This window comes from Marinovum sp., assembly GCF_034669705.1.
In the GTDB taxonomy this organism is placed as follows: domain Bacteria; phylum Pseudomonadota; class Alphaproteobacteria; order Rhodobacterales; family Rhodobacteraceae; genus Marinovum.
In genome coordinates, this window is the sequence record NZ_JAXMOR010000009.1 from 1 (window position 1) to 54,488 (window position 54,488).

At 66.2% G+C, this 54,488-nt stretch carries 61 protein-coding genes (1 of these 61 running past the window's edge); 40 read left to right on the forward strand and 21 right to left on the reverse strand.

Annotated features, from left to right (window positions below; translation table 11 throughout):
- Window positions 1-163: 163 nt before the first annotated feature.
- The 6 genes from VOI27_RS08400 (at window position 164) to tig (ending at window position 5,104) form a co-directional block, all read left to right on the forward strand.
- On the forward strand, window positions 164-496 hold the full coding sequence (locus VOI27_RS08400; RefSeq protein WP_323764877.1) for a cupin domain-containing protein: 333 nt from the start codon (window positions 164-166) through the stop codon (window positions 494-496).
- Between the two features lie 38 nt (window positions 497-534).
- Window positions 535-1,416 (forward strand): NAD(P)-dependent oxidoreductase, encoded by an 882-nt coding sequence (locus VOI27_RS08405; RefSeq protein WP_323764878.1) that lies wholly within the window; start codon window positions 535-537, stop codon window positions 1,414-1,416.
- A gap of 328 nt (window positions 1,417-1,744) precedes the next feature.
- Window positions 1,745-2,425 (forward strand): GntR family transcriptional regulator, encoded by a 681-nt coding sequence (locus VOI27_RS08410; RefSeq protein ID WP_323764879.1) that lies wholly within the window; start codon window positions 1,745-1,747, stop codon window positions 2,423-2,425.
- A 162-nt stretch (window positions 2,426-2,587) separates the two neighbouring features.
- Complete coding sequence (locus VOI27_RS08415) at window positions 2,588-3,067, forward strand: twin-arginine translocation pathway signal (RefSeq protein ID WP_323764880.1); 480 nt, start codon at window positions 2,588-2,590, stop codon at window positions 3,065-3,067.
- 6 nt (window positions 3,068-3,073) lie between these two features.
- On the forward strand, window positions 3,074-3,664 hold the full coding sequence (locus tag VOI27_RS08420) for a ferric reductase-like transmembrane domain-containing protein (RefSeq protein ID WP_323764881.1): 591 nt from the start codon (window positions 3,074-3,076) through the stop codon (window positions 3,662-3,664).
- Between the two features lie 108 nt (window positions 3,665-3,772).
- Window positions 3,773-5,104: a trigger factor gene (gene tig, locus VOI27_RS08425; protein WP_323764882.1), complete on the forward strand. Its 1,332-nt coding sequence runs from the start codon at window positions 3,773-3,775 to the stop codon at window positions 5,102-5,104.
- A gap of 62 nt (window positions 5,105-5,166) precedes the next feature.
- Here tig and VOI27_RS08430 read toward each other — a convergent pair whose 3' ends face one another.
- From VOI27_RS08430 to rpsF, 4 genes are all read right to left on the reverse strand, one after another.
- On the reverse strand, window positions 5,167-5,559 hold the full coding sequence (locus VOI27_RS08430) for a DUF1801 domain-containing protein (protein ID WP_323764883.1): 393 nt from the start codon (window positions 5,557-5,559) through the stop codon (window positions 5,167-5,169).
- Window positions 5,560-5,670: 111 nt separating this feature from the next.
- Window positions 5,671-6,300, reverse strand: a complete 630-nt coding sequence (gene rplI, locus VOI27_RS08435) for a 50S ribosomal protein L9 (RefSeq protein WP_323764884.1) — start codon at window positions 6,298-6,300, stop codon at window positions 5,671-5,673.
- A 12-nt stretch (window positions 6,301-6,312) separates the two neighbouring features.
- Window positions 6,313-6,540: a 30S ribosomal protein S18 gene (gene rpsR / locus VOI27_RS08440; protein WP_005982441.1), complete on the reverse strand. Its 228-nt coding sequence runs from the start codon at window positions 6,538-6,540 to the stop codon at window positions 6,313-6,315.
- 19 nt (window positions 6,541-6,559) lie between these two features.
- Window positions 6,560-6,916, reverse strand: coding sequence for a 30S ribosomal protein S6 (gene rpsF, locus VOI27_RS08445; protein ID WP_323764885.1), 357 nt, complete (start codon window positions 6,914-6,916; stop codon window positions 6,560-6,562).
- Between the two features lie 294 nt (window positions 6,917-7,210).
- Here rpsF and VOI27_RS08450 point away from each other — a divergent pair, with 294 nt between their 5' ends.
- The 25 genes from VOI27_RS08450 to cysE all read left to right on the forward strand — a co-directional run bounded on the left by VOI27_RS08450 (window position 7,211) and on the right by cysE (window position 28,021).
- Window positions 7,211-7,465, forward strand: coding sequence for a hypothetical protein (locus VOI27_RS08450; RefSeq protein ID WP_323764886.1), 255 nt, complete (start codon window positions 7,211-7,213; stop codon window positions 7,463-7,465).
- Between the two features lie 167 nt (window positions 7,466-7,632).
- Window positions 7,633-8,571 (forward strand): ACP S-malonyltransferase, encoded by a 939-nt coding sequence (gene fabD, locus VOI27_RS08455; protein ID WP_323764887.1) that lies wholly within the window; start codon window positions 7,633-7,635, stop codon window positions 8,569-8,571.
- A gap of 38 nt (window positions 8,572-8,609) precedes the next feature.
- Window positions 8,610-9,347, forward strand: coding sequence for a 3-oxoacyl-[acyl-carrier-protein] reductase (gene fabG / locus VOI27_RS08460; protein WP_323764888.1), 738 nt, complete (start codon window positions 8,610-8,612; stop codon window positions 9,345-9,347).
- A 218-nt stretch (window positions 9,348-9,565) separates the two neighbouring features.
- Entirely contained in the window at window positions 9,566-9,805 is a 240-nt protein-coding gene (locus VOI27_RS08465) for an acyl carrier protein (protein ID WP_323764889.1), read from the forward strand.
- 236 nt (window positions 9,806-10,041) lie between these two features.
- Window positions 10,042-11,298, forward strand: coding sequence for a beta-ketoacyl-ACP synthase II (gene fabF / locus VOI27_RS08470; protein ID WP_323764890.1), 1,257 nt, complete (start codon window positions 10,042-10,044; stop codon window positions 11,296-11,298).
- A 5-nt stretch (window positions 11,299-11,303) separates the two neighbouring features.
- Entirely contained in the window at window positions 11,304-12,458 is a 1,155-nt protein-coding gene (gene mltG / locus VOI27_RS08475) for an endolytic transglycosylase MltG (RefSeq protein ID WP_323764891.1), read from the forward strand.
- A gap of 210 nt (window positions 12,459-12,668) precedes the next feature.
- The gene (locus VOI27_RS08480; protein WP_323764892.1) at window positions 12,669-13,010 is read left to right on the forward strand and encodes a hypothetical protein; all 342 of its coding nucleotides are present in this window, start codon (window positions 12,669-12,671) and stop codon (window positions 13,008-13,010) included.
- Entirely contained in the window at window positions 12,946-14,286 is a 1,341-nt protein-coding gene (locus VOI27_RS08485; protein WP_416374662.1) for a DNA-packaging protein, read from the forward strand. Before VOI27_RS08480 ends, VOI27_RS08485 begins: the two co-directional genes overlap by 65 nt.
- A gap of 198 nt (window positions 14,287-14,484) precedes the next feature.
- Window positions 14,485-15,663: a phage portal protein gene (locus VOI27_RS08490; protein ID WP_323764894.1), complete on the forward strand. Its 1,179-nt coding sequence runs from the start codon at window positions 14,485-14,487 to the stop codon at window positions 15,661-15,663.
- Entirely contained in the window at window positions 15,656-15,877 is a 222-nt protein-coding gene (locus tag VOI27_RS08495; RefSeq protein WP_323764895.1) for a GTA head formation protein, RCAP_rcc01685 family, read from the forward strand. Before VOI27_RS08490 ends, VOI27_RS08495 begins: the two co-directional genes overlap by 8 nt.
- Window positions 15,878-15,922: 45 nt before the next feature.
- A complete protein-coding gene (locus VOI27_RS08500; protein ID WP_323764896.1) occupies window positions 15,923-16,465 on the forward strand; it encodes an HK97 family phage prohead protease in 543 nt (180 codons plus the stop codon).
- Window positions 16,466-16,487: 22 nt separating this feature from the next.
- Complete coding sequence (locus tag VOI27_RS08505; protein ID WP_323764897.1) at window positions 16,488-17,666, forward strand: phage major capsid protein; 1,179 nt, start codon at window positions 16,488-16,490, stop codon at window positions 17,664-17,666.
- Window positions 17,667-17,829: 163 nt separating this feature from the next.
- On the forward strand, window positions 17,830-18,432 hold the full coding sequence (locus tag VOI27_RS08510) for a head-tail connector protein (RefSeq protein WP_323764898.1): 603 nt from the start codon (window positions 17,830-17,832) through the stop codon (window positions 18,430-18,432).
- The gene (locus tag VOI27_RS08515; RefSeq protein ID WP_323764899.1) at window positions 18,429-18,767 is read left to right on the forward strand and encodes a head-tail adaptor protein; all 339 of its coding nucleotides are present in this window, start codon (window positions 18,429-18,431) and stop codon (window positions 18,765-18,767) included. The genes VOI27_RS08510 and VOI27_RS08515 overlap by 4 nt, the downstream gene beginning before the upstream one ends.
- On the forward strand, window positions 18,764-19,174 hold the full coding sequence (locus tag VOI27_RS08520) for a DUF3168 domain-containing protein (protein WP_323764900.1): 411 nt from the start codon (window positions 18,764-18,766) through the stop codon (window positions 19,172-19,174). Before VOI27_RS08515 ends, VOI27_RS08520 begins: the two co-directional genes overlap by 4 nt.
- Before the next feature lie 23 nt (window positions 19,175-19,197).
- Complete coding sequence (locus tag VOI27_RS08525; RefSeq protein WP_323764901.1) at window positions 19,198-19,611, forward strand: phage major tail protein, TP901-1 family; 414 nt, start codon at window positions 19,198-19,200, stop codon at window positions 19,609-19,611.
- A 3-nt stretch (window positions 19,612-19,614) separates the two neighbouring features.
- Window positions 19,615-19,941: a gene transfer agent family protein gene (locus VOI27_RS08530; protein WP_323764902.1), complete on the forward strand. Its 327-nt coding sequence runs from the start codon at window positions 19,615-19,617 to the stop codon at window positions 19,939-19,941.
- Complete coding sequence (locus VOI27_RS08535; protein ID WP_323764903.1) at window positions 19,938-20,135, forward strand: rcc01693 family protein; 198 nt, start codon at window positions 19,938-19,940, stop codon at window positions 20,133-20,135. Before VOI27_RS08530 ends, VOI27_RS08535 begins: the two co-directional genes overlap by 4 nt.
- Entirely contained in the window at window positions 20,135-20,788 is a 654-nt protein-coding gene (locus tag VOI27_RS08540) for a phage tail tape measure protein (RefSeq protein ID WP_323764904.1), read from the forward strand. Before VOI27_RS08535 ends, VOI27_RS08540 begins: the two co-directional genes overlap by 1 nt.
- Before the next feature lie 16 nt (window positions 20,789-20,804).
- On the forward strand, window positions 20,805-21,437 hold the full coding sequence (locus tag VOI27_RS08545) for a DUF2460 domain-containing protein (RefSeq protein ID WP_323764905.1): 633 nt from the start codon (window positions 20,805-20,807) through the stop codon (window positions 21,435-21,437).
- Window positions 21,437-22,321, forward strand: a complete 885-nt coding sequence (locus tag VOI27_RS08550; RefSeq protein WP_323764906.1) for a DUF2163 domain-containing protein — start codon at window positions 21,437-21,439, stop codon at window positions 22,319-22,321. The genes VOI27_RS08545 and VOI27_RS08550 overlap by 1 nt, the downstream gene beginning before the upstream one ends.
- A complete protein-coding gene (locus VOI27_RS08555) occupies window positions 22,318-22,761 on the forward strand; it encodes an NlpC/P60 family protein (protein ID WP_323764907.1) in 444 nt (147 codons plus the stop codon). Before VOI27_RS08550 ends, VOI27_RS08555 begins: the two co-directional genes overlap by 4 nt.
- Window positions 22,761-26,756, forward strand: a complete 3,996-nt coding sequence (locus VOI27_RS08560; protein WP_323764908.1) for a baseplate multidomain protein megatron — start codon at window positions 22,761-22,763, stop codon at window positions 26,754-26,756. The genes VOI27_RS08555 and VOI27_RS08560 overlap by 1 nt, the downstream gene beginning before the upstream one ends.
- Before the next feature lie 4 nt (window positions 26,757-26,760).
- The gene (locus VOI27_RS08565) at window positions 26,761-27,069 is read left to right on the forward strand and encodes a hypothetical protein (RefSeq protein ID WP_323764909.1); all 309 of its coding nucleotides are present in this window, start codon (window positions 26,761-26,763) and stop codon (window positions 27,067-27,069) included.
- A 142-nt stretch (window positions 27,070-27,211) separates the two neighbouring features.
- Window positions 27,212-28,021 (forward strand): serine O-acetyltransferase, encoded by an 810-nt coding sequence (gene cysE, locus VOI27_RS08570; RefSeq protein WP_323764910.1) that lies wholly within the window; start codon window positions 27,212-27,214, stop codon window positions 28,019-28,021.
- Window positions 28,022-28,157: 136 nt separating this feature from the next.
- Here cysE and VOI27_RS08575 read toward each other — a convergent pair whose 3' ends face one another.
- The 8 genes from VOI27_RS08575 to VOI27_RS08610 form a co-directional block, all read right to left on the reverse strand.
- Entirely contained in the window at window positions 28,158-30,068 is a 1,911-nt protein-coding gene (locus VOI27_RS08575; protein WP_323764911.1) for a beta-galactosidase, read from the reverse strand.
- Window positions 30,065-30,673, reverse strand: a complete 609-nt coding sequence (locus VOI27_RS08580) for a 2-dehydro-3-deoxy-6-phosphogalactonate aldolase (RefSeq protein WP_323764912.1) — start codon at window positions 30,671-30,673, stop codon at window positions 30,065-30,067. The genes VOI27_RS08575 and VOI27_RS08580 overlap by 4 nt, the downstream gene beginning before the upstream one ends.
- The gene (locus tag VOI27_RS08585; protein ID WP_323764913.1) at window positions 30,670-31,572 is read right to left on the reverse strand and encodes a 2-dehydro-3-deoxygalactonokinase; all 903 of its coding nucleotides are present in this window, start codon (window positions 31,570-31,572) and stop codon (window positions 30,670-30,672) included. The genes VOI27_RS08580 and VOI27_RS08585 overlap by 4 nt, the downstream gene beginning before the upstream one ends.
- 4 nt (window positions 31,573-31,576) lie before the next feature.
- Window positions 31,577-32,413 (reverse strand): SDR family oxidoreductase, encoded by an 837-nt coding sequence (locus VOI27_RS08590; RefSeq protein ID WP_323764915.1) that lies wholly within the window; start codon window positions 32,411-32,413, stop codon window positions 31,577-31,579.
- Window positions 32,410-34,494 carry an alpha-galactosidase gene (locus VOI27_RS08595; RefSeq protein WP_323764916.1) on the reverse strand — a complete coding sequence of 695 codons (2,085 nt, stop codon included), beginning with the start codon at window positions 34,492-34,494 and terminating at the stop codon, window positions 32,410-32,412. The genes VOI27_RS08590 and VOI27_RS08595 overlap by 4 nt, the downstream gene beginning before the upstream one ends.
- Window positions 34,491-35,339: a carbohydrate ABC transporter permease gene (locus VOI27_RS08600; protein ID WP_323764917.1), complete on the reverse strand. Its 849-nt coding sequence runs from the start codon at window positions 35,337-35,339 to the stop codon at window positions 34,491-34,493. Before VOI27_RS08600 ends, VOI27_RS08595 begins: the two co-directional genes overlap by 4 nt.
- Before the next feature lies 1 nt (window position 35,340).
- Window positions 35,341-36,267: a sugar ABC transporter permease gene (locus VOI27_RS08605; RefSeq protein ID WP_323764918.1), complete on the reverse strand. Its 927-nt coding sequence runs from the start codon at window positions 36,265-36,267 to the stop codon at window positions 35,341-35,343.
- Between the two features lie 169 nt (window positions 36,268-36,436).
- Entirely contained in the window at window positions 36,437-37,675 is a 1,239-nt protein-coding gene (locus VOI27_RS08610; RefSeq protein WP_323764919.1) for an ABC transporter substrate-binding protein, read from the reverse strand.
- Between the two features lie 145 nt (window positions 37,676-37,820).
- On the opposite strand from VOI27_RS08610, the gene VOI27_RS08615 reads away from it, so the two are divergent.
- The 3 genes from VOI27_RS08615 (at window position 37,821) to glpK (ending at window position 41,381) form a co-directional block, all read left to right on the forward strand.
- Window positions 37,821-38,606 (forward strand): IclR family transcriptional regulator, encoded by a 786-nt coding sequence (locus VOI27_RS08615; protein WP_323764920.1) that lies wholly within the window; start codon window positions 37,821-37,823, stop codon window positions 38,604-38,606.
- Window positions 38,607-38,640: 34 nt separating this feature from the next.
- Window positions 38,641-39,702 (forward strand): sn-glycerol-3-phosphate ABC transporter ATP-binding protein UgpC, encoded by a 1,062-nt coding sequence (locus VOI27_RS08620; RefSeq protein ID WP_323764921.1) that lies wholly within the window; start codon window positions 38,641-38,643, stop codon window positions 39,700-39,702.
- A gap of 206 nt (window positions 39,703-39,908) precedes the next feature.
- On the forward strand, window positions 39,909-41,381 hold the full coding sequence (gene glpK, locus VOI27_RS08625; RefSeq protein WP_323764922.1) for a glycerol kinase GlpK: 1,473 nt from the start codon (window positions 39,909-39,911) through the stop codon (window positions 41,379-41,381).
- A gap of 32 nt (window positions 41,382-41,413) precedes the next feature.
- Here glpK and VOI27_RS08630 read toward each other — a convergent pair whose 3' ends face one another.
- From VOI27_RS08630 to VOI27_RS08665, 8 genes are all read right to left on the reverse strand, one after another.
- Window positions 41,414-42,727 carry a pyruvate dehydrogenase complex dihydrolipoamide acetyltransferase gene (locus VOI27_RS08630; RefSeq protein ID WP_323764923.1) on the reverse strand — a complete coding sequence of 438 codons (1,314 nt, stop codon included), beginning with the start codon at window positions 42,725-42,727 and terminating at the stop codon, window positions 41,414-41,416.
- 81 nt (window positions 42,728-42,808) lie between these two features.
- Entirely contained in the window at window positions 42,809-43,069 is a 261-nt protein-coding gene (locus VOI27_RS08635) for a hypothetical protein (RefSeq protein ID WP_323764924.1), read from the reverse strand.
- A complete protein-coding gene (locus tag VOI27_RS08640; protein ID WP_323764925.1) occupies window positions 43,069-44,460 on the reverse strand; it encodes a pyruvate dehydrogenase complex E1 component subunit beta in 1,392 nt (463 codons plus the stop codon). The genes VOI27_RS08635 and VOI27_RS08640 overlap by 1 nt, the downstream gene beginning before the upstream one ends.
- A gap of 3 nt (window positions 44,461-44,463) precedes the next feature.
- On the reverse strand, window positions 44,464-44,847 hold the full coding sequence (locus VOI27_RS08645; RefSeq protein WP_323764926.1) for a hypothetical protein: 384 nt from the start codon (window positions 44,845-44,847) through the stop codon (window positions 44,464-44,466).
- Window positions 44,847-45,845, reverse strand: a complete 999-nt coding sequence (pdhA, locus tag VOI27_RS08650) for a pyruvate dehydrogenase (acetyl-transferring) E1 component subunit alpha (protein ID WP_323764927.1) — start codon at window positions 45,843-45,845, stop codon at window positions 44,847-44,849. The genes VOI27_RS08645 and pdhA overlap by 1 nt, the downstream gene beginning before the upstream one ends.
- Window positions 45,846-45,946: 101 nt before the next feature.
- The gene (locus VOI27_RS08655; RefSeq protein WP_323764928.1) at window positions 45,947-46,249 is read right to left on the reverse strand and encodes an FtsB family cell division protein; all 303 of its coding nucleotides are present in this window, start codon (window positions 46,247-46,249) and stop codon (window positions 45,947-45,949) included.
- A 337-nt stretch (window positions 46,250-46,586) separates the two neighbouring features.
- The gene (locus VOI27_RS08660; protein WP_323764929.1) at window positions 46,587-47,480 is read right to left on the reverse strand and encodes a fructose bisphosphate aldolase; all 894 of its coding nucleotides are present in this window, start codon (window positions 47,478-47,480) and stop codon (window positions 46,587-46,589) included.
- Between the two features lie 200 nt (window positions 47,481-47,680).
- Window positions 47,681-48,856: a phosphoglycerate kinase gene (locus VOI27_RS08665; protein ID WP_323764930.1), complete on the reverse strand. Its 1,176-nt coding sequence runs from the start codon at window positions 48,854-48,856 to the stop codon at window positions 47,681-47,683.
- Between the two features lie 131 nt (window positions 48,857-48,987).
- On the opposite strand from VOI27_RS08665, the gene VOI27_RS08670 reads away from it, so the two are divergent.
- From VOI27_RS08670 to VOI27_RS08685, 4 genes are all read left to right on the forward strand, one after another.
- A complete protein-coding gene (locus VOI27_RS08670) occupies window positions 48,988-49,494 on the forward strand; it encodes a peptidylprolyl isomerase (RefSeq protein ID WP_323764931.1) in 507 nt (168 codons plus the stop codon).
- A complete protein-coding gene (locus VOI27_RS08675) occupies window positions 49,487-50,041 on the forward strand; it encodes a peptidylprolyl isomerase (RefSeq protein WP_323764932.1) in 555 nt (184 codons plus the stop codon). Before VOI27_RS08670 ends, VOI27_RS08675 begins: the two co-directional genes overlap by 8 nt.
- A 182-nt stretch (window positions 50,042-50,223) precedes the next feature.
- On the forward strand, window positions 50,224-51,195 hold the full coding sequence (locus VOI27_RS08680) for a DUF3179 domain-containing protein (protein ID WP_323764933.1): 972 nt from the start codon (window positions 50,224-50,226) through the stop codon (window positions 51,193-51,195).
- Window positions 51,196-51,319: 124 nt separating this feature from the next.
- Window positions 51,320-51,757: a PACE efflux transporter gene (locus VOI27_RS08685; protein ID WP_323764934.1), complete on the forward strand. Its 438-nt coding sequence runs from the start codon at window positions 51,320-51,322 to the stop codon at window positions 51,755-51,757.
- Window positions 51,758-51,794: 37 nt separating this feature from the next.
- Here the strand turns inward: VOI27_RS08685 and VOI27_RS08690 are convergent, their stop codons facing one another.
- The gene (locus VOI27_RS08690) at window positions 51,795-52,748 is read right to left on the reverse strand and encodes a radical SAM protein (protein WP_323764935.1); all 954 of its coding nucleotides are present in this window, start codon (window positions 52,746-52,748) and stop codon (window positions 51,795-51,797) included.
- A gap of 223 nt (window positions 52,749-52,971) precedes the next feature.
- Here VOI27_RS08690 and zwf point away from each other — a divergent pair, with 223 nt between their 5' ends.
- Both zwf and pgl read left to right on the forward strand, forming a co-directional pair.
- Window positions 52,972-54,426, forward strand: coding sequence for a glucose-6-phosphate dehydrogenase (gene zwf / locus VOI27_RS08695; RefSeq protein WP_323764936.1), 1,455 nt, complete (start codon window positions 52,972-52,974; stop codon window positions 54,424-54,426).
- 39 nt (window positions 54,427-54,465) lie between these two features.
- Window positions 54,466-54,488, forward strand: the beginning of a protein-coding gene (gene pgl, locus VOI27_RS08700) for a 6-phosphogluconolactonase (protein ID WP_323764937.1). 649 nt of this gene lie beyond the right edge of the window; the window shows 23 of its 672 coding nt (coding positions 1-23); it begins with the start codon at window positions 54,466-54,468; its stop codon lies off the right edge, out of view.

Genomic DNA, 54,488 nt, shown 5'->3' on the forward strand with positions numbered 1-54,488 from the left:
CAACTTCATGGACGACCAGGGCTACGACGCCGAGCTCTACTTCACCGACACCGACGAGAACACCTTCAACATCACCCTCAAGAAATTCGCGAAAACATAAGGCGGGCAGCGCTGCCAGCCACCCCGGAACACCCGGGGCAGACCAACGACACGGAGACGCAATATGACTATAAAGAACTACTTTCCCGGCAGCGAAACCACGCTTTTTGACGCCGGTGGCGGGCTGACGCGCCGGGTGGGCGCCCATAATGACAACCTCATGGTTGTCGAGGTGCATTTCGAGAAAGGCACCGTGGCCGCGCGTCACCATCACCGGCACGAGCAGATCACCTATGTCGTCTCGGGCAAATTCGAGTTTACCGTCGGCGACGAGACCTATGTCGTCTCGGCGGGCGACTCGCTTTACAAGCAGCCCGACATCGAACACGGCGCAACCTGCCTCGAGGCCGGGACGCTGCTGGATGTCTTTACCCCGCATCGGGAAGACTTCCTGTGAAAGACAATCCTCAAGAACAACTAAACGGAGTACACGGCATGACCAAACCTGTCATCGGTTTCATCGGTCTCGGCCTCATGGGCGGCAACATGGTGGAGAACCTGCAGAAGCGGGGCTACGAGCTGATCGTGATGGACCTCAACAAGGACGCCGTCGGCCGCGTCGTCGAGCGTGGCAACGCGCGCGAGGCCGCGTCGGCCAAGGAGCTGACCGAGGCCAGCGATATCGTGATGCTCTGCCTCACCAAGTCCGAAGTGGTCGAGAGCATCGTCTACGCCGACGACGGCATTCTGGCCGGCATCAGCGAAGGCAAGGTGCTGATCGATTTCGGCACCTCCATTCCCGCCTCGACCCGCAAGATCGGCGCCGACCTGGCCGAAAAGGGCGCCGGCATGATCGACGCGCCGCTGGGCCGCACCCCGGCGCATGCCACCGACGGCTTGCTCAACATCATGGCCGCCGGCGACAAGGAGACCTTCGACAAGGTCAAGCCGGTGCTCGACGAGCAGGGCGAGAATGTCTTCTACCTTGGCGCGCTCGGCGCCGGTCACACGACCAAGCTGATCAACAATTTCATGGGCATGACCACCGTCTGCACCATGAGCCAGGCCTTTGCCGTGGCCGATCGCGCCGGCGTTGACCGCAAGCAGCTCTACGAGATCATGTCGACCGGTCCGTCGAACTCGCCCTTCATGGGGTTCTGCAAGAACTACGCCGTCGACGGGGTCAGCGACCTGGGCTTCTCGATCAACAATGCCAACAAGGACCTGGGCTACTTCCTGCGGATGGCCGAGGACCTGGGCACCCGCGCCGAGATCGCCGAGGGTACCTCGCACAACCTTCAGGCCGCCGTCGACGCCGGCATGGGTGAGGGCAACGTGCCGGAGATCTTCGACTACTTCATGAAGCTCGAACGGTAAGCTGATATCAGCGGTGCCGCCGACAGGCCGGCACGACCGGCCGTCAGGCCGGCGGAAGGGGGCCCGGCGCCCCCTTTTTGCCGTTGCGCGCACGGCTCGCGCCACCGCTGCACAGTCGGATGATTCGTCCGGCAGCCTGGCGTTGCGGTTGCGGTTTTGATTGATTCTTCCGCGCAATCCCCTATTTAACCGGATGGCCAGAGTTTATCCGTAGAGATGGGCGGGAAATCGCCGGTTGATGTGGTCGGATCTGCCTGAGAACGCGTGCGGCTTGGCAAAGAGGCGTTTGTAACGGATATTGATAAATGGGCGGATGGGGAGCTTTGGCATGTTGAAACTTATGGACACTCCGATGGCGCGGACCTCGACCGACATGGTGTTCAACACGCTGTACGACCAGATCTCGACCCTGAAGCTCTTGCCCGGCACCAAGATGTCGGAGGCCGAGGTGGCCAGCCGCATGGGCGTGTCGCGCCAGCCGGTGCGCGACGCCTTCAACCGGCTGGGCAATATGGGCCTGCTGACGATCCGGCCGCAGCGTGCCACCGAGGTGCGCGGCTTTTCGCTGGAGGAGATCCAGAATTCGCGCTTCATCCGGCTTGCGGTCGAGCTTGAGGTGATCAAGGAGGCCTGTGCCGTCTGGGATGACACCCGGGCCGAGCAGCTCGCAGCCAGCATCGACGCACAGCAGGCGGCGATCGATGCCGGCCAGAACGACCGGTTCCACGAGATGGACTATGATTTCCACCGGCTGATCTGCGAGTTGGGCGGTCTGCCGCTGGCCTTCGACACCATCGAGCGTTGCAAGCAGACGGTCGACCGGCTCTGCATGCTGAGCCTCGGTCAGGTGCGGGCGGTGACCGATGTGATCACCGACCACCGCGATATCGCGCAGGCGCTGTCGGACCGTGACGACACGGCGGTGCGGACGGTGATGCGGCGCCACTTGCGGCGGTTGGATGACACGATCACCCGGATCCACACCCAGCACGCCGAGTACTTCGAGTAAGGCGGCGCTCACGCAATCGTGGGGCGATTTGCCGGCTCGGGACCGCCGGGGTTCTTGGATTGCGCGGCAAAGACGCTAGAGTCAGGCGCAGTGACAGACGCGGTTCCTGACAGGGCCCCGGCACATCAGATCAGTGCGGGCCTGTCCCACGGGAGAGTGACCATGCCCATTTATCCAATCACACGTCGGAGCCTGATTGCCGCCAGCGGTGCCATGCTGGCGACCGGCCTGATCTCGCCCCTGCAGGCGCAGGCGCTGGCGCCGACGCGCTCGATGCGGGGCGGGGCAAACAACTACCTTCCCGGTGCGCCCGTGGTCGAGCGGATCGGGGGTGGCGGGTTCTGGATGTCGGGCACGGTGCGGCGGGCCGGCGATGGCGCGCCGCTGGCCGGGCAGCGCATCCAGGTCTGGGCCCATACCACCGAAGGCCATGAGCGCGACCCGCACAGCCACGGTGCGACCCTGACCGACGAGGACGGCCGCTTTCGGCTGGAGATGCCGCAGATCGTGCCGGCCTTTGGTCAGCCGCACGGCCACCTGGCCTATGACAGCGGCGAGTACGAAACGGTCTTTCTGCGCCCGGTGATGGCGCGTGCCAGCGACAGCAGCCTGGAGGCGCATTTCGTGCTGAAGCCGGCCTGAGCGCCGATGCGGGCTGGGCGGATCTGGACGGTGCTGATCTCGGCGGGGCTGGGCCTCGTCCTCTTTCTTCCCTTGATCGCGGCGGTGGGCAGCCCGCTGCTGGCCTATCGCCAGCCGGTCTATATCGCGGCCGGGCTGGCCGGGGTGCTGGGGCTGATGCTGCTGGCGCTGCAGCCGCTATTGGCAGTGGGGGCCCTGCCGGGGATATCGATCCTGCGCGGGCGGCGCTGGCACCGGCTGGCGGGCGGAGCGCTGGTGCTGGCGGTGGTGGCGCATGTGGCGGGGCTCTGGATCACCAGCCCGCCGGATGTGATCGACGTGCTGCTGCTGCGCTCGCCGACGCCATTCTCGATCTGGGGCGTGATGGCGATGTGGGCGGTGTTTGCCAGCGCCGCGCTGGCGCTGTGGCGTCATCGGCTGCGGCTGGCGGTCTGGCGGGTGGTGCATCGCGGCCTGGCGCTGGTGATCACCGCGGGCACGGCGGTGCATGCGGCGCTGATCGAAGGCACGATGGAGCCTCTGACCAAGGGCGCGCTGTGCATTCTCGCGGTCGGAGCGACGCTTGCGGCCATGGCCGCGCGAAACTCGGCCAGGTAAGGCGCGAGAGGTGCAGATCCGCCTTGCACGCTTGGGCGGGGGCGCATAGAAGACCCCAGATTTGAACTAGGCGGGCTGGGACTCGCCCTTGAACTTATGGGGAATGGGATGCAGGTCACCGAGACTCTGAACGAAGGTCTGAAGCGCGAATACGCGATCACCGTCAGCGCCGCCGAACTGGACGAGAAGGTCAACGAAAAGCTTGCCGAGGCGCAGCCCGAGATCGAGATGAAGGGCTTTCGCAAGGGCAAGGTGCCGATGCCGCTGCTGAAAAAGCAGTTCGGTCAGCGCCTTCTGGGCGAAGCGATGCAGGAAACCATCGACGGTGCGATGAACAAGCACTTCGAGGACAGCGGCGACAAGCCGGCGCTTCAGCCCGAGGTCAAGATGACCAACGAGGACTGGAAAGAGGGCGACGACGTCAATGTCGAGATGTCCTATGAAAAGCTGCCCGAAATCCCCGAGGTCGACCTCAAGTCCATCTCGCTCGAGAAGATGGTCGCCAAGGCCGGTGACGACGAGGTCGACGAAGCCCTGAAGAACCTCGCCGAGACCGCGCAGGACTTCCAGGCGCGCGACGAAGGTGCCGCGGCCGAGGATGGCGACCAGGTTGTGTTCGATTTCGTCGGCAAGGTCGACGGCGAGGCCTTCGAGGGCGGCTCGGCCGAGGATTACCCGCTGGTGCTGGGCTCCGGCTCGTTCATCCCGGGCTTTGAAGAGCAGCTGGTCGGCGTGAAGGCCGGTGAAGAGAAGGACGTGACCGTCTCTTTCCCCGAGGACTACCAGGCCGAGCATCTGGCCGGCAAGGAAGCGGTTTTCTCCTGCACCATCAAGGAGGTCAAGGCGCCGGTCGCGGCCGAGCTCGATGACGAGCTGGCCAAGAAATTCGGTGCCGAGTCGCTCGATGCCCTGAAAGAGCAGATCCGCGAGCGGCTGGAAGCCGAGTACAACGGTGCCGCGCGCCAGGTGACCAAGCGGGCGCTGCTGGATGCGCTGGACGAGAAGGTGAAGTTCGAGCTGCCGCCGACCCTGGTCGAAGCCGAGGCCAAGCAGATTGCGCACCAGTTGTGGCACGAGGAAAACCCCGAGGTGCAGGGCCACGATCACCCCGAGATCGAGACCACCGAAGAGCACAACAAGCTGGCCGAGCGCCGCGTGCGTCTTGGGCTGCTGCTGGCCGAGCTGGGCCAGAAGGCCGAAGTGCAGGTGTCCGACGCCGAGATGACCCAGGCGATCATGAACCAGGCGCGGCAGTACCCGGGCCAGGAACGCCAGTTCTTTGAATTCGTGCAGCAGAACCAGCAGATGCAGCAGCAGATGCGCGCGCCGATCTTTGAAGACAAGGTCGTCGATTACATCCTGGAGCTGGCCGACGTGACCGAGAAAGAGGTCTCGAAGGAAGAGCTGCAGAAGGCTGTCGAAGAGCTCGACGAAGAGTAAGTTCTTTCCTCAGGGAAATGTCAGAGGCCGTCCTTCGGGGCGGCCTTTTGCATTTGCGGCGGTCATTTCAGCCGTTCGAGCCGGCCCTTGCGCTTTACGATGTTTTTGTAATCCCACTGGATATCGCGGGCCTCGGAGAGCCATTGCGCCAGCGCCCCGGGGTCGACCTGCGCGGGTTCGGTGTAGCGGACCTCGGCGGCCTTGAAGGAACCGCTGGGCGTCAGGCCGGGGGTTTCGAAGGTTTGCCCGCTCCAGAACATCAGGCGGACGCAGGACTTGAGCTTGCTGTAGCCGGCAATCGGGTTGCCCTCGAGAAACCAGACCGGGTGGGCGTGCCAGATGCGGCTCTCGGCCTTTGGCAGGCCGCGGTCGAGTGCGGCGCGGAGCAGGTCGCAGATCTGCCGGTCTGGTTCGGATTGCGCGCTGTGGTAGGCGTCTATCGTGGCGGGCTGCATGGACGCAGGCTAGCGCAAGACGGGGGCGGGTGCCAAGGCAGGCGCCGGGCCGCCACGAAAAAAGGCCGCGCCCGGGAGAGCGCGGCCTTTGCAATGTCGAGCGACTGGCGCTTAGCGGTCTTCGTCGGCCGCATCTTCCGGCGTGTCCACCACGTCGGAGCGGTTGTCGTCGTCGTCGTCATCGGCGGCGGAGCCGATATCGTCGAACAGTTCGGCGATCTCGAATTCGGCAGCGGCTTCTTCTTCCGCGGCCAGTTCCTGGATCGATTTGCCCGAGGCCTGCAGTTCGGCCTCTTCGGGCGAACGTGCAACGTTGAGGTTGATGACGGCCATCACCTCGGGGTGCAGGTGCACCTCGACTTCGTGCAGACCCAGTTCCTTGATCGGCTGACGGATCAGAACCTGCTTGCGGTCGATCGAGAAGCCTTCCTCGGTGGCCACGTTGGACGCGTCACGTGTGGTGACGGAGCCATAGAGCGAGCCGCCGTCGGAGGCTTGGCGAATCACGACGAACTGCTGGCCGTCGAGACGGGACGCCATGTCCTCGGCTTCTTTCTTGGTTTCGAGGTTGCGCGCTTCGAGCTGGGCTTTCTGGGCTTCGAAGGACTCGATATTGGCCTTCGACGCGGTCAGCGCCTTGCCCTGCAGCAGCAGGTAGTTGCGGGCGAAGCCGGGCTTGACGTCGACGACATCGCCCATCTGGCCGAGCTTGGCCACGCGTTCGAGAAGGATGACTTGCATGTGCTTTACTCCTTACTTCACGGCGTAGGGCAGAAGCGCGAGGAAGCGGGCGCGTTTGATAGCGCGGGCCAGTTCACGTTGCTTCTTGGCCGAGACGGCGGTGATCCGGGACGGCACGATCTTGCCACGCTCGGAAATGTAGCGCTGCAGAAGACGGGTGTCCTTGTAGTCGATCTTGGGTGCATTGTCGCCCGAGAAGGGGCAGACCTTGCGGCGGCGGAAAAACGGTTTTGCGGCCATGGGTTAGCTCTCCTTCGACTTAGCGGCGTTCACGACGGCGGTCTTCGCGCTCGTCACGTTTCTGCATCTGGACCGACGGGCCTTCGGCGTGCTCGTCGACCTTGATGGTCAGCACGCGCATCACGTCGTCATGCAGGCGCATCAGGCGTTCCATTTCCTGCACGGCGTCCGACGGGGCGTCGGAGCGCATGTAGGCATAGTGGCCCTTGCGGTTCTTGTTGATCTTGTAGGCCATGGTCTTGACACCCCAGTACTCGGTGTCGACGACCTTGCCGCCATTGTCGGTCAGGACGGTGCCGAAATGCTCGACGAGGCTTTCGGCCTGCGCGCCGGAGAGATCCTGGCGCGAGATAAAGACATGCTCGTAAAGGGGCATGTGCACTCCATTTATATCAAGGCGCATTTCAAAGGGCGGGGCCAAGTCCTTTCGCCCCCGACCCACGAGAGACTGCGCGGTTCATACGTCTTGCGAAAGGATAGCCTCGTATACAGGCTCAGGCCGGGATGGCAAGGGCCCAAGGTGCCACGGCCGGGGCCGGCGAACGCTGCCCTGCGGCATGACTATCTAAGGTTGTTTTGTCTCGTCGTCTTCTTTTCCCGATTGCGCCGCATTCCCGCCCCAATTCGCGACGAACCTCGTCTTAACACCAAGGCCACAAGGAGAAGCCCGATGACCACCGCCAACCACTTCATGACAGTCGACCACACCCAACGGGTTGCACCGTCACCGGCCACGATTGCACGCTGGTTTACGAGGGTGGTGGGACTGTCGCTTCTGGCGTTCAGCCTTGGCATGTGGATTTCTCCCGGCGCGACCACGCTACCGGAGCTCATGATGATGAAGCTCTGCGCGTCTTTCTTCTCTGCGGTGACCGGCGGATACCTGCTGTATTGCGCCCGCACACCGAAGCCCTCCGAGGGCTGACACGTCAATACGGGCTCATCACCCGGACCAAACTGACCGGCTGTCCGCCTGATCGGCGCAGCCGGTTTTTCTTTTTGAAATCTCCGCACTGCGGCGTGGCATAGACATTGCAGTCGGGTTTCGTGGCGCGTATCCATGATAAAACGACGCTGCAACAGAGGGATGGTATGGGCCGCGCATTTGTATTTCCGGGACAGGGGGCACAGTCGATCGGCATGGGCAAGGCCTTGGCCGATGCCTATCCGGCGGCACGCGCCGTCTATGACGAGGTTGACGAGGCACTTGGTGAAAAGCTCTCTCACCTGATCTGGGAAGGCGACGCGGCTGAACTGACCCTGACGCAGAACGCCCAGCCGGCGCTGATGGCGACCTCGCTGGCGGCGATGCGGGCGCTGGAGGCCGAGGGCATCGAGGTGACCTCGGCGGAGTACGTGGCCGGGCATTCGCTGGGCGAATATTCCGCTCTGGCAGCGGCCGGCGCGCTGAGCGTGGCCGATTGTGCGCGGTTGCTGCGCACGCGGGGGAAGGCGATGCAGGCGGCGGTGCCGGTGGGCGAGGGCGCGATGGCGGCGCTGCTCGGGCTCGACCTCGAGGGCGCGCGCAAGGTGGCGGCCGAGGCCGCCCAGGGCGAGGTCTGCGCGGCGGCGAATGACAACGACCCCGGTCAGGTGGTGGTCTCGGGGCACAAGGCGGCGGTGGAACGCGCGGTCGAGCTGGCCAAGGCCGCGGGCGCGCGACGCGCGGTGCTGCTGCCGGTGAGCGCTCCGTTTCATTGCGCGCTGATGGAGCCGGCGTCGCATGTGATGGCCGATGCGCTTGATGACGTGGTGATCGGTCAGCCCAGGGTGCCGCTGGTGGCCAATGTGGTGGCCGAAGCGGTCACCGATCCGGCGACGATCCGGTCGCTGCTGGTAAACCAGATCACTGGCGCGGTGCGCTGGCGCGAGAGCGTGCAGTGGATGGCCCGCAACGGGGTTACCGAGATCTGGGAGGTCGGGGCCGGCAAGGCGCTGATCGGCATGGTGCGGCGGATCGACCGCGACATTGCCACCCGCAACGTCGGCACGCCCGAAGACGTGGCGGCGGCGAAGGATGCGCTGGCCTGAGGGTCGGCACGCAAGACAGAGATAAAGAGGAAGAGCGGATGTTTGATCTGACCGGAAAATCGGCGCTGATTACGGGGGCCTCCGGCGGCATCGGCGGGGCGATCGCCAAGGCGCTGCACGGCGCCGGCGCCACCGTCGGACTGAGCGGCACGCGCGAGGCGCCGCTGCAGGAGCTTGCGGCGGAACTGGGCGACCGCGCGCATGTGCTGCCCTGCAACCTCAGCGAGATGGCCTCTGTCGAGGCGCTGCCGAAACAGGCCGCCGAGGCGATGGGCGCGGTCGACATTCTGGTGAACAACGCCGGCATCACCCGCGACAACCTGTTCATGCGGATGTCGGATGACGAATGGGAGAGCGTGCTCTCGGTCAATCTCACCGCCTCGATGAAGCTCTGCAAGGGCGTGATGCGCGGCATGATGAAGTCGCGCTGGGGGCGGATCGTGAATATCTCGTCAATTGTCGGCGCCACCGGCAACCCGGGGCAGGCCAATTATGCCGCCTCGAAAGCCGGGATGATCGGCATGGGCAAATCTCTGGCTTATGAGGTCGCGAGCCGCGGCATCACGGTGAACGCGATCGCGCCGGGGTTCATCGCCACCGCGATGACCGACAAGCTGACCGACGACCAGAAGGACAAGATCAACGTGCAGATCCCCACCGCGCGCATGGGCACGCCCGAGGAAATCGCCGCCGCCGTGCTCTATCTGTCGAGCCCGGAAGCCGGCTATGTGACCGGCGCGACGCTGCATGTGAACGGCGGAATGGCCATGATCTGACGCCATGACCGGTTCTCCCGGAAAGCGTTTGCCAATCGCTGCTCTTATGCTATAGGCGCGTGGAAATCCGGGGGGGCTCGTGCTGGCCTGGATCGACCTGCTTATGCGGGGAACAGGCCAAAGGCCTACCGCCGCCTCGGGAGGGGCAAGTAAAGTTCGAACCCCTCGGGGCACGGGCAAAACAGGGCCAAAGGCCCAAGACGATGAGGATTAAAGATATGAGCGACGTCGCAGATCGCGTTAAGAAAATCGTTGTGGAACACCTCGGTGTCGAAGAGAGCAAGGTCGTGGAAGGCGCGTCGTTCATCGACGACCTCGGCGCCGACAGCCTCGACACCGTGGAACTGGTGATGGCGTTCGAAGAAGAATTCGGCATCGAGATCCCCGACGACGCCGCCGAGAACATCCAGACCTTCGGCGACGCAGTCAAATTCATCAACGACGCGAAAGAAGCGTAAGACCGCTTTGATCCGTCGGGATTGTTCGAAAACGGCGTGCCTGAAAGGGTGCGCCGTTTTCCTGTTTCGGGCCGGGCCTCGGGGCCGGGTGTGACGATGCTTTTCACGTGACCGACTGGCGGGCCTTGGGGCAGGATTTCGATACGCGGGGGCTTGCCCATCGGAGATCGCTTTCCCTTGCCCCTCTTCCCCCTGTCGGGGTATGAGCGTGCAACTTGTTTCAAAGGGGCAACACCATGCGCAGAGTAGTTGTGACAGGGCTTGGTCTGGTGACACCGCTGGCTTGCGGCGTCGAGGAAAGCTGGAAGGCGATTCTGGAAGGCAAATCGGGCGCGGGCACCATCACCCGGTTCGATGCCAGCCATCTGGCCACCACCTATGCCTGCGAAGTGCCGCATGGCGACGGCACCGACGGCACCTTCAACGCCGATGACTGGATGGCGCCGAAAGAGCGCCGCAAGGTCGATGATTTCATCCTTTACGGTATTGCCGCCGCCGAGCAGGCGGTGAGCGACGCCGGCTGGAAGCCCGAGGACAAGGAAAGCCTTGAGGCCACCGGCGTGCTTATCGGCTCGGGCATCGGCGGGCTGAACTCGATTGCCGAGACCGCCATCCTGATCAAGGAGCGCGGGCCGCGCCGGGTCTCGCCGTTCTTTATTCCCGGCGCGCTGATCAACCTGATCTCGGGTCAGGTGTCGATCCGCTATGGCTTCAAGGGGCCGAACCATTCGGTGGTAACCGCCTGTTCGACCGGCGCCCATGCGATTGGCGATGCGGCGCGGATCATCAAGGACGGCGATGCCGAGGTGATGATTGCCGGCGGCGCAGAGGCCGCGATTTCCGAGATCGGCATTGCCGGGTTCAACGCCTGCAAGGCGCTCAGCACCAAGCGCGGCGACAAGCCGACCAAGGCCAGCCGGCCCTATGACGCCGATCGTGACGGCTTTGTCATGGGCGAGGGCGCCGGGGTTGTCGTGCTTGAAGAATACGAGCACGCCAAGGCGCGCGGCGCCAAAATCTATGCCGAGGTCGTGGGCTACGGCATGTCGGGTGACGCCTATCACATCACCGCGCCGTCCGAGGATGGCGAGGGTGCCGAGCGTTGCATGAAGATGGCGCTGAAGAAGGCCGGTGTCGGCCCGTCGATGATCGATTACATCAACGCCCACGGCACATCGACCATGGCCGATGTGATCGAGTTGGGCGCGGTCGAGCGGCTGATGGGCGAGGCGGCCACCAAGGTGACCATGTCCTCGACCAAATCGGCCACCGGGCATCTCTTGGGCGCGGCCGGCGCGATCGAGGCGATCTTCTCGATCCTGGCAATCCGTGACCAGGTGGCGCCGCCGACCATCAACCTCGACTACCCGGCGGTGGAGACCAAGGTCGACCTGGCCGCCAATCAGAAACGCGAGCGCGAGATCAATTACGCGCTGTCGAACTCCTTTGGCTTTGGCGGCACCAACGCTTCGGTCATCTTCAAGAAGGTCTGAAATTCATGTGGCGCAGCATCGCCTCCAATGCCCTGAGCTTCTTTGTCGTCGCCATCTTTCTTGCTGGCGGCGCCTTGCTTTGGGCGCAGGGGGAATACACGGCCGAGGGGCCGCTCGAAACGCCGATCTGTCTGGAAGTGGCGCGCGGGTCGAGCTTTTCGCGGGTGTCGCGGCAGCTGGCCGAGCAGGGCGCGATTTCAAGCGGGTTCCTGTTCCGGGTTGGCGCCGATTATGCCGACAAGACCGGTGATCTGAAGGCGGGCTCGTTTCTCGTGACCGAGGGCGCGAGCATGGCCGAGATTATCGATACGGTGACCCGCGGCGGCGCCAGCACCTGCGGCACCGAGGTGGTGTACCGCATCGGTGTCAACCGGGTGACCGCCGAGGTGCGCGAGCTTGACCCCGAGACACAGCGCTTTGTCGAACTGGCGAAATTCGTGCCCGGCGAGGAAGAGATCCCCGAGGATTACGCTCGGGTGCGCGCGGCCAATGATACCCGGTACCGGATCGCGCTCGCCGAGGGCGTGACCAGCTGGCAGGTGGTCGAGGAGATGAAGGCGCTCGACGTGCTGGAGGGCGCGGTGGCGGAGCTGCCGCCGGAGGGCTCTCTGGCGCCGGACAGCTATGAGCTGCGGGTTGGTCAGACCCGGGCCTCGATCCTTGAAGAGATGCAGCGGCGACAGACGGCGATCGTGGCCGAGGCCTGGGCCAACCGGGTCGACGGGCTGCCGCTGGGCTCGCCGGAAGAGATGCTGACGCTGGCCTCGATCATCGAGAAGGAAACCGGCATTGCCGGCGAGCGTCGGATGGTGGCGAGCGTTTTCGTCAACCGTCTGAACGAAGGCATGCGGCTGCAGACCGACCCGACGGTGATCTATGGCATCACCGAGGGCAAGGGCGTGTTGGGCCGCGGGTTGCGGCAGAGCGAACTGCGCCGGGAGACGCCGTATAACACCTATGTCATCAATGGCTTGCCGCCGGGACCGATTGCCAACCCGGGTGCCGCGGCGATCCAGGCGGCGGTCGATCCGGAGGACACCGACTTCCTGTTCTTCGTGGCGGACGGCACTGGCGGCCATGCCTTTGCCGAGACCCTGGCCGAGCACAATCGCAACGTCGCCCAATGGCGCCAGATCGAGGCCGAGCGCAGCGGGAATTGACGCGCTCCTCGGCCCCTCGCGGGGCCTCCTCGCCCCGAGGAAACGGTGAGGTAACAAAGGGTTAACCCTCTTTTCCTTGACCCGGCGACCGATCTCTCCTATAAGTTGTGACATGCTGGAAGACATGGGCAAGCGGCCCCCGGGGAAACCCGGGCGGCCGCTTTTTCGTGTCGCTCGTGCGGGGGCAATCCCAGCATGGAAGGTGAAGCAATGACACTCATCACCCCGAAACAGGATGTGGACCGGCTTGAAGGCAAGCTGTTGGTGGTTCGGGAAAGCCTCGAGGAGTTCGAGGCGGCGCTGAGAGACCTGAAGCAACAGGTCCGCAGCGGGGAGGTCACGGCACTCAAGGATGTCAGCAAGACGCTCGCGGAAATCCGCGGCTGGATGAAGCTGGCGATGGAAACGGAGGCGCAACTTGCTGAATATGCACGAAGGGAAGCGGCCATTGAAGGCGCATACGGGATCGACCTCGACAAGGCCCGATCTGAGATCGGGTGCCGTCTTGCTAAGCTGCGCAAGTGCTGCGGTGCAGGACGACTTCCTGAATAGTCTCGGCGAGGGAGAGCTTCTGGCTCTCCCTTACCTGTTCGAGTTCTGGGCGCATCCGCACCAGTCGCCCCCCGAGGGCGACTGGCGGGCCTGGGTGGTGCTGGGCGGACGTGGCGCCGGCAAGACCCGCGCCGGCGCCGAGTGGGTGCGCGGCATGGTGGAGGGCGCGCGGCCAAGGGATGCGGGCCGGGCCGCGCGGGTGGCGCTGGTGGGCGAGACCTATGACCAGGTGCGCGACGTGATGGTCTTTGGCGACAGCGGTATACTGGCTTCGTCGCCGCCGGACCGGATGCCGAAATGGGAGGCCAGCAGGCGACGGCTGGTCTGGCCCAACGGTGCCGAGGCCAAGGCGTTTTCGGCCAATGACCCGGAGGCGCTGCGTGGCCCGCAGTTCGATGCTGCCTGGGTCGACGAGCTGGCGAAGTGGCCGAATGGCGAGGAAACCTGGGACATGCTGCAGTTTGCCTTGCGGCTGGGCGAGGACCCGCGGGTCTGTGTCACCACCACGCCGCGCAATGCCGAGGCGTTGAAGCGGTTGCTGGAGGCGCCCTCGACAGTGGTGACCCGCGCGCCGACCGAGGCCAACCGGGCGCATCTGGCCGACAGTTTCCTGCGCGAGGTGCGGGCGCGCTATCGCAATTCGCGGCTGGGGCGGCAGGAGCTGGACGGCGAGATGTTGAGTGACGTCGAGGGCGCGCTCTGGACGCACGAGTTGCTGGACGGCTGTCGCGGGCGGGAGGTGCCCGAGCTTGACCGGATCGTGGTGGCGGTCGATCCGCCGGTGAGCGGCCATGCGGGCTCTGACGCTTGCGGCATTATCGTCGCCGGGGTCAGGATGGCGGGCCGGGTGCAGGACTGGGAGGTGCATGTGCTCGAGGATGCCAGCGTCGCGGCGGCAAGCCCTGCGACCTGGGCCGAGCGTGCGGTGCGCGCCTATCACGAGCATCGGGCGGATCGGATCGTGGCGGAGGTCAATCAGGGCGGCGATCTGGTGGAAAGCGTGATCCGTCAGGCGGATGGGGCGGTGGCCTATACCGCGGTGCATGCCAGCCGCGGCAAGGTGGCGCGGGCGGAGCCGGTGGCGGCGCTCTACGAGCAGGGCCGGGTGTTTCACGGCGAGGGGCTGCGCGCGCTGGAGGAACAGATGTGCCTGATGGCGTTGCGCGGCTTCGAGGGCAAGGGCAGCCCGGACCGGGTCGATGCGCTTGTCTGGGCGCTGACGGAACTGGTTGTTTCTGCGCAGGAAAAGCAGCGGCCTCAGGTGCGTACGCTGTGATGGGGCGGGGTTAACCATTTCGTAGCATAGTGGGTCTTGTGAGGCCGGGGATGCCTCCGGCGGGAGTTTAAGGGGCAAGATGAAGCGGCGCCTCTGCGCTGGTGTCCAAGGACGACAAGGATGACCTGGGCGGGCTGGCAACGGCCCGGCCGCGGGAGAGCTGTGCCCAAATCGGGCGATCAAGGAGCACGGGACGCGATGTTTGAATTTCTGCGGCGGGACGACAAGGCGGAGAGCGCGGGCGAGACCAAGGCCAGCGCCACGGGGCGGGTTGTGGCCTGGCAGGGCGCGGGGCGCGTGGCCTGGAGCCCGCGCGATGCGGTCTCGCTGACCCGGGCGGGCTTTGCCGGCAACCCGGTCGGCTTTCGCGCGGTGAAGCTGATCGCCGAGGCGGCCGCGGCGCTGCCCTTGGTGCTGCAGGACGCCGAGCGGCGCTATGAGGTGCATCCGCTGCTGGCCTTGCTGCGGCAGCCGAACGCGGCGCAGGGGCGGGCGGAACTGCTCGAGGCTCTGTACGGACATTTGCTGCTGTCGGGGAATGGCTATGTCGAGGCGGTGGCGGGCGAGGCGGGCCTGCCGCTGGAACTGCATGTGCTGCGCTCGGACCGGATGTCGCTGGTGCCGGGGCGGGATGGCTGGCCGGTGGCCTATGAATACGCGGTGGGCGGGCGCACGCATCGGTTTGACGTCACCGGGCCGGTTTCGCCGATCTGCCACATCAAGAGCTTTCATCCGCAGGACGACCACTACGGCATGGCGCCGATGCAGGCGGCGGCGATGGCGCTGGATGTGCACAACTCGGCCTCGCGCTGGTCGAAGGCGCTGCTCGACAATGCGGCGCGGCCTTCGGGGGCGATCGTCTATCGCGGGGCGGATGGCCAGGGGGCGATGAGCCAGGAGCAGTTCGAGCGGTTGAGCCATGAGATCGAGAGCAACCACCAGGGCGCGCGCAATGCCGGCCGGCCGATGCTGCTGGAAGGTGGGCTCGACTGGAAGCCGATGGGGTTTTCGCCCTCGGACATGGAGTTTCACAAGACCAAGGACGCGGCGGCGCGGGAGATCGCCCTGGCCTACGGGGTGCCGCCGATGCTGCTGGGGATCCCCGGCGATGCGACCTATGCGAATTACCAGGAGGCGCATCGGGCGTTCTATCGGCTGACGGTGCTGCCGCTGGCGGCGCGGGTGACCGCGGCCTTGTCGGCCTGGCTGGCGCAGTTCGGCGGCGAGGCGGTGGAGCTGAAGCCCGATCTCGACCAGGTGCCGGCGCTCTCGGCCGAACGCGAGGCGCAATGGGCACGGGTGAGCGGCGCGGATTTCCTCAGCACGGCGGAGAAGCGGCGGCTGCTGGGCCTGCCGGCGGAGTGTGACGATGGGTGAGCGGGTGGGCTTCGAGGCCTTCGATTGCGCGCCGGCGCTGCGCCTCGAGGCGCATGAGCGGGTGGCGGAGTTGCAGTTCGCCGCGATGGCCAAGCGGCTGGATCGGATGGAGGCGCTGCTCGAGCGGTTGGAGCGGCGGTTGTGGCTGGCGGTCTATGGCGTGGCGGCGGCGATCGTGGGGCAGGCGTTTCAGAGCCTGTTGGTGGTGCAGTGAGGGGCGGGCGCGGTGGGTTGCAAACCCACCCTACGGGAGATGGATATGGAACTTGAGACGAAATTTGCGCAGTTTGACAGCGGTTTGAGCGTGACCGACGGGCAGGTGATCGAAGGCTATGCGAGCCTTTTCGGGGCCTGCGACCAGGGCGGTGACGTGGTGGCCGAGGGGGCCTACGGGGCCTCTCTCAAGCGGCTGGCTGCGGAAAAGCGTCAGGTGCGGATGCTCTGGCAGCATGATCCGGCGCAGCCGATCGGGGTCTGGGACGAGGTGCGCGAGGATGGTCGCGGGCTTTACGTCAAGGGGCGCATTCTCGAGGCAGTCGAGAAGGGGCGCGAGGCGGCGGCGCTCTTGGCGGCGGGGGCGATCGACGGGCTGTCGATCGGCTATCGCACCAGGCGGGCGGTGAAATCGGAAAAGGGCCGGAGGCTCTTGCAGGAGCTGGAGCTTTGGGAGGTGTCGCTGGTGACCTTTCCGATGCTGCCCAGTGCGCGGGTGGCGGCCAAGGGCGAGAGCCCTGAGGCCCCCCTGCGGGAGATGGCGGCGGTCTTTGAGGCGGCGCGTCAGGAGATCGCGCGCAAACCCTAGCGCGGGACATCAGGAGAAGCGGATGGAAATGACCGATGCGACGGCAGCGGGCGGGGATCCTTTGTCCCCGGCTGAGGAGATGAAGACCGCGGTGGGCGGATTTGTCTCCGAGTTGAAGGCCTTTCGGGCCGAGATCGAAACCCGAGTTCAGAAGCAGGAAGAGAAAATGACCATGTTTGAACGCAAGACCCTTGCCGCGGCCCGCCCGGCGCTTGCTGCCACCGATTACGACGCGCCGCATCAGAAGGCCTTTGATGCCTATCTGCGGTCTGGCGATGACGACGGGCTGCGCGGGCTGGAGCTTGACCACAAGAGCCTGTCGACCGCGGTGAATTCCGACGGCGGCTACCTGGTCGATCCGCAGATGTCGGAGACCATCCGGGCGGTGCTGCATTCCGGCGCCTCGATCCGCGCCGTGGCGACGGTGGTGAATGTCGAGGCGACCTCCTACGACGTGCTGGTCGATACCACCGACCTGGGCGCCGGTTGGGCCAGCGAGACCGCGGCAACCGCCGAGACCGGCACGCCGACCATCGACCGGATCACCATCCCGCTGCACGAATTGTCGGCGCTGCCCAAGGCGTCTCAGCGTCTGCTTGACGATGCGGCCTTTGACATCGAGAGCTGGCTGGCCGGGCGGATTGCCGAGAAGTTTGCCCGCGCCGAGGCCGCGGCCTTTGTCACCGGTGACGGTATCGACAAGCCCACCGGCTTTCTGACCCACCCGGTGGTCGACAACGAGATCTGGGACTGGGGCAATATCGGCTATGTGCCGACCGGCTCTGATGGTGCGCTGGGCAACGGCGATGCGATCATCGACCTGGTCTATGCGCTGGGGGCCGAATATCGCGCCAATGGCACCTTCGTGATGAACTCGAAGACCGCCGGAGAGGTGCGCAAGCTCAAGGACGGTGACGGCCGCTTCCTGTGGTCCGACGGGCTGGCGGCGGGCGAGCCGGCGCGGCTCCTGGGCTACCCGGTGCTGATTGCCGAGGACATGCCGGACATCGCCAGCGGCGCGGATGCGATTGCCTTTGGCGATTTCGCGGCCGGTTACACCGTGGCCGAACGCCCCGATCTGCGGGTGCTGCGCGATCCGTTCAGCGCCAAGCCGAACGTGCTGTTCTATGCCACCAAGCGGGTGGGCGGCGATGTCAGCGATTTTGCCGCCATCAAGGTGCTGCGCTTCGCCGTCTCGTAACCCGGGATGGTGAGGCCGGGGGGCCGGTGGCCCCTCGGCGGGCGCGCGCCGGGAGACCTGCGTTGTCTGGCTGCTCCCCCCGTTCGAGCAACGTGGGTGGCGCGCGCCTGAACCCGGGGTTCAGCGATCAGGGGCCGGTAAGGCAGAAGACGGAGTTACCGAAATGATGTTGGTAGAAGAGACCAATGTGCCCCTCGCGGCGCTTCCGGTCGAGCAATTCAAGGCGCACCTGCGGCTGGGCAGCGGGTTCACCGGCGCCACGGTCCAAGACGCGGTGCTCGAGAGCTTTCTGCGCGCCGCCATGGCCGCGATTGAGGCGCGGACCGGCAAGGCGCTGATCCTGCGGGCGTTCACCTATACGCTGGAGCGCTGGCGCGACCCGGCGGTGCAGAGCCTGCCGGTGGCGCCGGTAGCGGCGGTGAGCGCGGTCACGATCACCGATGCGGGCAGCACATCGGAGGTCGTGGACCCCGGCGACTACCGGCTGATCGCCGATGGACAGGTGCCGCAGCTGCGCGCCACCGGATCGTGCCTGCCGACGATCCCGACGGGCGGCACGGTGGCGGTAGTGTTCAGCGCCGGCTATGCGCCGGACTGGGCCGGGCTGCCGGCAGACCTGAGCCAGGCGGTGATGCTGCTGGCGGCGCATTACTACGAATACCGCGACGAGACGACGCTGGGCCAGGGCTGCATGCCGTTCGGTGTGACCTCATTGATCGAGCGTTACCGGAGGCTGCGCGCGGGCTTTGGCGGGGTGCCGGGATGAGCGCGCCGCGGATGACCCGGGCGCTGGTTCTGGAGGCGCCGCAGGACGTGCCCGATGGCGCCGGTGGCTTTGACCGGCTTTGGCTGCCGCAGGGCACGCTCTGGGCCGAGGTCTCGGCGCGGTCGGGGCGGTTTGCGCGCGGTGCTGCGGGGCCGCACTCGGTGAGTGGGTACCGGATCGTGGTGCGGGCGGCGCCTCTTGGCGATCCGCAGCGGCCGGTGGCCGGCCAGCGGTTTCGCGAGGGCGCGCGGGTCTGGCGGATCGAGGCGGTGACGGAGCGGAGCGCAGAGGCCCGGTATCTGACCTGTTTTGCCGAAGAGGAGGTGGCGGCATGAGCTATGCGGTGGCGGCAGCCTTGCAGGAGGCGGTGTACCAGAAACTCGCAGGCGACGCAGCGTTGGGCGCGATTGTCGGATCGGCGATCTATGATGCGGTGCCGGCGGGCACCCTGCCGCCGATCTACGTGACATTGGGGGCGGAAACGGCGCGGGACCGGTCTGACATGACCGGCCAGGGCGCGGCGCATGACCTGCGGATCTCGGTGATCACCGAGGCGCAGGGCTTTCAGCAGGCAAAACAGGCGGCGGCGGCGGTGAGCGATGCGCTGGGTGCGGTGCCGCAGACGCTGAGCCGCGGACGGCTGGTGGGCCTCTTCTTTCGCCAGGCCAAGGCGGCGCTGGACCGAAGCAGCGGCACGCGGCGGATCGACATGATCTTTCGCGCGCGTGTGGAAGACAACTGACATTCTCAACCGGAGGACGCGACATGGCGGCTCAAAACGGCAAGGACCTTCTGATCAAGGTCGATCTCAGCGGCGCTGGGCAATTCGAAACCATGGTGGGGCTGCGTGCCTCGCGGATCAGTTTCAATGCGGAGCAGGTCGATGTGACCTCGCTGGAAAGCGCCGGCGGCTGGCGCGAACTGCTGGGCGGCGCAGGCGTGAAGAGCGCAGCGATCTCGGGCGCGGGCATCTTCAAGGATGACAGTACCGACGAGCGGGCGCGTCAAATCTTTTTTGACGCCGAGGTACCAAATTTCCAGGTGATCATCCCGGATTTCGGCACCGTCGAGGGCCCGTTTCAGGTGACCAGCCTCGAGTATGCCGGCAGCCATGATGGCGAGGCGACATACGAGCTTTCGCTCGCTTCTGCCGGTGCGCTCACCTTCGTGGCGCTCTGAGCGATGGGCAATCCGTGGCGGGGTGAGGTCAGCCTGGTGATCGACGGCGAGGCGCAGGTGCTCAAGCTGACGCTGGGCGCGTTGGCCCAGCTGGAAGAGGCGCTGGCCGAGGGATCGCTGGTCGACTTGGTCGAGCGGTTCGAGGCGGGGCGGTTTTCCAGCCGCGATGTGCTGGCGCTGATTGTGGCGGGATTGCGCGGTGGTGGCTGGCAGGGCGGAGCGGCGGACTTGGTGCAGGCCGAGATCGCCGGCGGACCGATGGGCGCTGCGCGGGCGGCGGCGGAGCTTCTGGCGCGGGCCTTCATGCTGCCGGAGGTAGAGCAGACGTGAGCCGGATCAGCTGGCCAAGGCTGATGGCGGCGGGGATGCGCGGGCTGGGGCTGAGGCCGGCGGAGTTCTGGGCGCTGACCCCGGCCGAGCTGATGCTGATGCTGGGGGTGGGGGGCAGCGGTGGCGCGCTGACGCGGGACCGGCTGGAGCAGCTGATCTCGGCCTTCCCGGACGATGAGAAAGGAACGGAGTGATGGCGGAACTCGACGGACTGGACGATCTCGATCTGCAGGTCGACGCGCTGGCGCAATCGCTGGGCGCGGCGGGCTCGCTGGCGGCAGGGTTAGATAGCGAACTCAAGCGGATACATCAGACATTCTCGGCCACCGGCGACCAGGCACGCGCCTTGGGCACGACGCTTTCGGGCGGGCTGCGCAAGGCAATCGACGGGGTGATCCTGGACGGCATGAACCTGTCGGACGCGCTGGGGGTGGTTGGCAAGTCGATGATCAACGCCGCTTTCAACGCGGCAGTGAAACCGGTGACCGATCACTTCGGTGCGCTGCTGGGCGGCGTGATGAATTCGGCCATGCCATTCGAGAAGGGTGGCGCCTTCAGCCAGGGGCGGGTCACACCCTTTGCCACTGGCGGCATCGTCAACGGTCCGGTGCAGTTCCCGATGCGTGGCGGCATGGGGTTGATGGGCGAGGCCGGGCCAGAGGCGATCATGCCGCTGACACGCGGCCCGAACGGCAAGCTCGGTGTTCAGGCGCAGGGCGGCGGTGGCGGCCCGATCAACGTGGTGATGAACATTCAGACGCCGGATGCGCAGGGCTTTCAGCGCAGCCAGAGCCAGATCGCGGCGCAGATGAGCCGGGTGCTCGCGCGCGGCAGTCGCAACAGGTAACCGGGGAGGGGAGACAATGGCTTTTCACGAGGTGCGGTTTCCCGCCAACCTGAGCTTTGGCTCGGTCGGCGGGCCAGAGCGGCGAACCGATATCGTCACGCTGGCCAACGGGTTCGAGGAACGCAACACGCCGTGGTCGCAGTCGCGGCGACGCTATGATGCCGGCGTCGGCATGCGCTCGCTCGATGACATCGAGCGGCTGGTCGGCTTCTTCGAGGCGCGTCAGGGCCAGATGTACGGCTTTCGCTGGAAGGACTGGTCGGATTACAAATCCGCCCCGCCGAGCCGCGAGGTGGCCTATACCGACCAGGTGATCGCTCTGGGGGATGGCGCCTCGGTGACCTATCCGCTGATCAAGACCTATCGTTCCGGCGCGGCCGAATACGCGCGGCGGATCGCCAAGCCGGTGCAGGGCACGGTGCGCATGGGGGTGCAGGGCGACGAGCTGCAGGAGGGCGTGCATTACGAGGTCGACGTAACCACCGGTCTGGTGAGTTTCGCCTCGCCGCCGCTGCAGGACGTGGAGATCACTGCGGGCTTCGAGTTCGATGTGCCGGTGCGCTTCGACACCGACCGGATCGCCACCTCTGTGGCCTCATTCCAGGCCGGCGAGGTGCCCTTGGTGCCGGTGGTGGAGGTGCGGCTGTGATGGCGTTGTCAGAGGCCCTGGCGGCGCATCTGCAAAGCGGTCTGACGACGCTGTGCCGCGCCTGGGCGATCGATCGCGCCGACGGGGTGTCCTTCGGCTTTACCGACCATGACCGCGAGCTGAGCTTTGACGGCCTGAGCTTTCGCGCCGATACCGGGCTCAGTGCGATGGCGTTGCAGCAGGGCACCGGGCTCTCGGTCGACAATTCCGAGGCGGTGGGCGCGCTGATGGATGCTGCGATCACCGAAGAGGACATCCTCGCAGGCCGCTATGACGGCGCGGAGGTCCGGGCCTGGCTGGTGAACTGGCGCGACGTGGCGCAGCGCCACATGCTGTTTCGCGGCACTATCGGCGAGATGCGGCGCGTGGACGGGGCCTTCGAGGCCGAACTGCGCGGGCTGGCGGAGGCGTTGAACCGGCCGTTCGGTCGGGTCTATCAAGCGCCGTGCACCGCGGTGCTGGGGGACGGCGCCTGCGGCTTCGACCTCGCGACGCCGGGATATGTCTGGGAGGGGCCGGTGCGGGAGGTCGACGAGACCTCTTCGGTGGCGGTTTTCACCGACAATGGCTTCGAGCCGGAGTGGTTTCAGCGCGGGCGGATGGATGTGCTCTCTGGTGCGGCGGCGGGGCTCTTCGGGCCGATCAAGCGCGATACAACCAAGGCCACAGGGCGGCGGATCGAGCTATGGGAACCGCTCAGGGCGCAGATGGTGGCGGGCGACCTCGTGCGGCTGACGGCGGGCTGTGACAAGCGGATGGAGACCTGCCGCTTCAAGTTCGACAACCTGCTCAACTTCCGCGGCTTTCCGGATGTACCCGAGGATGACTGGCTGATGGTCAACCCGGCGCGGGCCGGTGCAACAACCGGCGGGAGCCGGCGATGAGCGGCGTTGGTGACGCGGTCGTGATGGCGGCCCGAGGCTGGATCGGCACGCCCTACCTGCACCAAACCTCGGTCAGGGGGGCCGGCTGCGATTGCCTCGGCCTTTTGCGCGGGGTCTGGCGCGAAGTGATGGGGGCCGAGCCGGAGCCCGCGCCGGCCTATAGCCGCGACTGGTCGGAGCCGCAGGGCGAGGAGCGTCTGTGGCAGGCGGCCCGGCGGCATCTGAGGGGCCGCAGCGGTCCGCCGGCGCCCGGTGACGTGCTGCTGTTTCGCATGCGCGCCGGCGCGGTGGCCAAGCATCTGGGGCTTCAGGCGCGTGTCGGTGCCGGGGCCAGCTTCATTCATTCCTACAGCGGTCACGGCGTGATCGAGAGCCCGTTGAGCACCCCATGGGCGCGGCGCATCGTGGCCCGGTTTGCCTTTCCAGAGGAGATCACCTGATGGCGACGATCGTTCTTTCCGCGGCTGGGGCCGCCCTTGGCAGCGCCGTTGGCGGCACCTTCCTCGGTCTGTCGATGACCGCCGTCGGCCGGTTCATCGGTGCCTCGGTGGGCCGGGCCATCGACCAGCGGCTGATGGGGCAGGGCTCGGAAGTGGTGGTCGAGGGCAACCGCATCGACCGCTTCCGCGTCAACCGCGCCGGCGAAGGCGCCCCGATGGCACGCAGCTACGGCCGCACGCGGATGTCGGGGCATGTGATCTGGGCCAGTGCCTTTACCGAACACGTGACAACCAGGAAGAGCGGCGGTGGCGGTGGCAAGGGTGCGCCGTCGCAGCCCGAGGTGAAGACCACCACCTATTCCTACTCGGTGAGCCTGGCGATCGCGCTCTGCGAGGGCGAGATCACCGGGATCGGCCGGATCTGGGCCGATGGCGAGGAGATCTCGCGCGAGGACCTGAACCTGCGGGTCTATCCAGGCAGCGCCGATCAGCTGCCGGACCCCAAGATCGAGGCGGTGGAGGGCAGCGGAGCGGTGCCGGCCTATCGCGGCACGGCCTATGTGGTGCTGGAAGAGCTCGACCTAGCGCCCTTTGGCAACCGGGTGCCGCAATTCAGCTTCGAAGTGACCAAGCCGGTGCAGACCGGCACGCTCGAGGGTCCGGCAGAGGTGCCGCACAACCTGCGCGGCGTGGCGCTGATGCCGGGAACCGGGGAATATGCGCTGGCCACCACCCCGGTGGCCTATCGCTACGGCGACGGGCATTCGCGGATGGCCAATCTCAACTCGCCCTCGGGGTGCAGCGACCTCGAAACCTCGCTCGACCAGCTGGTGGAGGAATGCCCCAACATGGGCGCGGCCTCGCTGGTGGTAAGCTGGTTCGGCGATGATCTGCGGTGCGGCGACTGCATAGTTCAGCCCAAGGTCGAGCAGACGCAATTCGACGGCCGCGGCGCGCGCTGGCGGGTAAGCGGTCTGCCGCGCAGCCAGGCCGAGGTGGTGGCACAGGACGGCGACGGCGCGCCGGTCTATGGCGGCACGCCCTCGGATGGCGCGGTGCTCGAAGGCATCCGGGCGTTGCAGGCGCGCGGCCAGGCGGTGATGTTCTATCCCTTCATCCTGATGGAGCAGCAGGCGGGCAACGGCCTGCCAGACCCCTACAGCGACGCCGAGGATCAGCCGGTGCTGCCCTGGCGCGGGCGGATCACCACCTCTCTCGCCCCCGGACGGCCCGCCAGCCCCGACGGCACGGCCGCGGCCGAGGCCGAGGTGGCGGCGTTCTTCGGCACGGCGCAGGTGGGCGATTTCTCGGTCGAGGGGCAGACCGCGGCCGGCGGCGGGGTGATCGATGCGCTGGGCGGCGCGACGGAGTTGATCGGCCGGACGGTGGATTATTCCGGACCTGACGCGTGGAGCTATCGTCGTTTCATCCTGCACTACGCCACGCTTTGCGCCGCGGCGGGTGGGGTGGAGGCCTTTTGCATCGGCTCGGAGATGCGGGGCCTGACGCAGATCAGGGGCGCCGGCGGCAGCTTTCCCGCGGTTGCGGCGCTGGTCGAGCTGGCGGCGGACGTGCGCGAGATCCTCGGGCCGGGGGTGAAGATCGGCTATGCCGCCGACTGGTCGGAGTATTTCGGCTATCACCCGCAGGAGGGCTCGGGTGACGTGCTGTTCCATCTCGACCCGCTCTGGGCCGATGGCAACATCGATTACATCGGCATCGACAATTACATGCCGCTGTCTGACTGGCGCGAGGGCACGGAACACGCCGACGCGGGCTTTGGCGCGATCTACAATCTCGACTACCTGCGCGGCAACGTGGCTGGCGGCGAGGGCTATGACTGGTACTACGACACGCCCGAAGCGCTGGCGGCGCAGCGGCGCGAACCGATCACCGATGGCGCCCATGGCGAGCCTTGGGTGTTCCGCTACAAGGACATCCGCAACTGGTGGTCGCATCCGCACCACAACCGCATCGGTGGCATCCGGCAAGAGGAGCCGACGGCCTGGGTGCCACAGAGCAAGCCGGTGTGGTTCACCGAATTCGGTTGTGCCGCCATCGACAAGGGCACCAACCAGCCCAACAAGTTTCTCGATCCGAAATCCAGCGAAAGCAGCCTGCCGCGGTTCTCGAACGGTCGACGCGACGAGCTGATCCAGCGGCAATATCTGCGGGCGGTCACCGACTTCTGGTCCGATCCGGCCAACAATCCGGTGTCCGAGGACTACGGCGGCCCGATGGTGGACATGAGCCGCGCCTTTGCCTGGGCTTGGGACGCACGGCCGTTCCCCGCCTTTCCCGGCAATGACGCACTGTGGAGCGATGCCGGGAACTACCGCCGTGGCCATTGGCTCAACGGGCGGGTCTCCGGCCTGTCACTGGCACGGCTGGTGGCCGAGATCTGCGAGGAGGCCGGGGTGCTGGCCTATGACGTCTCCGGGCTGCATGGCTTCGTGCGCGGCTATAGCGTGGCCGACAGCGGCGACATGCGGCGCCTGCTGCAGCCGCTGATGCTGCGCTTCGGCTTTGACGCGGTCGAGCGCGACGGGGTTCTGCGGTTCCTCATGCGCGACGGGCAGACCCCCCACGAGATCGACGCCGAGCGGCTGGCGCTCAGCCCCGATCTCGACGGCACGTTGATGCACGCCCGCGCCTCGGAGGCGGAGATGGCCGGCCGGGTGCGGCTCGAGTTCATCCGCTCGGACGGCGATTACGACACCATCGCCGAAGAGGCGGTGCTGCCCGATGACGCCACCCACACGGTGTCGCGCAGCGAGATGCCGCTGGTGATGACCCGCGCCGAGGGCCGCCAGACGGTGGAGCGCTGGCTGGCCGAGGCGCGGGTGGCGCGCGAACAGGCGCGCTTTGCCCTGCCGCCGTCCCGGCTTGATCTCGGGCCGGGCGACGTGGTCTCGCTGCCCGAGGAGGGCGGCCGTGCGCTCTACCGCGTCGACCGGATGGAGACCGGCCGCGAACAGATCATCGAGGCGGTGCGGATCGAGCCGGAGGTCTATGACCCGGTGGATGTGCCCGAGGAGCCGGGCAGCGTGACGCCCTTCGTGGCGCCGGTGCCGGTGCTGCCGCTGTTCATGGACCTGCCGCTGATGACTGGCGACGAGGTGCCGCATGCACCGCACCTGGCGCTGGTGGCCAAGCCCTGGCCGGGCACCGTGGCGGTCTATGCCTCGGCGCAGGATACCGATTACGCGCTGAGCGACACCTTCGCCGCCCGCGCCACCTTTGGCGTGACCGAAACGCCGCTGACCCGGGCGCAACCGGGGCTGATCGACCGCGGCGACGCCTTGCAGGTCAAGCTCACCACCGGCGTCTTCTCGTCGGTGACCGAGGCGCAGCTGCTCTCCGGTGCCAACCTCTGTGCGATCGGCGACGGCACGCCGGACGGCTGGGAGCTGTTCCAGTTCCGCGACGCGCAGCTGATCGACGCCGACACCTGGCTGCTGAGCCACCGGCTGCGCGGCCAGCTCGGCACCGATGCGCTGATGCCGCAGACCTGGCCCACAGGCTCTTACGTGGTGCTGCTCGACAGTGCGCCGCAGCAGATCAGCCTGGCTTCCTCGTTGCGGCGGGTGTCGCGGCACTACCGCATCGGGCCGGCGCGGCGGCCGGTGGGCGATGCGTCCTATACCCATGAGGAACATGCCTTCGACGGCAACGGGCTGCGACCCTACAGCCCGGCGCATCTGCGCGGGTCATGGCAGGGCGGCGACCTGCAGCTGAACTGGATCCGGCGTACCCGCGTCGATGGCGACAGCTGGGACCTGGCCGAGGTGCCCTTGGCCGAGGCGCGCGAGGCCTATCTGCTGCGGGTGCTCGATGACGGCGGGGTGCTGCGCGAGGTCACGGTGGACACGCCGGGCTTTGCCTATACCGCCGCGATGCAGGCCGCGGATGGGGCCGGCGCGGGACTGGCGGTCGAGGTGGCGCAGCTGTCCGACATCTACGGCCCCGGCCTCTTTGCGCGCTGGGCGGGTTGAGCCGATGCGGCCGGTTCTGCATGGCGATGTCACCGCGGCGGCGCGGGCGCTGCTGATGGTGCCGGAGAGCGCGCGCGAGGCGCTCTGCCACCGGATGATCGAGGAGGCGGATTTCGCCGACCGCTACGCCAAGCGGTTGGGGCGGCCGCACCGGCTTTGGGGCAATGGCACGCTGATGGCTGCGGCCCGCGCGCGGCCGCTGGCCGATGAACCGGCGTTGGGAGAAGCGCGCTATTGCCGCTGCCTCGAGCAGGTGTTCCGGGCCTTGCTCGACTGGCGCGCAGCACGGCAAACTGCGGCGCGGCGACGCTGATGTCTGCCGGTCTATGCCCCTGGTCGGACAGGGTTTTCGCCGATTGATCAGGTATGGAGATGGCCTCGATCACAGGTTTGCATTTGGCCTTGGCGACAGAGGTGTTATATCTAGGGACACGGACACCGGAGACGAGGATGCCATGGCCCGGACACAGACGCATATTGCACAGGTCGACCCGATCTGGGCGCGGGTTCTCGACGAGGCGGAAACCGCGGTCGCTGACGAGCCGCTGCTGGGCGGGCTGATCCACCAGAGCGTGCTGCATCATCCCTCGCTGGAACGCGCGCTGAGCTACCGGATTTCGCTGAAGCTGGCTTCTGGCGAAATGTCCGAGCAGATCCTGCGCGAGATCTGCGACGAGGCCTATGCCGGTGACCCCGGTCTGGGCAATGCCGCCCGCGCCGATATCTCGGCGGTCTATGACCGCGACCCGGCCTGCCACAGGTTCCTGCAGCCGCTGCTGTTCTTCAAGGGCTTCCAAGCGGTGCAATCCTATCGCATCGGTCACTGGCTCTGGCAGCAGGGCCGGCGCGATCTGTCGTATTTCATCCAGATGCGGGTGTCCGAGGTGTTTGGCATCGACATTCATCCGGCCGCGCGGATCGGCAAGGGGATCATGATCGACCACGCCCATTCCATCGTCATCGGCGAGACGGCGGTGGTCGGCGACAACGTCTCGATGCTGCATTCGGTGACCCTCGGCGGCACCGGCAAGGAAGAGCAGGACCGCCACCCCAAGATCGGCGATGGTGTGCTGATCGGCGCCGGTGCCAAGGTGCTTGGCAATATCCGGGTGGGCAACTGCTCGCGCATTGCCGCGGGCTCGGTGGTGCTGTCTGAGGTGCCGCCGTGCAAGACCGTGGCCGGCGTGCCGGCGCGGATCGTGGGCGAGGCAGGCTGCGCGCAACCGGCGATGTCAATGGACCAAATACTGTCGTCCGGGGCGTGAAGGCCGTCGCGGAAGTCACTGATCTCAAAAGATTATACGAGGTTAGAGGCCGGCTTTGATCTGCCGTCTGTCGGTCGTCCGGGTTGTCTTTCCGGGGCGCTTGGAGGCGCGGGAGTTTTGCCCCGTAAGTCTTTGATTACACGCGGGTTACCGAGATCGGCGGCAGGTTGATCCCCGCCACCTGTGCCGCGCTTTCGCTGTAGTTGAACCAGAAGGTCTCTGTGCCGGTGTCGCGCCGGCGCACGCCCTCCGGCATCTCGCTGACCTCCAGTCCGACTTTGTCGCAGGCCCAGCCCAGCACCCGTGCGAGGGCGGTGTCGTCGAGCCAGCTGGTGACATAGGCGAACTGTCCGCTGGCCATCAACACCGGCTCACCATCGATGGTTTCCTCGATCACGTCCGCCGAAGTCTCGACAAACTCGCGGTAGAGCGTCACCGCACCGGCCGACTTCAGCGCCACCGGCATGTCGGGCCGCAGGCTCTCGACACGCGAGACCACGGCGTCGAGCCCCGGCAGCGCCGGCGGCAGCGGAACCGGGATCTTCATGCTCTCGGTGCGCGCGCCGGTCCGCGGGCCCAGCAGCACCACCGCTTCGCTCTCAGCCAGCGCCGTCTTCATCGCCTCCGACAGGTGCATCGCCCCCGGCACGGCCACCAGCCGATAACCCGAGAGATCGCCGCCGGGCCGCAGAATATCGACCGAGAGCCCGAGCCTGCGCAGCCCGCGATACCAGTCGAATACCAGGTCGAAATAGCGCAATCCTTGGCCATGCGGCTGGATCTGCCAGGCCCAGTCGGCCTCGTAATCGAACAGCATCGCCACCGGGGCCTGCGCCGTGGCCACGTCCGGCGCGTGTCGTAGCTCCGCCGCCACCGTGCGCGCCTCATGGATCGCCGGCGCATCGACGCTGTCGGGCCGCAGCATGCCGGCGTGCATCAGTTCCTGCGCCATCGGCGCCTGCCGCCAGCGGAAATAGCAGACCGCCTCGGCGCCATGGGCAAAGGCCTCCCAGGTCCAGAGCCGCACCATGCCGGGCAGGGGCGCCGGGTTGTAGGGCGCCCAGTTCACCGGGCCGGGCTGCTGTTCCATCACCCAGAGGCGGCCGCGGCCCACCGCACGGTAGAGGTCGTGGTGGAAGGCCTGAAAATCCGGATCGCCCTGCCGCGCATAGGTGCGGCGATGGGCGTCGGTGGCGGTCACCCGATCCTCGAGAAACCCCAGCGGATAGCTGTCCCAGGCCGCGATCTCGAGATCGTTGCCCAGCGTGTAGTGATCGAAATCGGTAATCTTTCCCATGTAGTTATGGGAGATCGGCGCCTCGGAGTGCCGGCGGATGATGTCGACCTGCAGCCGGTTGAAACTCACCACCTCGTCCGAGGCGAAGCGGCGGAAATCCAGCACATGCGAAGGGTTCGGCTCGGTCACCGTCAGGTTGGGCAGGTCGATCTGCTCGAAACTGTCGTACTCCATCGACCAGAAGACATTGCCCCAGGCGCGGTTCAGCGCGTCGATGTCACCGTCGTTGCCTTGGCCCGGGTAACGCGCGCGCAGCCAGCGGCGAAAGCTCTGACGCGCGGTCTCGGAATAGGACAGCACGGTGTCATGGCAGGCGTATTCATTGTCGGTCTGCCACGCGGCGACATGCGGGTTGCGCCCGTAGCGCTCGGCCAGCTTGCCGACGATCACCGCACAGTCGTCGCGGTAGCCCTGATGCGAAAAGCAGTAGTGCCGCCGCGAGCCGAACTTGCGCGGCCGACCCTCGGCATCGACGGCCAGCATGTCGGGGTGACGGTCGACCATCCAGCGCGGCGGCGTCGCCGTCGGCGTGCCCAGCACCACCTTGAGACCGGCGGCGCCCAGCACCGCGATGGCGTCATCGAGCCAGCCGAAGTCATACTGCCCCGGCTGGGGCTCGAGCCGCGACCAGGCAAACTCGCCGATCCGGACCCAGGTCAGCCCGGCCTCTGCCATCCGCCGCGCGTCCTCTGGCCAGATGTCGCGCGGCCAGTGTTCGGGGTAATAACAGGTGCCGAGCGTCCGCTTCATGCAGGCCGGCCTGCGTCATAGGCGGCGACGATCGCGCGGGCCTTTTCGCCCACCTCGGCCGCGCTCATGCCGGGCTTGTAGAGCGCCGAGCCGATGCCGAAACCGGTCACGCCCGCGTCGAACCACTCACCGAAGTTCTCGGGGCCCGCGCCGCCGACCGCATAGGTTTTCGTCCCCTTGGGCAGCACCGCCGAGATCGCGGCGAGGCCCTTGGCGCCGACCAGAAAGCCGGGGAAGAACTTCAGACCATCGGCGCCATGGCGCAGCGCGGTGAAGCACTCGCTGGGCGTGGCGACGCCGGGGAATGACTGCATGTTCAACGCTTTGGCGCGGTCGATGACCTCGGGGTTGCAATCGGGCGAGACCACCAGCGTGCCGCCGACGGCCTGCAACTCATCGACCTGTTCCGGCGTCAGAACGGTGCCGGCGCCGATGGTGGCGCGGCCCTTCAGGCCCTCGGCGAGGATGCCGATCGACTTGAAAGGGTCTGGCGAGTTCAGCGGCACCTCGATCCGGTCGATGCCGGCGGCGACCAGCGTCTCGCCGATCTCGAGAACCTCGCCGGGGGTGACCCCGCGCAGAATGGCAATGATTTCGCGGCTCATGTGTTGCTCTCCTCATGGGCGGCCTTCAGGCCTGCCAGAACGATATCGGCGCCGTCGGTTTCGCGGACCGAGGCGCCCTGCGGCGTCAATGCCGCGGTGTACAATGCGTTGAGTTTCGGCGCGCCGATCAGCACGATCTCGCGGCCGAGCCAATAGTCCTTTGCTCCGGCGATCTCGAGCCCCATCAGCAGCCCCGACAGACGCGCCCGCGAGGTGGCGGCATCGGTGCCGTCGAGCAGCGATCCGGCGCGCAGCGAGAACAGCCGGGCGGTGAATTTCTGCGGGGTGCCCATTGCGTCGCTGACCGCCGCGTCAAAGGCCGCTTGGTCCCAGCCGTCGCCGGAGACCGAGTGCCGCAGCACCGACTGGCCCGACAGCAGGGCAAACATCTCGCCGGTCATAAAGGTGCGGAAGCTGACGATCTCTCGCGCCGAGATATGCACCCACTTGGTATGGGTGCCAGGCAGGCAGAGCACGCCGTCGAAGTCCGGGTTCTGCGCCAGAAAGCCGGCGATCTGGGTCTCCTCGCCGCGCATCACGTCGGGCGGGCTGGCCTGAGAGACGCCGGGCAGGATGCGCACCGCGAGCCGCGGGTCGCGCACCTCGGGCGTCACCGCCTGCGCCACGCCGGGCGCGGTGCAGGGCGTGGTGATATAGGGCGCCTCGTGCCAGCCCTGCCGCGCGCCCACCATGCCGCAGGCGATCACCGGCACGCTGCCCTCGGCCGGCAGGTGGTCGCCCACCAGCCGCAGCAGCTCGGGCTCGAAGCCTTCGCGCGTGAGCGCGCCCATGCCCTTGTCAGAGGTGACCATCCCGATCACCCCGTGCTTGCCCATCAGCCAGGCCCTCAGGTTCGACGTGCCCCAGTCGACCGCGATCCATTCTGCAATTTCAGTCATTCAATCAGCCTGTTACAACAACTCCGCCATCCACGACCATGGCCTGGCCGGTCATCATCCGGCTGGTCTCGGACGCCAGGAACAGCACCGCATCGACGATGTCCCGGGGCGCCAGATGATCCTTGAGGCACTGCCGCGAAAGATGTTCGGCCAGCGCCTCCGGCGTGGCCCACATGTCGAGCTGTTTTTCGGTCAGAACCCAGCCGGGGGCAAGGGCGTTTACCCGGATTTTATCCGGTCCAAGCTCGCGTGCGAGCGAGCGGGTCATGCCGTTGATGCCGGAATTGGCCGTGGTGTAGCCGACAAAGCCGGCGTTGCCCATCATGTAGCTGATCGAGGAGAAGTTGATGATCGCGCCGCCACCGGCATCCCGCATCCCCGCGATCACCGCCTGGCAGGCAAAGAAATAGGCCTTGAGGTTGATCGCCTGGCACCGGTCCCAGTAGGCCTCGGTGACCTCTTCCACCGCGTGGCGCTGGTCATTTGCGGCGTTGTTGACCAGCGCGGTGATCGCGCCATGCGCCTCGGCGGCCTCGGAGATGCAGGCCTTCAGCCGGTCGATATCGGTGATGTCGCAGGGCAGATAGAGCGGCCGGCGACCGTGTTTTGCCGCCATCTCGTCGCAAAACCCGCCAGCATCCGAGCGCTGGACAAAGGCCACCTGCGCGCCCTGCGCCATGAAGCCGTCCGTGATCTCGGCACCGATGCCGGCCCCGCCGCCGGTGATGAACACGCTCTTGCCGTCGAGGTCATGAAAGGTTGCGGTGCGGGGTACTGCTCCGGGGTCGGCGGCCTTGTCCGAAGTGCCATCCCCGGCGCAATTTCGGCGGTCAACACTCATACCAAACTTCCTTTCAAGACCCACATGGTTTCCGGAAAGCTCCAGGGCAGGGTCAGCCCGTGGCTCATCAGGTAGGCACCGGACAGCACCAACTCTCGGGTCTTGATCGCCTGATCGCCGCGCGACAGCGCCGGTGCATCGCCGCGATTGAGCAGCTCGATCCGATAGGAGCGATCCGGCGACAGCCGGGTCAGCCGCAGCGGGCGCGGCGCGATCTGGTCCGAGGTGGCGGCCTTGCCGGCAAAGACCACGAACTGGCTGCCGCCCTGTTCCAGTTGCTGCTCGGCGATCACCGCCGGGTCGGAACTGTCGAGCCGCAGGATATCGGCGCCGGCCAGCCAGTGGCGGTTGTCCTTCCACCAGCCGGTGACCTCGGCCAGCACCTGCGCCTCGTCTTCGGTGAGCTCGCGCGGGTCCATCTCGAAGCCCATGTGCCGCTGCGCCGCCACCCAGGCCCGAAAGCGGATGTCGAGGGTGCGGCCCGAGGTGTGGCAGGTCCGCGGGCCGACATGGCTGCCGGTCACCACCATCGGCAGGAACAGCGCCGCGTTGTGCTGCATCTTCAGCCGCTCGACCGCATCGTTGCTGTCGGACAGCCAGACCCGGTGGGTGCGCTGCAGGATGCCGAAATCGATCCGCCCGCCGCCGGAGGCGCAGCTCTCGATCTCGACCCCGGGAAAGGCCGCGCGCAGCCGGTCGATCAGCGCGTAGGAGCCGCGGGTCTGCGCCGCATCGGGCATCGGCAGCACGCGGTTGTGGTCCCATTTGATGTAGTCGATGTCATTGTCGGCCAGCACCCGGCCGATGCGCTCGAAGAGGAAGTCGCGCACCTCGGGCAGCGCCATGTTGAGCGCCATCTGCTGGCGGCCGAGGATCTGGTCTGCGCCACCAAGCGCCCAGTCGGGGTGAGCGCGAAAGACGTTCGAGTTCTCGTTGATCATCTCCGGTTCGAACCAGATGCCGAAGGACATGCCGAGCCCGTGCACGTGGTCGATCAGCGGCGTCAGCCCTTCGGGGTACTTGCGCGGATCGACCTGCCAGTCCGACAGCGAGCGGGTGTCATCGTCGCGGTCGCCAAACCAGCCGTCATCAAGCACGAAACGCTCGGCCCCGAGCGCGGCCGCGCGCGCGGCGATCTCCTTCAGCTCGGGCAGGTTGTGATCGAAATAGACCGCTTCCCAGCAATTGTAATGCACCGGCCGCGGGCGGTCGGGATCGGGGAAGCTGACGATCCGGTCGCGCAGGTGGCGCTGGAACGCCACTGCGCAGCCATTGAGCCCGTCGTCAGAAAACATCGCATAGAGCGATGCGGTGGCGAAGGTGGTGGCCGGGGCGGTCTCGATCCGGGAGGCATGGCCGAACTGTACCTGTCGGCGACCGTCCGGCAGCTCTTCGGCGATCATCCGATGGCCGCCGGACCAGCCGTAGTGGAAGCCATAGGCATGGCCTGAGGCATTGGTCGCGCCCCGGCAGGGCACGATGAGGCCGGGGAAATGTTCGTGCCCGGTGCGGCCGGTGCGGTTCTCGCGGTAGCGGATGCCGGCGGACCAGGCGGTGCGGTTCATCTGGAACTCGCCACACCAGCGGCCGGCGAAATCGATCATCTCGTCGCTGGCCTGCGGCGCGGGAAAGACCGGCGCGGAAAGCCAGTGCAGGTGCATCGGCTCTGTGGCCTCAATCTCGGCGCGGGCCTCGATCACATGGGTCTGCGGATCGATGGTGAAGTCGGCGCGATAGGTCAGCACGCCAGATTGATCGCGGAAGGTGAGGGTCAGGCGGTTCTCGGCCGCTTCGGCGCTGTCGAAGCAGAACTTCGGCAGGAACGGCTGGCCCGATCCATCGCGGATCACCAGCCCGGGCTGGCCGGGAAAGCTGCGGGTCGCTTCCGGGCAGAGCGACAGTTCGGGGTTGGTGTCAAGCATGCCACCGGTGACGTCGATGGCATGGGCGTGCGCGAGGGTGTCGAGGTCTTCGCCGTCGGGCAGGCGCGGCCCCCAATAGACCACCTCGGCGAGGTGGTCCTTTTGAGAGGCGAGCACCAGCGTCTGACGACTGTCGTCCAAACGCCAGCTCTGGATCATTTCACGGCTCCGAGGGTCAGACCGGCGATGAAGTGACGCTGCATCAGGAAGAACATCAGCACCGGTGGCAGGGCGGCGACGATCGAGCCGGCCGAGACAAGGTGCCAGGCGGCGACCCACTGGCCGTTGAGCGAGTAGAGCCCGGCGGTGATCGGCTGGTTGTCGGCGCCCTGGGTCAGCACGGTGGCCCAGAAGTAATCATTCCAGATGAAAGTGAAGATCAGCACCGAGAGCGCCGCCAGCGCCGGTTTCATCAGCGGCATGACCACGTACCAGAAGATGCGGATCTCCGAGATGCCCTCGACACGCGCCGCCTCGATCAGCTCGTAGGGCAAGGCCTTGATGAAGTTGCGCATGAAGAGCGTGCAAAACCCGGCCTGAAAGGCGATGTGGAACAGCGCCAGCCCGTACCAGGTGTTGTACATGCCGAGATCGAGCGTCAGGTCGCGCACCGGCACCATCAGGATCTGGAACGGCACGAAGTTGCCGGCGACGAACATGAAGAAGATCAGCAGGTTGCCCTTGAACTTGTAGACCGCCAAGGCAAAGCCGGTGAGGCAGGAGATGCCGACCGCGCCGATCACCGTCGGGATCGTCACCTTGAAGGAGTTCAGGATGTACTTTCCGATCGGCGTCTGCTCGAAGATCGCGGTGTAGTTCTCGATCAGGTTGAAGCTGGTGGGCCAGCCCCAGTAGTTGCCGGCGGTGATGTCGCCGGCCGAGCGCACCGAGGTCAGCGCCACGGCGATCAGCGGCAGCAACCAGACGATCAGTGCGATCGGCAGGGCTATGCGATAGAGGGCCCGGGTGCCGGCGGAGGTCTTTTCGATCGGGGTCGGAAACATCTCAGAGACCTCTCTCGTCGCGGTACATTTTGTAAAGAAAACCGGTGATATAGACCATCATGATGAGGAACAGCACCACGGCGATGGCCGCGCCATAACCCATGCGGAAGCCGTATTCGCTGAACGCCTGTTCATACATGTAGAAGGCCAGCACCCGTGAGCTGCCCCAGGGGCCGCCGTCGGTCATGATCGAGATCAGGTCGAAGCTGCGCAGCGCGCCGATCACGGTCACCACGATGGCGATGAAGGTGGCCGGGCGCAGCTGTGGCAGGATCACGTACCAGAGCATCTTGACCCCCTTGGCATTGTCGAGACGCGCGGCCTCGATCTGCTCGGGATCGACGGCGTTCAACCCGGTGAGATAGAGGATCATGCAATAGGCGGTCTGCGGCCAGAGCCCGGCGGCAATGATGCCGTAGGTGACGTAATCCTCGTTCGCCAGCACCGCAATCGGCTCGATCCCGAACCACCCCAGCGCGATGTTCATCAGCCCGTAGGTGGGATCGTAGAACCAGGCAAAGACCAGGCCGACCACCACCTGGGAGATCACGAAGGGAAAGAAGAACAGCGACTTGTAGATCCGGATGCCGCGCACCGTCTGGTTGAGAAACAGCGCCACCATCAGCCCGCCGGGGATTGCCAGCATGTAGAGCACCAGCCAGATCACGTTGTTCTTCAGCGAGGTATAGAAGGCCTCATCGTCCATCAGCTCGACATAGTTGTCGGTGCCGACCCAGGTTGCCTCGCCCAGGCCGTCCCAGTCGTAAAACGAGATGTTCACCGACTGGAAGATCGGGATGACCACATACATCGCGAACATGAAGATCCCCGGCGCCAGGAACAGCCAGGGCGCCAGGCGCTGCTGGTTCTGCTTCCACCAGGTCTTCTTGGCGGGCGGATGGGTGTCGGGAAGGGCAGGGGCGGTCATGGCAAGTCCTCGGGACAGGGATGCGCCGTCCCGGGCTTGACCCGGGACCTCGTGTTTCGGTTGCGCGGCGGCGGGCAGGGGAAAGGGCCCGGATCAGGCCTAGGGCGCGCGAGTCCGCGGGGGAGGCCCCGGACCAGGTCCGGGGCGCCCGGTCACCGGGCGACGGCCGTCACTTGTAGACCCGTGCGCGGACCTTCTCGAGCCGCTCGAGGATCTGCTCCATGCGCTCGGGCTTGACCATGAATTCCTGGAAGCCCTCCATGCCCGCCTTGGCCATCTCGGCCGGGTAGTCGCGGTCAAAGAACTGCGCGATGCCGCCGTCGGTCTTGCTCAGCATCTCGTAGCCGGCCTGCAGGAACTTATCGTCGCCGACTTCAGAGTTCTTGTTGATCGGCAGCTGTCCGAGGGTCTTGTTGATCTCGGTCTGCACCTCGGCGCGGGCCAGATAGGCGAGGAATTTCTTCGCGTCCTCCTTGTTCTTGGCGTTGGCCGGGATGTGGATGGTGTCGGTCGGTGCCTCTTCGGCCATCGCCACGTCTGGGTTGATCTGGGGGAACTGGAAGAAGCCCAACTGGTCATCGGTGAGCCCGGCGTCGCGCAGCGGCGCCACCGCGAAGTTGCCCATCACATACATCGCCGCATCGCCCTGAACCATCGGTGCCAGCGCCTCCTGCCAGGAATAGGCGGCGTGGTTTTCGAGGAAGAAGCCGGCGTCGATCAGCTCTTTCCAGTTGTTCATCGTGGCGACGACGCGCTCGTCGGTCCAGGGCACCTCGCCCTTGCCGAGCGCCATGTGGAAGTCATAGCCGTTGGTGCGCAGGTTGAGGTAGTCAAAGACCCCGCCGGCGGTCCAGAGGTACTTGGTGCCGATGGTGATCGGGGTGATGCCGGCCTCGGTCAGCGTGGCCCCTGCGGCCTTGAACGCGTCCCAGGTGGTGGGCACGTCGATGCCGTGCTCATCGAAGATGTCCTTCCGGTAGTACACGCCCCATTGGTAATAGGTATAGGGCACGCCCCAGATCTTGCCATCGATGGTCATCGAGCCGACCGAGGAGGCCAGCGAGTCCTTCAGGCCGTTCTCTTCCCAGACATCATCCACCGGCTCGAACAGCCCGGCGTTGACATAGGGCAGCATCCGGTTGCCGGCGTACCAGTTGGCAAGATCGGGCGCATCGGCGGTCAGGAAGTTGCGGATCGAGGTCTTGTAGCCCTCGTGGTCGAACAGGTTCCAGGTGACCGTGACATCCGGATGCTCGGCCTCGAACCCCTTGATCAGCGCCTCGAAGGCGGCCTTGGGCGCCGGATCGGACGTGTCGGTATTGATCACCAGTTCGCCGGCCAGTGCCGCCGAAGACAACATGGTAGACGTGGCCAAGGCCGCCGCCAGTTTCAACGATTTGTAGAGCATCTCTCTCCCTTTCTCCTCCACCGTGCAAGCTAGTCCCAAATAATGGAACAAAAGTTTTGCATGTTGATATACTGACGCCCGGATGCTACAAAAGTCAAGAATTTCCTCCCCGGGTTTTCCGGGCGTCGGGACAGCAGGCACGCGGATGAACAAGCACGTGACATCGGATGGAACCGTCGGCAAAGCCCTGGAATTGCTCGATATGGTCGTGGCGTTCGGCCGCTCGGTGCGGTTCTCCGAGGTGCTGGAGGTCAGCCCGTTCCCCAAGGCCACGACCCACCGACTGCTGCAGACCCTGACCAACCAGGGTATGCTGGCGTTTGACGAGGATCGCCATGTCTATGTGCCCGGCATGCGGCTGGTGCGGATGTCGCGCCATGCCTGGACCCAGTCGTCACTGGCACCATTGGCCCAGCCCTTCGTGGCGGCGCTGGCGGCGGATGTGAGCGAGACGATCCACCTGGCGCAGATGGAGCGGGGGCGGGTGATCTTTGTCGAGAAGACCACGCCGAAGACCGGCTTCAAGACCATGGCCACCCCCGGCCGCCGCTCGCCCGCGCATTGCACCGGGGTGGGCAAGGTGATGCTGGCCTTCATGGATGCGGCCCGCCGCACCGAGGCGCTGGACGGCCAGAGCTGGGAGGGGTTCACCCCCAACACCCACCGCAGCAGCGACACGCTGCTGCCGGAGCTCGAGCAGATCCGTGCCGAGGGCGTGGCTTTTGACCGCGAAGAACACGAACAGGGCATCATCTCGATTGCCGCGCCGATCCTAGGCGGCTCGAGCCGGGTGATCGGCGCCCTGTCCGTGGTGACATCGACCTTTCGCATGTCACTGAAGGATATCGAGAAATTCCGGCCCGCCTTGCAGCGGACGGCGGCGCAGATCGGTGGAGAGGCGGCCGGCTGGCCGTATCCGATCGCGCAATGAAGAGCAGCCAGCATCCCGAGGGAGAGGAAAGAGAATGTCAGGTGTCGCACTCCACAGCGCCGTGAAACGCTATGGCAAGGTCGAGGTCATCCACGGTGTCGACCTTCAGATCGAGCATGGCGAGTTCTGCGTCTTTGTCGGCCCCTCGGGCTGCGGCAAGTCGACTCTGCTGCGGATGATCGCCGGGCTCGAGGAGACCTCCGACGGCCATATCTCGATCGGCGGCCGCGACGTGACCCGCGCCGACCCGGCCGAGCGTGGCGTGGCGATGGTGTTCCAGACCTATGCGCTCTACCCGCATATGACGGTCGAGGAGAACATGGGATTTGGCCTCAAGATGAACGGCCACCCGAAGGAGGAGATCAGGACCAAGGTCGCCGAGGCCAGCCGCATCCTCAAGCTCGACGACTACCTCGCGCGCAAGCCCAAGGCGCTGTCTGGCGGCCAGCGCCAGCGCGTCGCCATCGGCCGCGCCATCGTGCGCGGGCCGGAGGTGTTCCTGTTCGACGAGCCGCTCAGCAATCTGGATGCCGAATTGCGCGTCGACATGCGGGTCGAGATCGCCCGGCTGCACAAGGAAATCGGCGCGACGATGATCTATGTCACCCACGACCAGGTCGAGGCGATGACGCTGGCCGACAAGATCGTGGTGCTGCGCGCCGGCCATATCGAACAGGTCGGCAGCCCGATGGAGCTTTACCAGGACCCCGACAACCGCTTTGTGGCGGGCTTCATCGGCTCGCCCAGCATGAACTTCCTTGCGGCGCGGGTGACCGGGCAGGGGGTGGTGGTGCCCGGGCTCGACAACATGGCGGTGCCGGCGACGGTGGCGCTGCCGGCCGAGGGCAGCGAGGTGATCCTCGGCATCCGCCCGCAGCACCTGAGTGTGCGCGAGGCCGAGAGCCCGGTGCGGATCGACATCCGCGAGCGGCTGGGCGGGGTGGCCTATGACTACCTGATCTCGGCCAGCGGCGAACGCATCATCGTCGAGACCCGCGGCGACGAGGCGATCCCCGAGGGCACCGGCATGGCGGTCAACTTCGATCCTGAAAACGCGATGTACTTCGATGCCGCGACCGAGGTGCGCCTGCGCTGACCGGCGCGCCGGTCCGGGTGGAAAAACGGCGCGCTCGGCAACGGGCGCGCAGAATTGCGCTGGCCTGACGCGCGCGAATGTGCTGAAACCGAACGGGGGCGCAAAAGGTGATGGCTGATTTCTGGCCATTCGAACAGAACCGCGGGCGCCGAGACCGAAAAACGAACGCTGGGCACGTGAAAACGCGCCGAAAGGGAGGCAGACGAATGACCCATATCCTTGCCATCGATCAGGGCACCACCTCGACCCGCGCCATGGTGTTTGATGGCGCGCTGGAGATCGTGGCCTCGGCGCAGGAGGAATTCACCCAGCACTTCCCGAACAGCGGCTGGGTCGAACATGATCCGAAGGACCTGTGGGAGACCACGCTCACCACCTGCCGCAAGGCGATCGAAGCCGCTGGCGAGATTGCCGCCATCGGCATCACCAACCAGCGCGAGACCACCTTGGTCTGGGACCGCGAGACCGGCGCGCCGGTCTACAACGCCATCGTCTGGCAGGACCGGCGCACCTCGGAGATGTGCAAGGCGCTCAAGGAGGACGGGGTCGAGGAGATGGTGACGGCGCGCACCGGCCTGTTGCTCGATCCTTATTTCTCGGCCACCAAGCTGGCCTGGATCCTCGACAATGTCGACGGCGCGCGGGCGCGCGCCGAGGCGGGCGAGCTGCTTTTCGGCACCGTCGACAGCTGGCTGGTCTGGAACCTGACCGAAGGCCGCGCGCATGTCACCGATGCCACCAATGCCGCCCGCACCATGCTCTATGACATCCACAAGGGCCGCTGGTCACAGACCATCTGCGACAGGCTGAACATCCCGCGTGCGATGCTGCCGGAGGTCAAGGATTGCGCCGCCGATTTCGGCGAGACCACGCTTCTGGGCGGCACCATCCCGATCCTCGGCATCGCCGGCGACCAGCAGGCGGCGACGGTCGGGCAGGCCTGTTTCCAGCCCGGGATGATGAAATCCACCTACGGCACCGGCTGTTTCGCGCTCCTGAACACCGGTGACACGCCGGTGCGGTCAAACAACCGCCTGCTGACCACCATCGCCTATCAGCTCGACGGCACGCCGACCTATGCGCTCGAAGGCTCGATCTTCATCGCCGGCGCGGTGCTGCAATGGCTGCGCGACGGGCTCAGGCTGATCGGCGCGGCCAGCGAGACGCAGGCGCTGGCGGAAGCGGCCGACGACGGCCAGCAGCTGATCCTCGTGCCGGCCTTTACCGGGCTGGGCGCGCCCTATTGGAACGCCGATTGCCGCGGCGCGATCTTTGGTCTTACCCGCGGCTCCGGCCCGGCGGAACTTGCCCGCGCGGCGCTGGAAAGCGTCGGGTTCCAGACCCGTGACCTGCTCGAGGCGATGTGCGCCGACTGGGACGGCGCCGGCGACACCGCGCTGCGCGTCGATGGCGGGATGAGCGCCTCGACCTTCGCCATGCAGTTCCTCGCCGACATCAGCGGCGCGCCGGTGGAGCGGCCCAAGGTGCTGGAGACCACCGCCATGGGCGCGGCCTGGCTGGCCGGCCACAAGGCCGGGATCCTGCCGGAGATGGCGGAATTTGCGCAAAGCTGGGAATGCGACGCGCGGTTCGATCCGGCGATGTCGGAGGACACCCGCAACGCGCGCTACGCGGGCTGGCGCAAGGCGATCAAAGCCACCATCGACGCCACCGGCTGAACACCTGAGGTCTGCGGTCAGGCCCTTGGCGCTCAGGCGAGCAGCGCCAGGGGGGCCTCCAGACCGTCCTTGATCGCCGCCAGAAGCTGTGCACCGAGCGCGCCGTCGATCACCCTGTGATCGACCGAGAGGGTGACCGACATCACCGTTGCCACGCCGAGCGTGCCGTCCTCCTGCACCACCGGTCTGTTCACCCCGGCGCCGACCGCGAGGATGGCGCCATGTGGCGGGTTGATCACCGCGTCGAAATTCTCGATCCCGAACATGCCGAGGTTGGAGATCGCAAAGCTGCCGCCCTGATACTCCTGCGGGCTGAGCTTGCGGTCGCGGGCGCGGGCGGCGAGGTCTTTCATTTCAGCCGAGAGGGCCGAGACCGATTTCTGATGCGCGTCGCGCAGCACCGGAGTGAAGAGCCCGCCTTCGATGGCCACGGCCACCGCCACGTCCGAGGGCGTCAGCCGCAGGATGCGGTCGCCGGCCCAGACGGCGTTGGCATCGGGCACCTGCTGCAGGGCGGCGGCGCAGGCCTTGATGATGAAATCATTGACCGAGAGCTTGATCTCTCGCGCCGCCAGCTGACGGTTGAGATCGGCGCGCAGCGACAGGAGCGCGTCGAGCCGGATGTCACGGCGCAGGTAGAAATGCGGGATCTGCTGCTTGGCCTCGGTGAGGCGCGCGGCGATGGTCTTGCGCATGCCGTCAAGCGGCACCTCCTGGTAAGCGCGGTCGGCATAGAGCGCGGCGACCTGGCCGGCACTGGCCGAAGGCGGCGCGGATTTCGCCGTCTCGGCCGGGGCCTCCTCCGCCCTTGCGGGCGTCTTCGGCGCGCTTGCCGCCTCGACATCCGCCTTGACGATGCGGCCGCGCGGGCCCGTGCCCTTGATTTGCGAGAGGTCGAGCCCCTTGTCCTCGGCGATGCGGCGGGCCAGCGGTGAGGCGAAGAGGCGTTTTCCGTCGCTGGAGGTGGCGAGGGGAGGCTCTGGCTCAGGGGCCCGGGCGGGGTCTTTCGCCGCGGCGGTTTCAACCTCGTCGGACGCGCCGGCGGCAGTGGCCTCGCCGCCATTCGCAGCGGGGGCGGCTTCGGTGAGATCCTCGGCGGATTCGCCCTCCTCGAGCAGCAGGGCGATCGGGGTGTTGACCTTGACCGCGGCGCTGCCAGCCTCGACCAGAAGCTTGCCGATCACGCCCTCGTCGACCGCCTCGAATTCCATCGTCGCCTTGTCGGTCTCGATCTCGGCCAGCAGGTCACCGGAGGAAACACTGTCGCCTTCCTTGACCAGCCATTTCGCCAGCGTGCCTTCTTCCATCGTCGGGCTGAGGGCGGGCATCAGGATCTCGGTGGGCATGGTGTCGTCTCCGGACAGGGCACTGGGGGCGCTTGTGGCGGCGGGGGAAGCGAGGGGCCAGCCCCTCGCGCTCCCCGGAGTTTACGGGCAAGATGAAGGGAGCAGGGTGATGGTGTCAAAGGGTGGTTTGGCGCTCTGGCCGCGGGCGAGGCGGGTGATGGCGGTTTCGATCTTGTCCTTGTGGCCGGCCATCCAGACATAGGCCTCCTGATGGCTGGGCCGTCCGCCGGGGCGCAGATCGGCGGCCAGCCGCTCGGGCACCAGGGCGGTGACCTCGCGGCCGTCGACCACATGGGTGACCCGGTAGCACTCGGTCTCGATATCGCGGCCGTGGACCTGCATCAGCGGTAGGTGACCTTCTTCACCGCGGCGATGACCTCTTTGGTCGAGGTCAGGGCGTGTTTCTCGAGGTTGGCGGCATAGGGCATCGGCACGTCCTTGCCGGTGCAGTTGATCACCGGGGCGTCGAGCCAGTCGAAGGCCTGTTCCATCAGCAGTGCGGTGATCTGGTTGCCGATCGAGCTGCGCGGGAAGCCTTCCTCGACGGTGACGCAGCGGTTGGTCTTGCGCACGCTCTCGAGGATCGCTTCGGTGTCCATCGGGCGCAGGGTGCGCAGGTCGATGACCTCGGCCTCGATGCCCTCCTCGGCCAGCTTTTCGGCCGCTTCCAGCGCGTAGGTCATGCCGATCCCGAAGCTCACGAGGGTGACGTCCGAGCCTTCCCGCCAGGTGCGGGCCTTGCCGAAGGGCAGGGTGAAATCCTCCATCACCGGCACCTCGAAGCTCTTGCCATAGAGGATCTCGTTTTCGAGGAAGATCACCGGGTTGGGGTCGCGGATGGCGGATTTCAGCAGGCCCTTGGCGTCGCTGGCAGAATAGGGCATCGCCACCTTGAGCCCGGGGATATGGCTGAACCAGGCGGCGAAATCCTGACTGTGCTGGGCGGCGACCCGGGCGGCGGCGCCGTTGGGGCCGCGGAACACCATCGGCGCGCCCATCTGGCCGCCGGACATGTAGAGCGTCTTGGCCGCCGAGTTGACGATCTGGTCCATCGCCTGCAGGGCGAAGTTGAAGGTCATGAACTCGACGATCGGTCGCAGCCCGCCAAAGGCCGCACCCACCGCGAGGCCGGTGAAGCCGTGTTCGGTGATCGGCGTGTCGATCACGCGTTTGGGGCCGAATTCGTCGAGCAGGCCCTGGGAGATCTTGTAGGCGCCCTGGTATTCGCCGACCTCCTCGCCCATCAGGAAGACATCGCCGTCGGCGCGCATTTCCTCGGCCATGGCGTCGCGCAGGGCCTCGCGGACGGTCTGCTGCCGGACCTCGGTGCCGTCCGGCCAGTCGGGCTCCGCAGGGGGGCGCGTCTGTTCCGGGCTTGATCCGGGGGCGGCCTTTTCGGTGTCTTCCTCAGGCTCGGCGTCGCGGGGCTTGGCGGGAGGCCCCGGCTCGGGGGCCGGGGCGGGCTTGGTGTCTATGTCCGCGGGGCTTTCGCCCTCTTCGACCAGCACCGCGATGGGGGTGTTGACCTTGACGCCCGCTGTGCCCTCGGTGACGAGGATCCGGCCCAGGGTGCCGTCGTCGACCGCCTCGAATTCCATCGTCGCCTTGTCGGTCTCGATCTCGGCGATCACGTCGCCGGAGCTGACGCTGTCGCCTTCCTTGACCAGCCATTTCGCCAGCGTGCCCTCTTCCATCGTCGGTGAGAGGGCGGGCATGAGGATCTCGATCGGCATGGGTCAGGCCCCCGCGTCAGAGGGGGCGAGGAAACCCACGATATTGCCCTGGCCGTCCTCGACATAGGCCGCGCGGCCGATGCCGGGGTAGTCGGTGGGCGGCAAGGCCTCGGCACCGCCATTGTCCAGCGCCCAGGCGTAGCGGTCGTCGCAATCGGCGACCTCGAAGGTCAGGGTGCAGCCGCGCACCGGGGCGCCAGCGGCGGGGGCGTCGCCCATGCGTCTCATCAGCCCGCCGGTCAGTGGCGGCTCGATGCCGGGACCGGAGACGAGAAAATACTCTTCGTCCTCGAAGCCGGGCATGGGATCAAAGGACCAGCCGAAAAGGCCGGAATAGAAGCGTTGTGCCGCCGCGGTGTCGGTGGCGTGGATCTCGAAATGTGGCATCAGCGGGCCTCCGCATAGATATCGGTCCAAAGCTCCTCGAGCGCGGGCTCGGGGCTCTCGCGCGCGAAGTCGGCGGCCTTGCTGACCACCTGCTTGATCTCCTTGTCGATCGCCTTGAGGTCTTCCTCGCTGGCGTGCTTGCCCTCGAGCAGCAGGGCGCGGACATGTTCGATCGGGTCGCGCTCCTCGCGCATCTTCTGCACCTCTTCGCGGGTGCGGTATTTTGCCGGGTCCGACATCGAATGGCCGCGGTAGCGGTAGGTCTTGACCTCGAGGATATAGGGGCCCTTGCCGGCGCGGCAGTGGCCCACCGCCTTGTCGCCCGCCGCCTTGACCGCCAGCACATCCATGCCGTCGACCACCTCGCCGGGGATGCCGAAGGCCTCGCCGCGGGTGTGCAGATCAGGCGTCGAGGTCGAGCGCTGCTGGGCGGTGCCCATGGCGTACTGGTTGTTCTCGATCACGAAGATCACCGGCAGATCCCAGAGCGCGGCCATGTTGAAGGTCTCGTAGACCTGGCCCTGGTTGGCGGCGCCATCGCCGAAATAGGTAAAGGTGACGCGGCCGTTCTCCTTGTAGCGGTCGGCAAAGGCGAGGCCGGCGCCGATCGGCACCTGCGCGCCGACGATGCCGTGGCCGCCGTAGAAATGCTTCTCCTTCGAGAACATGTGCATCGAGCCGCCCTTGCCCTTGGAATAACCGCCCTCGCGGCCGGTGAGCTCGGCCATCACGCCGCCGGGGTCCATGCCGCAGGCCAGCATGTGGCCGTGGTCGCGGTAGGAGGTGACGCGCTTGTCGCCCTCTTCCGCCGCCGCCTCGAGGCCCACGACAACCGCTTCCTGACCGATGTAGAGGTGACAGAAACCGCCGATCAGCCCCATGCCGTAAAGCTGGCCGGCCTTTTCCTCGAACCGACGGATCAGCAGCATGTCGCGGTAGTACTGCGTCAGCTCGTCCTTGGAGACATTGGGTTTTTTCGCAGCTCTGCGCGCGGCCATGGCGGCGCCCTCCCGGTGGCGAATTGTTTAGTGTTAAACTAAGCCTAGCCCAGACGGGCACCGGGTGGAAAGGGGGCTTTGACGCTGCGTCTGCGAAGCGGTCAGCGGATGACGATCTCGTCCGAGCGGATCAGCCCGAGCACTTCGCGCGCCTGCTGGTCGAGCAGGTCGAGGTCGAGATAGGCGTCGGAGAGCCGGCGGGTGAGGTTCTCCATCTCGGCCAGGTCGGCGCGCAGCGCGTCGCGCTCGGCCTCGAGCCTGGCGGCATTGTCGAGGATTTCCGCCCGCCGGAACAAGCCATAGTCGCCCTGCACGGCGGCAAAGGTGAAATAGGCCCCCAGGGTGAACGCGATGGCGAACACGCTTAACGGGACGATGTTCCGGCGGGTCGGATTGCTGCTCATGGTCTGCCTCGAATGCATCTCTGACGGATGCTGTAGAGGCAGTATGGCACAGGTGATTCGGGAAGGGAATCCCCTGAGTCGGAGGTTTGCAGAATTTCTCTGTCATTGCCGCCGGGCCGTGCCGGGATGAATGTTAGGGAGCGCTAGCCAGCCGCCGGACCGCACAAAAATTGACAGTCAGATCAAGGGTCTGTAGGCTCTGCGGGGTCATTCGGACCCTCGGGAGATCCGGCCGTCGAAGGTTGCGGATCGATCCGCTTCAGATGTCGTTGATGCAACAGACCAACCGAAAAAGGGCGGCCTTTTCAGACCGCCCTCCCATCTCGGACCGAGCGCCTCAGCCCGCCTTCGACGCCTCGTAGATCGAGGAGATCGCGTCACCCAGCATGGCGTCGAATTCCTCGTCGCTCTGCTGCGCCGAGAGACCTTCGGTCAGCCCGCGCGAGAAACTGGCGATCAGCCCTTCGTTGCGGGCCAGCAGGTCGTTGGCCTCGGCGCGGGAATAGCCGCCCGAGAGCGCCACGACGCGCATCACCTTGGGGTGGTCGATCAGCGGCTTGTAAAAATTGGCCTCCGACGGCAGCGACAGTTTCAGCATCACCTGCTCACCCTCTGGCAGGGCGTCGAGGTGCTTGACGATCTCGTCGCGCAGGATCGCCTCGGCCTCTGCCTTGTCGGCGATGGTGATGGTCACCTCCGGCTCGAGGATCGGCATCAGCCCGGCGGCCTTGATCTGCCGGCCGACCTCGAACTGCTGCGAGACGATGGCGTTGATGCCGGCCTTGTTGGCGGCGTCGATCACCGAGCGCATCTTGGTGCCGTAGACCCCCTTGCCGACCGCGCGGGCGCAGAGCGCGTCGAGATCGGGGATCGCCTTCATCAGCTTGACGCCGTCGGTCGGCTCGCAGAGCCCCTTGTCGACCTTGAGGAAGGGCACGACGCCGCATTCCTTCCAGAGGTATTCGGCGGTGGGCGTGCCGTCGATCTCGCCATCCATGGTGCGCTCGAACAGGATCGCGCCGATCACCTTGTCGCCCGAGAACGCCGGCGACTTGATGATCCGGGCGCGCATCTCGTGGATCAACCCGTACATCTCCTCGTCGCCGGAATAGGCGTCTTCCTCGATGCCGTAGAGACGCAGTGCCTTGGGGGTCGAGCCGCCCGACTGGTCGAGTGCTGCGATAAAGCCGTCTTTGTTGGCCATCTGCTTGGCCATAGCGTCATTGCTCATGGAAATGTCCGTCCCGAAAGTTGATCCCCGGGGCCTGAAGGCCCCACGCCCCGCAGTGGTAAGCGAGGGGAGGGACGCTTGCAATGTGCGCCGCAGTGTGATGGCGCTAACATTCTAGTATGGTGTCAATAGGGCGGGTGTGTTGTGGGGGGTGGACGACCCGGGGCTGCGCCCGGGTCCTCCTCTGTCGTGCCGCAGGCTCAGCCGAGCGCGGCGACGCCGGGCAGGGTCTTGCCTTCCATCCATTCGAGGAAGGCGCCGCCGGCGGTGGAGATATAGGAGAAATCCTCCGCCGCCCCGGCCTTGTTGAGCGCCGCTACCGTGTCGCCGCCGCCGGCCACCGAGATCAGCTTGCCGGCCTTCGACAGCGCGGCCGCCTGTTGCGCGGCGGCATTGGTGGCGCGGTCGAAGGGTTCGATTTCGAAGGCGCCCATCGGGCCGTTCCAGATCAGCGTCTTGGCGGTTTCCAGCACCGCCGCCACCTGTTTCACCGTCTCGGGTCCGGCGTCGAGGATCATCGCGTCGGCGGGGCAGGCGTCGGCGGCCACGGTCTCGTTCTCGGCACCGGCCTTGAACTCGCGGGCCACCACAACATCGACCGGCAGCAGGATCTTGCAGCCGGCGGCCTCGGCCTTGGCCATGATCTCGCGGGCGGTGTCGGTCATGTCATGCTCGGCCAGCGATTTGCCGACGTCGATGCCTTGGGCGGCGAGGAAGGTATTGGCCATGCCGCCGCCGATCACCAGATGATCGACCTTGCTGACGAGGTTGCCCAAGAGGTCAAGCTTGCTCGAGACCTTGGCACCGCCGACCACGGCGACCACCGGGCGCTCGGGCTTGCCCAGGGCTTTCTCCAGCGCCGAGAGCTCGGCCTCCATCAGCCGGCCGGCGCAGGACGGCAAGAGCCGCGCGACGCCCTCGGTCGAGGCATGGGCGCGGTGGGCGGCCGAGAAGGCATCGTTGCAATAGACGTCGCCCAGCGAGGCGAGAAACTGCGCCATCTTGGGATCGTTCTTCTCCTCCATCTCGGAAAAGCGGGTGTTTTCCACCAGCACCACCGAACCGGCATCGAGGCTGTCGAGCGCATCCCGCGAGGGGCGTTCGATGAAGATCACGTTGCGGCCCAGCGCGCTTTCCAGCGCCGGAACCACCTGGCGCAGGCTCATCTCCGGCACGTGCTTGCCCTTGGGCCGGCCGAAATGCGCCAGCATCACCGGGGTGCCGCCCTTGGCGAGGATATCCCGGATGGTCGGCACGATGCGCTGAATGCGGGTGTCATCGGTCACTTTGCCGTTATCCATCGGCACGTTGATGTCGACACGGGTCAGCACCAGCTTGCCGTCGAGGTCCATGTCGTCGAGAGTTTTCCAGCCCATCTTGGCAGTCCTTCCCTAGGGTTCAGGTTGCGCCTTGTTTGGCCGCTAACGCCCGGCGGGTCAATCGCGTGCTTGCCGAGGGGGCCATGGCAAATTAGGTATCGTGCCAATTGCATGCAGAGGAGGCCCCCATGGCCGAGATCAAGGACCCCGAAAACACCATCCTGGTAGAGCTCAAGAACGGCACCGTGACCATCGAGCTTCTGCCTGACGTGGCCCCCAAACATGCCGAGCGCATGAAGGAACTGGCGCGCGAAGGCCAGTATGACAACGTCGCCTTTCACCGGGTGATCGATGGTTTCATGGCGCAGACCGGCGACGTGCAGCACGGCGACATGGAAGACGGGTTCAACATCCGCATGGCCGGCACCGGCAGCTCTGACAAGCCCGACCTGCCGGCCGAGTTCTCCAAGCTGCCGCATGACCGTGGCACCCTCGGCGCGGCGCGCTCGCAGAACCCGAACTCCGCCAATTCGCAGTTCTTCATCAACTTCAAGGACAACCATTTTCTCAATGGCCAGTACACCGTCTACGGCCGGGTCATCGCCGGCATGGAACATGTCGATGCCATCACCCGCGGCGAGCCGCCTGCGGAGCCGGACCGGATGATCTCGGTCAAGGTGGCCGCCGATGCGTAAGCTGGCGCTCGCCTTCACGCTCATGGCCGGTCCGGCGCTGGCCACCGGTCTCGAGATCGAGATCGAGGGCGCGGCCAATGGTACCGTGGTCATCGACCTGTTCGAGGACGTGGCACCGCAGCACGTGGCGCAGATCACCGAGCTGGCCGAGAGCGGTGCCTATGACGGAGTGGTCTTTCACCGGGTGATCGACGGCTTCATGGCGCAGACCGGCGACGTGCAGTTCGGCAACATGCAGGGCGAGGGGTTCTCGCTGCAGATGGCCGGTCGCGGCGGATCGGACCTGGCGGACCTGCCGGCGGAGTTCTCCGACCGGGCGTTCGAGCGCGGCGTTGTGGGCATGGCCCGCTCGCAGAGCCCGAACAGCGCCAACTCGCAGTTCTTCATCATGTTCGAACCGGGATATTTCCTCAACGGGCAGTACACCGTGGTCGGCGAAGTGACCGAGGGCATGGATGTGGTCGACGCGATCAAGCGCGGCGCCGGACCCAATGGCGCGGTGACCGGCGAGGCCGACGTGATGAAGACGGTGAGCGTCACCGAGTGATGCGTCGCCCCGGTGCGACCGCGCGCCCCGGACCTGATCCAAGGCCTCCCGGTTGCGGAGGGCGAGGTCCCGGACCTGGGTCCGGGACGCGAAACTGGTGACGCACGGGCGATCAAACCCGCGTGCGGGGGGCTAGGCAACAGCCCCCCGCGCGGCGCATCCTGAGGCAAAGGGGATGCACCATGACTGTCAGGACGATGTTACTCGCCGCCGCCTGCGCGGCTTTCGCCACTCTGGCCACGGCAGATCCGCGGGCCTGGCGGGGCGAATGGCCAAAGACCGATTTCAGCAAGACCACCGTTCAAGACTGGTCCGAGATCCTCTCGGGGGGGCCGCCCAAGGACGGCATTCCCGCGCTCGACGACCCGGGCTTCATCCCGGTGGCGCGCGAGACCCGGATCGGCGCCCGCGAGCCGGTGATCACCGTCGAGATCAAGGGCGCCCGGCCGCGGGCCTATCCGATCCGCTACCTGACCTGGCACGAGATCGTCAATGACACCGTGGGCGGCGTGCCGATCGCCGTCACCTTCTGCCCCTTGTGCAATTCCGGCATCACCTTCGACCGCCGCAGCCGCCACGGGGTGCTGAGCTTCGGCGTCTCGGGCAAGCTGCGCAATTCGGACATGGTGATGTATGACCGGCAGACCGAGAGCTGGTGGCAGCAGGCGATGGGCGAGGCGATCGTCGGCCGGCTGACCGGCACCACGCTCAACACCCTGCCGACCTGGATGGAGAGCTGGGCGCAGTACAAGGCGCGCAACCCCGACGGGCTGGTGATGGCCGAGCCGGCATGGAACCGCGACTACGGCCGCAACCCCTATCGCAACTACGACACCTCGAAACGCCCCTTCCTCTACAGTGGCGAGATGCCGCCGCACGGGGTGCCGCCGCTGATGCGGGTGGTGCGGGTCGGCGACCAGGCCTGGCCGCTGTCACGTTTCGAAAACCGCGCCGAGATCACCGAAGCCGGGGTGACGCTGAGCTGGACCGAGGGGCAGGCCTCGGCGCTGGATGCCGGCACGATCAACCAGGGCCGCGAGGTCGGCAGCATCCGGGTGCGCAATGCCGCCGGGCGTGATCTGGCGCATGACGTGATGTTCGCCTTTGCCTTTCATGCCTTCTGGCCCCAAGGGCGCTGGATGATGGGCCGCTAGCCGCGCGCGGTCCGGGCCCGCCGGCTTGAAATCCGGGCGCGGGGCTGGCATATCCACAGCCGGAGGACGACCTCCCCATACTGGACCACGGCCGGGACGACCCGGCAGCCTCGATGAGGATGCCATGCGCTCTCCGCTCGACCGTCTGCGCCACGCGCTCAGCTTTGAAATCATCGCCCTGATCATCGTCGTGCCCCTCGGGGCGCTGATCTTCGGCTTTCCGATGCAGGATATCGGCGTGGTCGGCGTCGTCAGCGCGACGCTCGCGACCCTGTGGAACCTGGTCTACAACTACGGCTTCGACCTGATCCTGAAGCGCCGTTCCGGCACCACGCAAAAGACCCCGCGCCAGCGTGTGCTGCATGCGGTGCTGTTCGAGGCCGGGCTCCTGCTGGTGCTCTTGCCGTTCATCGCCTGGTATCTCGGGATCTCGCTCTGGACCGCCTTCGTGATGGACATCTCGTTTGCCGGCTTCTACCTGGTCTATGCGCTGGCGTTCAACTGGCTCTACGACTGGCTGTTTCCGCTGCCGGAATGGTCAACGCAGCCGGCGGCGGAGTGACCGGCCGGGCAGGGGCCCGGCCTCAAGTGCGCCTGTCTCAGCCCGAGCAGCTCGCCCCGCCCAGCACGCAGAACTTGGCGCAATGCGGGTGGTTGAGCGCGACCGGGCGCTCGGCCTCGGCCAGGGTCTCGCCCAGTTCGAACTCGGGCTCATAGGGCAAGAGCGTGCAGGCCAGCACCGAGAGACGGCCCGCGCCCTTGCGCTTGACCACCATCCGCGAGGAGGCGCACATCACCTCTTTCGGTGACTTGCCGAGGATGTCCCAGCAGGCGGTGGTGATCTCCGGCACCTCGACCTTCACGTCCATTTCGGGAAACAGCACGGTCTCCGCCGGGCTTTCGGCATCGATGGCAAAGCCTTCCTCGGCGAAGAGCCTGGCAAAGCCCGCCCGCGCCTCGGCCTCGCTCTCGGCCCAGACGATCCGCCCGGCGACCGCCATGTGGACACCCGCGTCGCGCAGCCAGCGCATGCCGTCGAGCGTGGCGTCATAGCTGCCCTGACCGCGTTCGGCGTCATGGTGCACCCGGCTCCAGTGGTCGAGCGAAATCCGAAAGGTCAGCTTGTCTCCGTACTGCGCCTGCAGCTCTCCGATCCCCGCCTGAACCCGCTTGCGCATCATCGGCCGCATGGCATTGGTCAGGATCAGCACCTCGTAACCCCGCGCCAGCGCGGTGCCCGCCATCGCCACCATCTCGGGGTTCATGAAGGGCTCGCCACCGGTAAAGCCGATCTCGCGCACCCCCCAGGCCCGCGCCTCGAGCTGGTCGAGATAGCCCGCCATTTCGGCCTCGGTGATATAGACCAGCGCATCGTTGCTGGGCGAGCTCTCGATATAGCAGTTGGCGCATTCGATATTGCAAAGCGTGCCGGTGTTGAACCACAGGGTCTGCGGATCGCTCAGCGCCACCGTGGCGCGCGGCTCGCCCTTGGCGGTCAGCGCCGGGTCGATGAACTTGCCAGCATTGGCGTCGGAAAGCGTTTGATCTTTCATGAGTTTGTCGCATATCTCCGGTTTCTTTCGGGGTAACCCGCACCGGGAACGTTGCCAATGCTCAACACCCGGGCTGACGCCATTGTGAAGCGCCAAATGCATGTTAGACTTCCGGCAGCCAACGGGGTAGTGAGACACCGACGCCGTAAGTTAGCGCTAACAGCGCCGCGGCACAACTGATCCAAGTCTTGCAAAAGACTGAATGACAGCAAAAGGATAGCCCATGGTTTCACGTGTCATCCCTGTGAACCCGTTCGATCTCGTGGTGTTTGGCGGAACCGGCGATCTGGCCCGCCGCAAGATTCTGCCCGGCCTGTTTCGCCGCTTTTGTGCCGGCCAGATGCCGGAAGGCGCGCAGGTGATCGGCGTCGCCCGGTCCGAGATGGACGCCTCTGCCTATCGCCAGATGGTGCGGGAGGCGATCAACGAATTCGACGGCGCGCGGCCCGAGACCTGCCCGGAGCTCGAGAACTTCCTGTCGCACCTCAACTACGTTCAGGTCGATGCGCAGGGCGAGGGCGGCTGGCAGGAACTCAAGGAGCTGCTGCGCAAGGACACGGTCAAGGCGTTCTACTTCTCGGTCGCGCCGTCGCTGTTTGGTGACATTGCCGAGCGGTTGAAGAACAAGGGACTGGCCAAGCGCGACGCCCGTATCGTGGTGGAAAAACCCTTCGGCCGCGATCTGGCCTCGGCGCGGGCGCTCAACAAGTCGCTGGCGGCCTATTTCAACGAGGATCAGATCTACCGGATCGACCACTACCTCGGCAAGGAAACCGTGCAGAACCTGATGGCGGTGCGCTTCGGCAACATGCTGTTCGAACCGCTGTGGAACAGCCAGTACATCGACCATATCCAGATCACCGTGGCCGAGACCGTCGGTGTCGGCGGCCGTGGCGGCTATTACGACAAATCCGGCGCGATGCGCGACATGGTGCAGAACCACCTGATGCAGCTGCTGTGTCTGATTGCGATGGAGCCGCCGGCGCGCTTCGAGCCGGATGCGGTGCGCGACGAGAAGCTCAAGGTGATCCGCGCGCTCGACCCGGTCGAGCCGCATCAGATCGTCCGCGGCCAGTATGACGCCGGTGCCGACAGCGAGAGCTATCGCGACCACGCCGAGAACCCGCGCTCGCGCACCGAGAGCTTCGTGGCGATGAAATGCCTGATCTCGAACTGGCGCTGGGCCGGCACGCCGATCTATCTGCGCACCGGCAAACGGCTGAAGGCGCGCACCAGCGAGATCGCGGTGGTGTTCAAGGAAACGCCGCATTCGATCTTTGGCGAAGACGCCGGCCGGCACCGCAACATCCTCACTATCCGGCTGCAGCCCAACGAGGGCATGGAGCTGGGGGTGACGATCAAGGAGCCGGGGCCGGGGGGGATGCGTCTTGTGGATGTGCCGCTCGACATGTCGTTCTCCGACGCGCTGGGCCCGGATGCCGAAGAGGTGCCCGACGCCTATGAACGTTTGATCATGGATGTGATCCGTGGCAACCAGACGCTGTTCATGCGCGGTGACGAGGTCGAGGCCGCCTGGGCCTGGACCGATCCGATCATCGAGGGCTGGGAGGCGCGCAGCGATGTGCCCAAGCTCTATGATCCGATGTCGTCAGGCCCCGAGGACGCGCTGATGCTGATGCACCGGGATGGGCGGAAATGGCGGGAAATCAAGGGCTGAGCGCCCGGCACCGCACGCCTTAATCAGAAAGGACAGGTCATGGAATTCATTGAATACGCCGA

Bases quoted from the DNA above. Each gene is read 5' to 3' on its own strand.
- VOI27_RS08610 (WP_323764919.1), bottom strand. From the start codon at position 37,675: ATGCTCTACAAATCGTTGAAACTGGCGGCGGCCTTGGCCACGTCTACC.
- VOI27_RS08580 (WP_323764912.1), bottom strand. From the start codon at position 30,673: ATGAGCCGCGAAATCATTGCCATTCTGCGCGGGGTCACCCCCGGCGAG.
- VOI27_RS08520 (WP_323764900.1), top strand. From the start codon at position 18,764: ATGAGCTATGCGGTGGCGGCAGCCTTGCAGGAGGCGGTGTACCAGAAA.
- VOI27_RS08545 (WP_323764905.1), top strand. From the start codon at position 20,805: ATGGCTTTTCACGAGGTGCGGTTTCCCGCCAACCTGAGCTTTGGCTCG.
- cysE (WP_323764910.1), top strand. From the start codon at position 27,212: ATGGCCCGGACACAGACGCATATTGCACAGGTCGACCCGATCTGGGCG.
- VOI27_RS08645 (WP_323764926.1), bottom strand. From the start codon at position 44,847: ATGCCACATTTCGAGATCCACGCCACCGACACCGCGGCGGCACAACGC.
- VOI27_RS08430 (WP_323764883.1), bottom strand. From the start codon at position 5,559: ATGCAGCCCGCCACGATAGACGCCTACCACAGCGCGCAATCCGAACCA.
- VOI27_RS08525 (WP_323764901.1), top strand. From the start codon at position 19,198: ATGGCGGCTCAAAACGGCAAGGACCTTCTGATCAAGGTCGATCTCAGC.
- VOI27_RS08410 (WP_323764879.1), top strand. From the start codon at position 1,745: ATGTTGAAACTTATGGACACTCCGATGGCGCGGACCTCGACCGACATG.
- VOI27_RS08515 (WP_323764899.1), top strand. From the start codon at position 18,429: ATGAGCGCGCCGCGGATGACCCGGGCGCTGGTTCTGGAGGCGCCGCAG.
- VOI27_RS08530 (WP_323764902.1), top strand. From the start codon at position 19,615: ATGGGCAATCCGTGGCGGGGTGAGGTCAGCCTGGTGATCGACGGCGAG.
- VOI27_RS08450 (WP_323764886.1), top strand. From the start codon at position 7,211: ATGACCACCGCCAACCACTTCATGACAGTCGACCACACCCAACGGGTT.
- VOI27_RS08660 (WP_323764929.1), bottom strand. From the start codon at position 47,480: ATGAGCAATGACGCTATGGCCAAGCAGATGGCCAACAAAGACGGCTTT.
- fabG (WP_323764888.1), top strand. From the start codon at position 8,610: ATGTTTGATCTGACCGGAAAATCGGCGCTGATTACGGGGGCCTCCGGC.
- VOI27_RS08635 (WP_323764924.1), bottom strand. From the start codon at position 43,069: ATGCAGGTCCACGGCCGCGATATCGAGACCGAGTGCTACCGGGTCACC.
- VOI27_RS08500 (WP_323764896.1), top strand. From the start codon at position 15,923: ATGGAACTTGAGACGAAATTTGCGCAGTTTGACAGCGGTTTGAGCGTG.
- VOI27_RS08490 (WP_323764894.1), top strand. From the start codon at position 14,485: ATGTTTGAATTTCTGCGGCGGGACGACAAGGCGGAGAGCGCGGGCGAG.
- VOI27_RS08560 (WP_323764908.1), top strand. From the start codon at position 22,761: ATGGCGACGATCGTTCTTTCCGCGGCTGGGGCCGCCCTTGGCAGCGCC.
- VOI27_RS08655 (WP_323764928.1), bottom strand. From the start codon at position 46,249: ATGAGCAGCAATCCGACCCGCCGGAACATCGTCCCGTTAAGCGTGTTC.
- VOI27_RS08565 (WP_323764909.1), top strand. From the start codon at position 26,761: ATGCGGCCGGTTCTGCATGGCGATGTCACCGCGGCGGCGCGGGCGCTG.
- VOI27_RS08590 (WP_323764915.1), bottom strand. From the start codon at position 32,413: ATGAGTGTTGACCGCCGAAATTGCGCCGGGGATGGCACTTCGGACAAG.
- VOI27_RS08575 (WP_323764911.1), bottom strand. From the start codon at position 30,068: ATGAAGCGGACGCTCGGCACCTGTTATTACCCCGAACACTGGCCGCGC.
- VOI27_RS08640 (WP_323764925.1), bottom strand. From the start codon at position 44,460: ATGCCGATCGAGATCCTCATGCCCGCCCTCTCACCGACGATGGAAGAG.
- glpK (WP_323764922.1), top strand. From the start codon at position 39,909: ATGACCCATATCCTTGCCATCGATCAGGGCACCACCTCGACCCGCGCC.
- tig (WP_323764882.1), top strand. From the start codon at position 3,773: ATGCAGGTCACCGAGACTCTGAACGAAGGTCTGAAGCGCGAATACGCG.
- VOI27_RS08600 (WP_323764917.1), bottom strand. From the start codon at position 35,339: ATGTTTCCGACCCCGATCGAAAAGACCTCCGCCGGCACCCGGGCCCTC.
- VOI27_RS08415 (WP_323764880.1), top strand. From the start codon at position 2,588: ATGCCCATTTATCCAATCACACGTCGGAGCCTGATTGCCGCCAGCGGT.
- VOI27_RS08685 (WP_323764934.1), top strand. From the start codon at position 51,320: ATGCGCTCTCCGCTCGACCGTCTGCGCCACGCGCTCAGCTTTGAAATC.
- VOI27_RS08400 (WP_323764877.1), top strand. From the start codon at position 164: ATGACTATAAAGAACTACTTTCCCGGCAGCGAAACCACGCTTTTTGAC.
- VOI27_RS08495 (WP_323764895.1), top strand. From the start codon at position 15,656: ATGGGTGAGCGGGTGGGCTTCGAGGCCTTCGATTGCGCGCCGGCGCTG.
- VOI27_RS08540 (WP_323764904.1), top strand. From the start codon at position 20,135: ATGGCGGAACTCGACGGACTGGACGATCTCGATCTGCAGGTCGACGCG.
- VOI27_RS08555 (WP_323764907.1), top strand. From the start codon at position 22,318: ATGAGCGGCGTTGGTGACGCGGTCGTGATGGCGGCCCGAGGCTGGATC.
- VOI27_RS08480 (WP_323764892.1), top strand. From the start codon at position 12,669: ATGACACTCATCACCCCGAAACAGGATGTGGACCGGCTTGAAGGCAAG.
- VOI27_RS08420 (WP_323764881.1), top strand. From the start codon at position 3,074: ATGCGGGCTGGGCGGATCTGGACGGTGCTGATCTCGGCGGGGCTGGGC.
- fabF (WP_323764890.1), top strand. From the start codon at position 10,042: ATGCGCAGAGTAGTTGTGACAGGGCTTGGTCTGGTGACACCGCTGGCT.
- VOI27_RS08690 (WP_323764935.1), bottom strand. From the start codon at position 52,748: ATGAAAGATCAAACGCTTTCCGACGCCAATGCTGGCAAGTTCATCGAC.
- fabD (WP_323764887.1), top strand. From the start codon at position 7,633: ATGGGCCGCGCATTTGTATTTCCGGGACAGGGGGCACAGTCGATCGGC.
- pdhA (WP_323764927.1), bottom strand. From the start codon at position 45,845: ATGGCCGCGCGCAGAGCTGCGAAAAAACCCAATGTCTCCAAGGACGAG.
- VOI27_RS08510 (WP_323764898.1), top strand. From the start codon at position 17,830: ATGATGTTGGTAGAAGAGACCAATGTGCCCCTCGCGGCGCTTCCGGTC.
- VOI27_RS08505 (WP_323764897.1), top strand. From the start codon at position 16,488: ATGGAAATGACCGATGCGACGGCAGCGGGCGGGGATCCTTTGTCCCCG.
- rpsR (WP_005982441.1), bottom strand. From the start codon at position 6,540: ATGGCCGCAAAACCGTTTTTCCGCCGCCGCAAGGTCTGCCCCTTCTCG.
- VOI27_RS08595 (WP_323764916.1), bottom strand. From the start codon at position 34,494: ATGATCCAGAGCTGGCGTTTGGACGACAGTCGTCAGACGCTGGTGCTC.
- rpsF (WP_323764885.1), bottom strand. From the start codon at position 6,916: ATGCCCCTTTACGAGCATGTCTTTATCTCGCGCCAGGATCTCTCCGGC.
- VOI27_RS08665 (WP_323764930.1), bottom strand. From the start codon at position 48,856: ATGGGCTGGAAAACTCTCGACGACATGGACCTCGACGGCAAGCTGGTG.
- VOI27_RS08605 (WP_323764918.1), bottom strand. From the start codon at position 36,267: ATGACCGCCCCTGCCCTTCCCGACACCCATCCGCCCGCCAAGAAGACC.
- VOI27_RS08550 (WP_323764906.1), top strand. From the start codon at position 21,437: ATGGCGTTGTCAGAGGCCCTGGCGGCGCATCTGCAAAGCGGTCTGACG.
- VOI27_RS08675 (WP_323764932.1), top strand. From the start codon at position 49,487: ATGCGTAAGCTGGCGCTCGCCTTCACGCTCATGGCCGGTCCGGCGCTG.
- zwf (WP_323764936.1), top strand. From the start codon at position 52,972: ATGGTTTCACGTGTCATCCCTGTGAACCCGTTCGATCTCGTGGTGTTT.
- VOI27_RS08630 (WP_323764923.1), bottom strand. From the start codon at position 42,727: ATGCCCACCGAGATCCTGATGCCCGCCCTCAGCCCGACGATGGAAGAA.
- VOI27_RS08585 (WP_323764913.1), bottom strand. From the start codon at position 31,572: ATGACTGAAATTGCAGAATGGATCGCGGTCGACTGGGGCACGTCGAAC.
- VOI27_RS08405 (WP_323764878.1), top strand. From the start codon at position 535: ATGACCAAACCTGTCATCGGTTTCATCGGTCTCGGCCTCATGGGCGGC.
- VOI27_RS08465 (WP_323764889.1), top strand. From the start codon at position 9,566: ATGAGCGACGTCGCAGATCGCGTTAAGAAAATCGTTGTGGAACACCTC.
- VOI27_RS08680 (WP_323764933.1), top strand. From the start codon at position 50,224: ATGACTGTCAGGACGATGTTACTCGCCGCCGCCTGCGCGGCTTTCGCC.
- rplI (WP_323764884.1), bottom strand. From the start codon at position 6,300: ATGCAAGTCATCCTTCTCGAACGCGTGGCCAAGCTCGGCCAGATGGGC.
- mltG (WP_323764891.1), top strand. From the start codon at position 11,304: ATGTGGCGCAGCATCGCCTCCAATGCCCTGAGCTTCTTTGTCGTCGCC.
- VOI27_RS08670 (WP_323764931.1), top strand. From the start codon at position 48,988: ATGGCCGAGATCAAGGACCCCGAAAACACCATCCTGGTAGAGCTCAAG.
- VOI27_RS08620 (WP_323764921.1), top strand. From the start codon at position 38,641: ATGTCAGGTGTCGCACTCCACAGCGCCGTGAAACGCTATGGCAAGGTC.
- VOI27_RS08615 (WP_323764920.1), top strand. From the start codon at position 37,821: ATGAACAAGCACGTGACATCGGATGGAACCGTCGGCAAAGCCCTGGAA.